This window comes from Terriglobales bacterium (assembly GCA_035561515.1).
Lineage (GTDB): Bacteria > Acidobacteriota > Terriglobia > Terriglobales > Acidobacteriaceae > DATMXP01.
In genome coordinates, this window is the sequence record DATMXP010000018.1 from 57,672 (window position 1) to 115,342 (window position 57,671).

Annotated in this window: 50 protein-coding genes (2 of these 50 cut by a window edge); 25 read left to right on the forward strand and 25 right to left on the reverse strand. The window is 56.5% G+C overall.

Annotated elements, in window-relative coordinates; all coding sequences use genetic code 11:
• Nucleotides 1–522, reverse strand: partial view of a chlorite dismutase family protein gene (locus VN577_07005; protein ID HWR14559.1) — the 5' portion only. It extends 300 nt beyond the left edge of the window; only the first 522 of its 822 coding nucleotides appear in the window; the start codon lies at nt 520–522; the stop codon falls past the left edge of the window.
• On the opposite strand from VN577_07005, the gene VN577_07010 reads away from it, so the two are divergent.
• Both VN577_07010 and VN577_07015 read left to right on the forward strand, forming a co-directional pair.
• Nucleotides 521–748 (forward strand): hypothetical protein, encoded by a 228-nt coding sequence (locus VN577_07010; GenBank protein HWR14560.1) that lies wholly within the window; start codon nt 521–523, stop codon nt 746–748. The genes VN577_07005 and VN577_07010 overlap by 2 nt on opposite strands.
• An 89-nt stretch (nt 749–837) precedes the next feature.
• Complete coding sequence (locus VN577_07015) at nt 838–1,491, forward strand: DedA family protein (protein HWR14561.1); 654 nt, start codon at nt 838–840, stop codon at nt 1,489–1,491.
• A gap of 20 nt (nt 1,492–1,511) precedes the next feature.
• Here the strand turns inward: VN577_07015 and VN577_07020 are convergent, their stop codons facing one another.
• The 3 genes from VN577_07020 to VN577_07030 are packed head-to-tail and all read right to left on the reverse strand — an operon-like array spanning nt 1,512 to nt 4,399.
• Nucleotides 1,512–2,096: a nuclear transport factor 2 family protein gene (locus tag VN577_07020; protein HWR14562.1), complete on the reverse strand. Its 585-nt coding sequence runs from the start codon at nt 2,094–2,096 to the stop codon at nt 1,512–1,514.
• Nucleotides 2,097–2,106: 10 nt separating this feature from the next.
• Nucleotides 2,107–2,955: an SDR family oxidoreductase gene (locus tag VN577_07025; protein HWR14563.1), complete on the reverse strand. Its 849-nt coding sequence runs from the start codon at nt 2,953–2,955 to the stop codon at nt 2,107–2,109.
• Nucleotides 2,956–2,992: 37 nt separating this feature from the next.
• Entirely contained in the window at nt 2,993–4,399 is a 1,407-nt protein-coding gene (locus VN577_07030; GenBank protein HWR14564.1) for a GAF domain-containing protein, read from the reverse strand.
• A gap of 219 nt (nt 4,400–4,618) precedes the next feature.
• Here VN577_07030 and VN577_07035 point away from each other — a divergent pair, with 219 nt between their 5' ends.
• The 5 genes from VN577_07035 (at nt 4,619) to VN577_07055 (ending at nt 9,337) form a co-directional block, all read left to right on the forward strand.
• Entirely contained in the window at nt 4,619–4,927 is a 309-nt protein-coding gene (locus tag VN577_07035; GenBank protein ID HWR14565.1) for a hypothetical protein, read from the forward strand.
• 144 nt (nt 4,928–5,071) lie between these two features.
• Nucleotides 5,072–6,028 carry a response regulator gene (locus VN577_07040; GenBank protein ID HWR14566.1) on the forward strand — a complete coding sequence of 319 codons (957 nt, stop codon included), beginning with the start codon at nt 5,072–5,074 and terminating at the stop codon, nt 6,026–6,028.
• Nucleotides 6,029–6,185: 157 nt separating this feature from the next.
• Complete coding sequence (locus VN577_07045) at nt 6,186–7,544, forward strand: inositol-3-phosphate synthase (protein ID HWR14567.1); 1,359 nt, start codon at nt 6,186–6,188, stop codon at nt 7,542–7,544.
• Between the two features lie 120 nt (nt 7,545–7,664).
• Entirely contained in the window at nt 7,665–8,273 is a 609-nt protein-coding gene (locus VN577_07050; GenBank protein ID HWR14568.1) for a hypothetical protein, read from the forward strand.
• An 80-nt stretch (nt 8,274–8,353) separates the two neighbouring features.
• The gene (locus tag VN577_07055; protein ID HWR14569.1) at nt 8,354–9,337 is read left to right on the forward strand and encodes a GNAT family N-acetyltransferase; all 984 of its coding nucleotides are present in this window, start codon (nt 8,354–8,356) and stop codon (nt 9,335–9,337) included.
• Here the strand turns inward: VN577_07055 and VN577_07060 are convergent.
• From VN577_07060 to VN577_07090, 7 genes are all read right to left on the reverse strand, one after another.
• Nucleotides 9,334–9,957, reverse strand: coding sequence for a hypothetical protein (locus tag VN577_07060; protein ID HWR14570.1), 624 nt, complete (start codon nt 9,955–9,957; stop codon nt 9,334–9,336). The two genes, VN577_07055 and VN577_07060, sit on opposite strands and share 4 nt — an antisense overlap.
• Before the next feature lie 105 nt (nt 9,958–10,062).
• Nucleotides 10,063–10,593, reverse strand: coding sequence for a hypothetical protein (locus VN577_07065; protein ID HWR14571.1), 531 nt, complete (start codon nt 10,591–10,593; stop codon nt 10,063–10,065).
• On the reverse strand, nt 10,590–11,009 hold the full coding sequence (locus VN577_07070) for a hypothetical protein (protein ID HWR14572.1): 420 nt from the start codon (nt 11,007–11,009) through the stop codon (nt 10,590–10,592). Before VN577_07070 ends, VN577_07065 begins: the two co-directional genes overlap by 4 nt.
• Before the next feature lie 3 nt (nt 11,010–11,012).
• Nucleotides 11,013–12,323 carry a tetratricopeptide repeat protein gene (locus VN577_07075; GenBank protein ID HWR14573.1) on the reverse strand — a complete coding sequence of 437 codons (1,311 nt, stop codon included), beginning with the start codon at nt 12,321–12,323 and terminating at the stop codon, nt 11,013–11,015.
• A 34-nt stretch (nt 12,324–12,357) separates the two neighbouring features.
• Nucleotides 12,358–15,315 (reverse strand): excinuclease ABC subunit UvrA, encoded by a 2,958-nt coding sequence (uvrA, locus tag VN577_07080; protein ID HWR14574.1) that lies wholly within the window; start codon nt 15,313–15,315, stop codon nt 12,358–12,360.
• A 111-nt stretch (nt 15,316–15,426) separates the two neighbouring features.
• The gene (locus tag VN577_07085) at nt 15,427–16,221 is read right to left on the reverse strand and encodes a cytochrome c oxidase subunit 3 (protein ID HWR14575.1); all 795 of its coding nucleotides are present in this window, start codon (nt 16,219–16,221) and stop codon (nt 15,427–15,429) included.
• A 23-nt stretch (nt 16,222–16,244) separates the two neighbouring features.
• The gene (locus VN577_07090) at nt 16,245–16,637 is read right to left on the reverse strand and encodes a hypothetical protein (protein HWR14576.1); all 393 of its coding nucleotides are present in this window, start codon (nt 16,635–16,637) and stop codon (nt 16,245–16,247) included.
• A gap of 125 nt (nt 16,638–16,762) precedes the next feature.
• Here VN577_07090 and VN577_07095 point away from each other — a divergent pair, with 125 nt between their 5' ends.
• A complete protein-coding gene (locus tag VN577_07095) occupies nt 16,763–17,194 on the forward strand; it encodes a nuclear transport factor 2 family protein (protein HWR14577.1) in 432 nt (143 codons plus the stop codon).
• 52 nt (nt 17,195–17,246) lie between these two features.
• Nucleotides 17,247–17,867, forward strand: coding sequence for a class I SAM-dependent methyltransferase (locus VN577_07100; protein HWR14578.1), 621 nt, complete (start codon nt 17,247–17,249; stop codon nt 17,865–17,867).
• Between the two features lie 138 nt (nt 17,868–18,005).
• On the opposite strand, the gene VN577_07105 is transcribed toward VN577_07100, so the two are convergent.
• From VN577_07105 to VN577_07115, 3 genes are all read right to left on the reverse strand, one after another.
• Nucleotides 18,006–18,374 (reverse strand): hypothetical protein, encoded by a 369-nt coding sequence (locus VN577_07105; GenBank protein HWR14579.1) that lies wholly within the window; start codon nt 18,372–18,374, stop codon nt 18,006–18,008.
• Nucleotides 18,375–18,443: 69 nt separating this feature from the next.
• Entirely contained in the window at nt 18,444–18,668 is a 225-nt protein-coding gene (locus tag VN577_07110) for an exodeoxyribonuclease VII small subunit (protein ID HWR14580.1), read from the reverse strand.
• A 162-nt stretch (nt 18,669–18,830) separates the two neighbouring features.
• Complete coding sequence (locus VN577_07115) at nt 18,831–20,699, reverse strand: bifunctional homocysteine S-methyltransferase/methylenetetrahydrofolate reductase (protein HWR14581.1); 1,869 nt, start codon at nt 20,697–20,699, stop codon at nt 18,831–18,833.
• A 192-nt stretch (nt 20,700–20,891) separates the two neighbouring features.
• Here VN577_07115 and VN577_07120 point away from each other — a divergent pair, with 192 nt between their 5' ends.
• Nucleotides 20,892–22,034 carry a YncE family protein gene (locus VN577_07120; GenBank protein HWR14582.1) on the forward strand — a complete coding sequence of 381 codons (1,143 nt, stop codon included), beginning with the start codon at nt 20,892–20,894 and terminating at the stop codon, nt 22,032–22,034.
• A 43-nt stretch (nt 22,035–22,077) separates the two neighbouring features.
• On the opposite strand, the gene VN577_07125 is transcribed toward VN577_07120, so the two are convergent.
• A complete protein-coding gene (locus VN577_07125; protein ID HWR14583.1) occupies nt 22,078–24,588 on the reverse strand; it encodes a penicillin acylase family protein in 2,511 nt (836 codons plus the stop codon).
• A 139-nt stretch (nt 24,589–24,727) separates the two neighbouring features.
• On the opposite strand from VN577_07125, the gene VN577_07130 reads away from it, so the two are divergent.
• Complete coding sequence (locus VN577_07130) at nt 24,728–25,228, forward strand: Fur family transcriptional regulator (GenBank protein HWR14584.1); 501 nt, start codon at nt 24,728–24,730, stop codon at nt 25,226–25,228.
• Between the two features lie 6 nt (nt 25,229–25,234).
• Here VN577_07130 and pyrF read toward each other — a convergent pair whose 3' ends face one another.
• Both pyrF and VN577_07140 read right to left on the reverse strand, forming a co-directional pair.
• Nucleotides 25,235–25,951, reverse strand: a complete 717-nt coding sequence (pyrF, locus tag VN577_07135) for an orotidine-5'-phosphate decarboxylase (GenBank protein HWR14585.1) — start codon at nt 25,949–25,951, stop codon at nt 25,235–25,237.
• An 85-nt stretch (nt 25,952–26,036) separates the two neighbouring features.
• Nucleotides 26,037–26,567, reverse strand: coding sequence for a septal ring lytic transglycosylase RlpA family protein (locus tag VN577_07140; GenBank protein ID HWR14586.1), 531 nt, complete (start codon nt 26,565–26,567; stop codon nt 26,037–26,039).
• Between the two features lie 383 nt (nt 26,568–26,950).
• Here VN577_07140 and VN577_07145 point away from each other — a divergent pair, with 383 nt between their 5' ends.
• From VN577_07145 to VN577_07160, 4 genes are all read left to right on the forward strand, one after another.
• Nucleotides 26,951–28,495, forward strand: coding sequence for a helicase HerA-like domain-containing protein (locus tag VN577_07145; GenBank protein ID HWR14587.1), 1,545 nt, complete (start codon nt 26,951–26,953; stop codon nt 28,493–28,495).
• A gap of 1 nt (nt 28,496) precedes the next feature.
• Entirely contained in the window at nt 28,497–29,261 is a 765-nt protein-coding gene (gene thiD, locus VN577_07150) for a bifunctional hydroxymethylpyrimidine kinase/phosphomethylpyrimidine kinase (GenBank protein ID HWR14588.1), read from the forward strand.
• Between the two features lie 255 nt (nt 29,262–29,516).
• On the forward strand, nt 29,517–30,272 hold the full coding sequence (locus tag VN577_07155; GenBank protein HWR14589.1) for a hypothetical protein: 756 nt from the start codon (nt 29,517–29,519) through the stop codon (nt 30,270–30,272).
• A gap of 143 nt (nt 30,273–30,415) precedes the next feature.
• Nucleotides 30,416–30,748 carry a cupin domain-containing protein gene (locus tag VN577_07160; protein ID HWR14590.1) on the forward strand — a complete coding sequence of 111 codons (333 nt, stop codon included), beginning with the start codon at nt 30,416–30,418 and terminating at the stop codon, nt 30,746–30,748.
• 50 nt (nt 30,749–30,798) lie between these two features.
• Here the strand turns inward: VN577_07160 and VN577_07165 are convergent, their stop codons facing one another.
• Nucleotides 30,799–31,803 (reverse strand): hypothetical protein, encoded by a 1,005-nt coding sequence (locus VN577_07165; GenBank protein ID HWR14591.1) that lies wholly within the window; start codon nt 31,801–31,803, stop codon nt 30,799–30,801.
• A gap of 168 nt (nt 31,804–31,971) precedes the next feature.
• Here VN577_07165 and VN577_07170 point away from each other — a divergent pair, with 168 nt between their 5' ends.
• The 3 genes from VN577_07170 to VN577_07180 all read left to right on the forward strand — a co-directional run bounded on the left by VN577_07170 (nt 31,972) and on the right by VN577_07180 (nt 36,007).
• Nucleotides 31,972–32,955 (forward strand): hypothetical protein, encoded by a 984-nt coding sequence (locus tag VN577_07170; protein ID HWR14592.1) that lies wholly within the window; start codon nt 31,972–31,974, stop codon nt 32,953–32,955.
• Nucleotides 32,956–33,299: 344 nt separating this feature from the next.
• Nucleotides 33,300–34,331, forward strand: coding sequence for a WD40 repeat domain-containing protein (locus tag VN577_07175; GenBank protein ID HWR14593.1), 1,032 nt, complete (start codon nt 33,300–33,302; stop codon nt 34,329–34,331).
• Nucleotides 34,332–34,837: 506 nt separating this feature from the next.
• On the forward strand, nt 34,838–36,007 hold the full coding sequence (locus VN577_07180; protein HWR14594.1) for a beta-propeller fold lactonase family protein: 1,170 nt from the start codon (nt 34,838–34,840) through the stop codon (nt 36,005–36,007).
• A 10-nt stretch (nt 36,008–36,017) separates the two neighbouring features.
• Here VN577_07180 and VN577_07185 read toward each other — a convergent pair whose 3' ends face one another.
• Nucleotides 36,018–36,233, reverse strand: coding sequence for a helix-turn-helix transcriptional regulator (locus VN577_07185; protein ID HWR14595.1), 216 nt, complete (start codon nt 36,231–36,233; stop codon nt 36,018–36,020).
• Between the two features lie 71 nt (nt 36,234–36,304).
• On the opposite strand from VN577_07185, the gene VN577_07190 reads away from it, so the two are divergent.
• Nucleotides 36,305–36,547 (forward strand): hypothetical protein, encoded by a 243-nt coding sequence (locus tag VN577_07190; protein ID HWR14596.1) that lies wholly within the window; start codon nt 36,305–36,307, stop codon nt 36,545–36,547.
• Here the strand turns inward: VN577_07190 and VN577_07195 are convergent.
• The 5 genes from VN577_07195 to VN577_07215 form a co-directional block, all read right to left on the reverse strand.
• Nucleotides 36,544–36,990 (reverse strand): hypothetical protein, encoded by a 447-nt coding sequence (locus VN577_07195; GenBank protein HWR14597.1) that lies wholly within the window; start codon nt 36,988–36,990, stop codon nt 36,544–36,546. The two genes, VN577_07190 and VN577_07195, sit on opposite strands and share 4 nt — an antisense overlap.
• Nucleotides 36,971–38,983: a hypothetical protein gene (locus VN577_07200; GenBank protein HWR14598.1), complete on the reverse strand. Its 2,013-nt coding sequence runs from the start codon at nt 38,981–38,983 to the stop codon at nt 36,971–36,973. Before VN577_07200 ends, VN577_07195 begins: the two co-directional genes overlap by 20 nt.
• Nucleotides 38,976–40,499, reverse strand: a complete 1,524-nt coding sequence (locus VN577_07205) for a site-specific integrase (protein HWR14599.1) — start codon at nt 40,497–40,499, stop codon at nt 38,976–38,978. The genes VN577_07200 and VN577_07205 overlap by 8 nt, the downstream gene beginning before the upstream one ends.
• Complete coding sequence (locus VN577_07210) at nt 40,496–41,698, reverse strand: site-specific integrase (protein ID HWR14600.1); 1,203 nt, start codon at nt 41,696–41,698, stop codon at nt 40,496–40,498. Before VN577_07210 ends, VN577_07205 begins: the two co-directional genes overlap by 4 nt.
• A gap of 336 nt (nt 41,699–42,034) precedes the next feature.
• Entirely contained in the window at nt 42,035–42,496 is a 462-nt protein-coding gene (locus tag VN577_07215) for a single-stranded DNA-binding protein (GenBank protein HWR14601.1), read from the reverse strand.
• A gap of 485 nt (nt 42,497–42,981) precedes the next feature.
• Here VN577_07215 and VN577_07220 point away from each other — a divergent pair, with 485 nt between their 5' ends.
• The 4 genes from VN577_07220 (at nt 42,982) to VN577_07235 (ending at nt 54,826) form a co-directional block, all read left to right on the forward strand.
• Entirely contained in the window at nt 42,982–48,654 is a 5,673-nt protein-coding gene (locus VN577_07220; GenBank protein ID HWR14602.1) for a papain-like cysteine protease family protein, read from the forward strand.
• A gap of 171 nt (nt 48,655–48,825) precedes the next feature.
• On the forward strand, nt 48,826–48,987 hold the full coding sequence (locus tag VN577_07225) for a hypothetical protein (protein HWR14603.1): 162 nt from the start codon (nt 48,826–48,828) through the stop codon (nt 48,985–48,987).
• A 241-nt stretch (nt 48,988–49,228) separates the two neighbouring features.
• A complete protein-coding gene (locus VN577_07230) occupies nt 49,229–51,040 on the forward strand; it encodes a hypothetical protein (protein ID HWR14604.1) in 1,812 nt (603 codons plus the stop codon).
• 189 nt (nt 51,041–51,229) lie between these two features.
• Entirely contained in the window at nt 51,230–54,826 is a 3,597-nt protein-coding gene (locus VN577_07235) for a BadF/BadG/BcrA/BcrD ATPase family protein (protein HWR14605.1), read from the forward strand.
• A gap of 64 nt (nt 54,827–54,890) precedes the next feature.
• Here the strand turns inward: VN577_07235 and VN577_07240 are convergent, their stop codons facing one another.
• Nucleotides 54,891–56,678 (reverse strand): hypothetical protein, encoded by a 1,788-nt coding sequence (locus tag VN577_07240; protein HWR14606.1) that lies wholly within the window; start codon nt 56,676–56,678, stop codon nt 54,891–54,893.
• On the opposite strand from VN577_07240, the gene VN577_07245 reads away from it, so the two are divergent.
• Together VN577_07245 and VN577_07250 are read left to right on the forward strand one after the other, a co-directional pair.
• Nucleotides 56,677–57,069, forward strand: a complete 393-nt coding sequence (locus VN577_07245; protein ID HWR14607.1) for a hypothetical protein — start codon at nt 56,677–56,679, stop codon at nt 57,067–57,069. The genes VN577_07240 and VN577_07245 overlap by 2 nt on opposite strands.
• A gap of 192 nt (nt 57,070–57,261) precedes the next feature.
• Nucleotides 57,262–57,671: the 5' portion of a winged helix-turn-helix domain-containing protein gene (locus tag VN577_07250; GenBank protein ID HWR14608.1), read on the forward strand. Its footprint extends 1,354 nt past the window's final position; only the first 410 of its 1,764 coding nucleotides appear in the window; it begins with the start codon at nt 57,262–57,264; the stop codon falls past the right edge of the window.

A 57,671-nucleotide genomic window follows, 5' to 3' on the forward strand; every position in this document is an offset into this window, starting at 1 on the left:
GACGATGAGATAGCGCTTGCCGCCTGGCTTGATGTATCCGCGAAGGGAGAGGTCATTTTCGTGTTCCTGCCCGATCAAGTACTGGGAACGCTTGGTGGTTCCGAGAAAGGAGTGGGTCACTTCCAGGTATCCGCCGAGCTGGGTGCGTATGAGATCGGTGTGCGCGGCATTCAGGCAATCGAGCGAATAACAAATGCGCCAGAGCATGAAATCGCAGTCGGCGCGGAAGCCGGAGGTGGAATAGGTGAGAATGCCCATGTCCTCGTTGCACCAGCGCTGCAGGACGCGAGCGACTTCTTCCTTGTGGTCACGACGCGCGTCCATGGAGAGGCGCCGCCATTCCGGCTGGATCTTGAAGAACGAGAAGTTGACGAATTGGCGGCGAGCTGGAGAAGTCTTGTCGTGATCGGCCATTTGAGTTGCCCGAAATCGGGATTTTAGCAGACCGGAGTTACCGGCGCGGTACGCCATCCGGTATGCATTGACCTCATGTACGATGCCGTTTAACCTGCTCTTAGACATGGCAGTGAAGTCAATTCAGCTCGGGCAAGTCTGGCGTCACGATGCCGACTCCCAGAACTACCTTGTCACCAAGGTGTACAACGAAGTATTCACGCAGTATGCCATTCTGCGCCGCGCCGATTCCACGGCAGCCAGCGGCGATACGACACGGGTGAAAGTGCAGCGCACCAACGAGGGCGTCACTTTATCCGGTTATACCTTCACGCAGGATTCGGAAGAATTTTAGGGAGCACCGGCAGTCGTCTGCGATCAGAACCCAGGATCTTACTGCTCCAAGGCGACATGCTGGGTCGAGAAGCATTCCAAGGTAAGTAGATGATAGCGAAAATCATTGAAGTACTTAGCGGCTTCATTATTGCCGTCATTTCTTCGAGCGGCTATTTCGGAGTGATGATCCTGATGGCGATCGAGTCAGCGTGTATCCCGCTGCCGTCGGAGATCATCATGCCGTTTTCCGGCTACCTGGTTTACACCGGGCGCTTCGACCTGTTCTGGGTCGCAACAGCGGGTGCAATCGGGTGCAATGTTGGATCGGTGTTCGCGTACTACCTCGGCTACTACGGCGGGCGTCCGCTGGTTGAAAAGTACGGGCGCTACATTCTGCTGAGCGAAAAAGAGCTGCACTGGGCCGACCGTTTCTTCGAGAAGTATGGCGACTGGGCCGTGTTCATCAGCCGCTTGCTACCGGTGGTGAGAACGTTCATCGCACTGCCGGCGGGCATCGCGCGCATGAAGCAGTTGCGTTTCCACGTGTTCACGTTTGTCGGCTCGTGGCCGTGGTGCTTTGGGCTGGCGTGGGTCGGAATGAAACTCGGCGAGCAGTGGAATAGCGATCCCCGACTGAAGGCGTGGTTCCACCGTTTCGACGCGGTAATCCTTGGGATTATCGTTCTTGGTGCGGTGTGGTTCGTGTGGTCGCGCTGGCAGCATCGGATCAAGGGAACCGCCAGCGCAGAGCCTGTCGATTAACGGGTCGCTTGCGTTCTGAGTTAGTCCTTTAGCGATTTTTTCTGCTCGGTGGGCTGGTCCTTCGCTTCGTCCTTCTTTAGTTCGGGCGGGGGTACAGCGTCGTTGTAGATGGAGCGCGCGATCTTCCAAGAGCCGTCGGGCTGCCGCTTCAGGATACGCATGACGTTGTAGCGGAAGGGATGTTCTTCGCCGCCTGAAAAGGGACGGGTGCGTCCGGTGATCACGCCCCACTCATACGCTGTGTCCGCGATGATGTGCACCTCCTGGAACTGTTCGTCGTAGGCCAGCATTTCCGTGCTCTTCATCTCATCGATGTGTTGCTGGAGCTTTTTCATGTTGGCGTCTCTGCCGACGATAGGCGGTTCGCCGGGGTGGATCATGACGACGTCGTCGGTCCAGAGGGATTGTAGGCGGTCGGCGTCGAGCGCAATGGAAGCTTCGATGTCGCGGGAGTGGAGGTCATTGATGGCCTCCTGGTCCTCGGCAAATTGCTGCTTTTGGGTGGCGCTTGGCGCGGTGCTACGGTGGGCCGGAGCTTTGCGCTGGGCTGTCGCAAGGGGAACGAAGATGGCGAGCAATATGAGCGAATACAGTATGCGGCGCAATGCGGTCTCCTTAGTCAATCTTGATCGCTTTGGTGATGAGCTTTTCGTACACGCGAAAAGGAGTTAGACGCTTCAACCATACCTGCAGATGGGCGTCGTGGCCGATGACGTAGCGGACTTTCGGGTGGGGGTCGTTTGCCACACGAACGACGAGTTGAGCTACTTTGCGGGGATCACCCTTCCTGATTTTCCCGCTGGTGACAAAATCACGAAATCTGCGGGCGCGTTCGATGTTGGGAGATGAATTATCGAATGCTCCCCGGGCGAGTTTTGCGTTCTTCAGCCAGATATCGGTGTCATAGGCACCGGGTTCGATGAGACTGACTTTGATTCCTACACTGCGAATTTCCATGCGCAGCGATTCCGTCCAGCCTTCCAGCGCATATTTTGAGGAGCAGTAGGAACTCAGGGACGGCTGTCCGGCACGTCCTGCAATCGAGGAGATCATGATGATCTGGCCGGATTTCTGCGTGCGCATCGTAGGAAGTGCCGCCCTAGTAACTGAAACGTGTCCGAAGAAATTAGTTTCGAATTGTTCGCGTAATTCTTCGAGCTGGACGTCTTCGGCAAATCCTGCGAGAGGGAATCCGGCGTTGTTGACCAGCAGGTCGATGCGGCCATGATCGCGAACCACCGACCCGATGCACGCTGAAATTGACTCGGGCTTGGTGACATCCAACTGGCGGATATCGACGTTCGCCGCAACCCCTGCCGAGGCAAGCGCCTGATCGAGAGCGGTACGCCTCTCCAGATTGCGCATAGTTGCGACGACGCGGAAGCCGTTTCTGGCGAGTTCCACGGTGCTCAGCAGGCCAATGCCGCTGGAGGTGCCGGTGATGACAGCAACTCTGTTGTTCATGATTCGTGGTTCCCTGATTGGGCAGCTATTGTAGCCCCTAGCGGGATACGTCGGGTGCGGTGTCTCCGGGCACGCGCAGAATGGTGCGGCCGGCGCTGGTGATCTTCACGACTTCACCGGGACGCGGAGAGATGGCATCTTCGTCGCTGGCGGTCTTCTCGCGCAGTTCGATCGAGAGCGAGTTGGTGGCTTCTGCAACCTTCACGCCAAAAGAAGCGCGGTTGCTGAGATCGAAGACGATGCGAGTGATCCCGGGCTTGTAGGCCGAAATGCGAATGCGGGAGACCAGGCCGCCGGAGGTGGGAACCGATGCCCCTTCTGCACCAACGAGATTTACCCCGTACAAATCAAAGTAGACGCGGTTCGGTCCGTTGATGGAGAAACCCTCATATGCCACGCGTCGGGGAAGATCGATGCTGAGTACCACCAGGGAAGGGCTGGCAGCGAGATGGACTGCCTGCGGCAGATTTGCGCTCGGCTTAACCTCTTCCGTGCTGACCGGCTTTAAAAGCGATTCCTCCGCAGGGGTAGCAACAGGCTCGGAAGCGGGCGCAGCCGCATTCATGATGGAAGCCGGGGCTGGCGCTTTCGCAGACGACAGGCGGTTAATGGACATGAACCCGATTCCCGCCAGGAACATCAGGATTATCACGATCGCGATAAGGACCGGAAGACGATTTTCGCCACTCGAATCGGCCTTCGAAGAAGGCTCCTCGAACTCAGCGACGGACTCGTCCACAATGGTGCCAACAAAGGTCGGTTTCGGTCGGTCAGAAACCTCGGCAGGCGTAACCGGCGGTATCGGGACCGCAGCGGCAACCGTTTCAGGAGACTGAAACTGCTCGACTGTTTCCGCCTCACGGTGTGGAGCGGCTGGAATCAAGGACCCAGCGCCAACCTGCATGCGCGAATTGTGCTGGAGCGATTCGGCGATTAGAGCCTGTGTCCAACGCAGAGTTCCGATGTCGCGGTGAGAGAAGTGCTGCGCGCGCGGCGAGAATACGGCCAGAATGCCAATCAGTTTGCCATCGGAGAGCAACGGCAGGTACAGCATGGACTTCACGCCAAGTGCGGTGCACGCGGTGTAATCGACGCGAGGATCTGCCGCGGCGTTCATGCAGATAACGCTCTCGCGAGTACGTATGCATTCGCCGCTCAAGCCGGAGAGGGCATTGAAGCGGGACCCAAGGTTCGGGGCGGAGTTGCCACTGCGCGCTACGCAGACCATCGACTGTTCATTGCCTAATGCGATGGCCGCTCCGGTAGCCTCTGTCAGGGTTTGCGCTCCGGCAACAATGCGTTGTAACGCGGCTGGGAATCCTCGTTGCACGCTGGCCGCAAACTGCTCAGGGGCGAGCGATTGGATCATTGCGGCGGTATCACGCCGCAATTTATGGAATTCCTGCTGGATGGTGTAGGCAAAGCCAAGGAATGCCTGAAGCATGTCCCACTCGTGGGGCGCAGGAACCGCCGTCCGCGAGCGGATGCGATGCAAATCCTTGTTCGAGTTGTACTTGTCGGCCAACGACGATCGCAGCCTGTTCCTAGGAGATGCACCATTATTGGTGAAATGAAAATCCAGTTCAAGCAAGAAGCGCAAAAGTTTTCAACAGGAGGAGGAACTCTGATGTGGTATATTCCGCCTCAAAGCCGAGGCTGAACAATGAATTCTGTTTACGAGTCTTTGCGGGCCCTTCTCCGCACAAAAGAACTGGAAATCAAGAAATTAGAGAAAGAAATCGAAGCTCTGCGCGTGGTGCTGCCCATCGTTGCGGAGGCTGGTAGTGCCGTTCCCGAGCAGGAGCCTGCCACCTCGGGCGCGAAGTTCACCCCTGAAGCTGCTTCCAAAGCCAAGCCCTATACGCCTGCGGAATTTGAGAACGTGATGGCGCAAGCCGCGGCTGCATCGGCCGGATCCATCAACATACCGGCGCCCGACCTCACGCCGAAACCGCGCACCAACTGGCCGTAAATCGGCGAAATTGACCTCTTCCGGCCCAAGCCGTCCCCTAGCGGGACGGCCTTATGCCCGTACGTTACCCCCGTAATTTGAGCAAGATACCGGGAAGCCCTAACATCCCGGTGAATGTCCTATCGAACCGAGGAGCGGACCCGCTTGCGTCTGACGGCCCTGGTATGGGGATCAGACGGCAACGGGCACATGTTCATGGAGCAGGTCCAGACATTGGACATCTCTCCCATGGGCGCAAGGCTGAAGGGTCTTTCGCACCCGGTTTCCACGGGATCGATCCTGGGCATTCAAAACGGCGACAACCAGGGCCGCTTCGAAGTTGTGTGGATTGGCGAAAAGGGAAGCGACCGCGAAGGACAGATTGGCGTCCGTTGCATCCAGATCGGTCGTCAGACCAGGAAATCGATTCTGTACATCGACGATCAGGACTTCGAACTCGAGCGGCGCGTTCCGCTGTTACAGGCTTTTGGTTACGAGCCGCACACCGCGGCTACTGCGCAGGAAGCATTTGATCAAATGAACAAAGTCCACTTCCAGGCTGTCATGGTGGACCAGCCCTTCCCCGGCGTTAACGATGTCACGTTCATCGATCAGATCAAGCGGACACAACCGGACACCAAGATTCTGGTTGTTTCCGCTTTTCCTTCGCAGGTACCGGAACGAGTCGTCGAGTTGGCGGACACTTTCCTGCATAAAGGCGAGAACCAGAACAAATTGATAGCCGCCATCGAGCAGTTGATCGGCCCGGGTCACACCATCAAATGGCCGATCACGCGAACCATCCAACGCTACAAAGTGGTTGTGCCTGTAGCTGTCCGCGTCCTTCGCAGCGGCGTGAGCGTGCAGATGATCGGCACCTCGGTTGACCTTGGCGAAGGAGGCATGGGGGTACAGGTAGCGGGTGGAGAACTCGCAGCCGGCGAAATCATCAACATCGAGTTCTCATTGCCGACGGCGCCGCATCCGCTCAAACTCTACGCAATGGTGCGCCATCGCAAGATCGATCATTACGGAATCCAGTTTGTGGACATCGGCGCTGAAAACCGGCAGGCGATCAGCGATTTGTGCGACGTGCTTGTGCCAATGGATCTCCCCCACTAGATATCCCGGCAGTCATTCACAAAGAACAAGTTCAATGTCAGTGCGATGCGTCACAATGCGCATTCTCGCATTATGGTACAAGTGCATTGCAATTCCGCTCTCAATACGAGAACATAGTCAGTTTGTAATACCAATCCTGCACTGATAGGAATAGTTGATGGCAAATCGGGATAACCTCGGCCGCTCGAAGGCTTCCTCCCAGGGAACTGAGATTGCGCCCGCAAAGGGCAAACTTGGCGTTTTGCTGCCTGGCATGGGCGCCGTTGCTACGACGTTTGTCGCTGGTGTTGAAGCCGTTCGCAAAAAGATTGCAGAGCCCATTGGATCGCTGACGCAGATGGGTACCATTCGTCTTGGCAAGCGTACAGACGCGCGTTCGCCGAAGATCAATGAGTTCGTGCCCCTCGCGAAGCTAAACGACCTCGTGTTTGGTGGCTGGGACATCTTCGAAGACAACATGTACGAATCCGCCACGAATGCGGGCGTGCTCGACTATCGGCTCCTCGAGCAGATCAAGCCTTTCCTGAAAGGCATTAAGCCGATGAAGGCCGTGTTCGATCACAATTACGTGAAGCTGATCGACGGCCCGAACAAGAAGAAGGGCAAGAACAAGATGGACCTCGCGGAACAACTGCGTGACGACATCCGCAAGTTCCGCCGCGCCAACAAGTGCGACCGCATGGTGGCCGTGTGGTGTGGTTCGACCGAATCGTTCATCAAGCCGATGGAGATCCACTCCTCGCTGGCGAAGTTCGAGAAGGCACTGCAGAAGAGCGATCCGAACATTGCGCCCTCGATGATGTACGCGTATGCCTGCCTGAAAGAGCAGGTGCCCTACGCGAACGGCGCGCCGAACCTTTCGACCGACATTCCGGCGATGCTCGAACTGTCACGCGCGAACGAGACGCCCATCTGCGGCAAGGACTACAAGACCGGCCAGACGCTGATGAAAACCATCCTGGCGCCGGGCTTCAAGGCACGCTTGCTCGGAATGAACGGATGGTTCTCGACGAACATCCTCGGCAACCGTGATGGCGAAGTGCTGGAAGATCCGGGTTCCTTCAAGACAAAGGAAGAATCAAAGCTGTCGGTGCTCGAGTACATTCTGCAACCGGAGCTTTATCCGCAGCTTTACGGCAACATCACGCACAAGGTGAAGATCAATTATTACCCGCCGCGTGGTGACAACAAGGAAGGCTGGGACAACATCGACATCTTCGGATGGCTCGGCTATCCGATGCAGATCAAGGTGGACTTCCTCTGCCGCGACTCGATCCTTGCGGCGCCGATCGTTCTCGACCTGGTCCTGTTCATGGACCTGGCGCAACGCACCTCCACGCTGCGTGGAATCGGTATCCAGGAATGGTTGAGCTTCTACTTCAAGTCGCCGATGACGGTGCCGGGACTGTATCCGGAACACGACCTGTTCATCCAGTTAATGAAACTGAAGAACACGCTGCGTCACCTGAAGGGCGAGGAACTGATTACCCACCTCGGACTGGAGTATTACGACTAACGATTACCTTTTCCGAAACCCCTGCCACACGCAGGGGTTTTTCTTTTGTAGGCTAGAGTTAGCAGCATCCGAAACGGAGGATGCGTCTAAACAGCGGCGGCAATGGATTGGGAGGAAAGATTGAAACAATTCTGCGTAGTGATGCTACTCATCTGTCTTGCGGCGGTTGCGGCAATGGCGCAGGAGGGCAACGTGGCGATTGGCGTCAGCACCACGATGTCGCCGGGGCCATCGCAGGCCGTCATGAATTCAGGGACGTATTACGCACCCACCATTGGGGGCGGCTCGTACATCAATTTCAGCGGCGATTTTCTTATTAAGAAGAACTTTGGCGTGGGAGGCGAAGTTGCCTGGCGCGCCAGCCAGAATCTGTATCAGGGATATCAACCATATCGCCCGTTTTATTACGACTTTTACGGTGTCTACGCGCCCAAGTTTGGGAAGTACTTCGGAGTTGAAGCTCTGGCCGGAATCGGCGCGGAAAGCGTCCGCTTCTACACGAATTACTACAACTGCAGCTATTTCGGCGGTTGCACGAATTACGTCAGCAGCAATCACTTCATGGGCGTCTTCGGCGGCGGGTTGAAGTTTTACCCCACTGGCGGAAACTGGTTCATCAGGCCAGAAGTCCGGGTGTACACGGTTCGCAATAACGAGGAATTTAGCAGCGGGCGCGTGGTTAGGTCCGGAGTGTCGATCGGATACACGTTTGGCGGCTCGAATTACTAGAGAAGGTGTCCCACTTGTACCGTGACATCTGCTGAGCACCGGAACGCGTCTAACCCCAGGTGGAGTGAGGAGACTGGGGATTGCGACGGACTGTTGTTGCGCGCAGTGCCGCGGAGATGTTGCGGCTTCGGGATCGCTGGGAAGAGCTGGACGAACTGAACCCGTGTACGACGTTGTTCCAGTCGTTCGCCTGGAATATTGCTGCCGCGCGCCTGTTTGCGGAACGGGAACATCCAGAGGTTATCTACTGCGAAAATGATAACGGAGCAGCTTTGCTGCCGTGTGCGGTGGCACAGCGGACCGGCCAGTTGACCCTGCTGGGCGAATCGCTGTTTGACTATCGCGATGTTCTCGTAGCAGGTGACGAGCAAGCGTTGCTTGACGCCTGGGAGTGCGCCGCCGAAAAGGGGCTTGATTTCTCGGCCGGAGCGCTGAGGAGCGACGCCAATTTCGGCTTTTGGCGCGGCTTCGAGACCAGCCCGTTTTACGGAGCGCCACGCGTTTCGCCGGCGCAAATTTCAAACGATCAGTTTGCTTCCGAACACAGTCGGCTCGGACGATGGTTCCGCAAGTTGGAGAAGATGGGTGCGACCTTTCGAGTCCATCCCGGCACGAATTCGCAACTCGTGCGCGAAATCTATCAACACAAAGCGGAGCAACCTCCCGGGTCGGGCGACAACCTCTTCTCCGATCCATTGCGGCAGCAGTTCATGGTGGAAGTCTGTGCCGAGCCTGCAAGCCGGTGTGAGATATTCACCATGGAATCTGCGGGAACGCTCGTCTCCGCGCTAGTGACATTTGTGGACCGGAATGTCCGGCGCTTCTACACCATCTACTTCGATATGTCTTGGGCGAAATATTCGCCGGGCATGTGCCTGGTGTTTGAGGTCACGCGGCGCTCGTTAGCCGAAGGGCTCGAATGCGACTACATGACGGGAGAGCACGGGTACAAGACACGACTGGCGACATCTGTGGTTCCCATGTACTGGGTGCAAGCCTCGGCATCGCGGGTCGCATTGCTCGGGCAGCCGGCTACGGCGACAGAAGTGCCAAGCGCCGCTTAGAGCCGCTTCAGAAAGTTTTTCGCGTCTTCGAGGTGCGGAAACAGTTTTTCTTCTTCCTGAAAATCTTTCGGATGAACGCAGCGGCGACTTCCGCGAAGCTTTACGGGATGCTTCAGATGAAGCATCTCGTGATAGACGATGTACTCGGTCACGTAGCGGGGAATTCGCAGATGGTCGAAGACGCGGCTGATGACGATTGCGTTGTGAGCCGGATCGTAGTGTCCGAGCATGTTTCGAGCGCTCGATTGGCTCCATGACATCTGCGGACGCGCCAGCAGCCCGAAGAAAAATCGGGCATTCAGTTCGTCGAAGATCTCGTTCAGGTCATACACGTTTCCGGCGGGATCTTCGATTTTCTTTCTGCCGCGCATCTGGCGAAGCAGGTGTGCCTTGTCGGTAATCGCCCGGCTGCTGATGTAGCGGCGATAACGCGTCGCGTGTTGAGGATGAATGTCTTTCCGGTAGATCTTCGCGATGAGGATGTGCGCAATCGCGTGCAGGACGTTCTCCGGCGCGGATTCCAGCAGGTCGGAGATGCGGAAGAGCAGCTTGCTGTCTCTGAGCCGCACTGTATTGTTGATGTTGGCGAAAGGGAAGAAGCGGACCTCGATCTCCGGCATCGCAGCACGCGGCCGAAGTTCACGATAGGCTCTCTGGAAAATCAGGACAGGCCCCGAGGTCACGAAATCAGATTAGCAGAAGTGCGGGCGAACTCAACGTCGAGCCTACTTCTTCTTGCTTAGCGCTGCGTTCTGCTCTTCGAGGGTTTTCTTTGCATCGTCGAGGCTGAGGCTCACCGCCTCGATTGCGTCCTGCAATGCGAAGCTATAAAGCTTGTAGATGTCCGCATTTTTGGGATCTTCTGCAACGCTCTTGATTCCCTGCAAACGCGACACGAACTGGGTTTCGGCGGTAACGACCTCGTTCAGCGCTTTGCGGAGGTCCGAACTCTTGCTGCTGTAGTCATCTACGTTGTCGTCGAGTTCGTCCACGATGGAACGGAAATCCTCAAGGGCGTCGTGCATTTTCTTGCCCCGATCGCCGGACTTGGGCTCGGTCTGTACGCGCTCGATGGTGTCCAGACGCTCCGTCGCATACTTCACCAGAAGCTTCATGCGCTTCAAGGGTTCCTGGGCGACCTCGCGCAAGTCGTCAGATTCCTTGTCGGTAAGCGGGTCGCGGTGCTGCGCCCATGCCGAAGCAACGATCAGAGACATACAAAGAAATGCGAGAACAAACCTGGGCCGGATCTTCATTTGCGAAACATCCTTTCGAGCAGCTTTGTCCGAAGCGCGTCGATGCGTTCTTCTCCAGTTTTCAGAGGCTGGCGATCGTCGAACGCCCACGAGCGGCTGAGTTCTGCCATGCGGTCTGAGATCTTACGAAGACGAATCTCGACCTTCTTCAGGTCCTTGCCGGTATCAATGGCGGACTGCGCCGCGATCTCGCTGGAGCGCAAAGATTCTTCGACCATCTTGCGGGCCCTGTCAACATCTGACCCATAAACTTGGTCGGCAGCCTCAAGTTGACGGCGCGAGAGTTCGCTGTAGAGGTCGGGGCGCTTCTTCGGTTCTGCAGCCTCCGCCTTGGCCTTCAACTGCTCGATCGTCTCCTCTTTCGCGAGCGCGATGATCGTAGTGCCGAGAAACAGTGCCAGGAGAAATTTCTTCATCTTCTACTTCTTGGGTTCGATGGCCAGAATCCGTTGCCGCGCCTTCCATTCTTCGTTGGGAAACTTTCCGTCCGCCGCCGCCAGGAATTGCTTGTAGTTCGCGATCGCCTCTTTCGGAGCCCGCAGGTGATCGTACGCAGTTGCGCGTAGATAATACGTTGCCGGCAGCTCCGGGAGAAACTTCGCGCGTGCGTCCAGCGCCTGGATAATCAGCGGATAATTCTTGTTCTCGGATGCCGCGATGGCAAGATCGGCGTAAATCTCTCCGGACCGCGGGTTCAACTTCGCGGCATTCAGCAACGCGGCTTGCGCTTCGGCTGGGCGTTTCTGGCCCAGCATCGCCAGCCCGTACCAGTGGTGAAGCTGAGGATCGTTCGGGTTTGCCCTGAGAGCCGATGCCAGATGCGGCTCGGCGTTCTTATAGAGCTTTTGCCCAATGTAGATGCCGATGATCTCTTTCTGAGCTTCCAGGTCGCCGGGTTTGGCTTGCAGGCCCTTTTCGAATTCCGCTGCCGCTTCGTCTGATTTCTTTTGTGCCAACAGCAATCGTCCAAGCTGCACGTGAGCCGTGGCATTGTTCGGATTCAGGCTGATGTATTTCCTCAACGGCTGTTCCGCTTCGGCGAACTGGCCGAGTTTGCTGTAAGCGTTGACCATGCCAGCCCATGCTTCGGTGGAATTCGGGTCCAGTTCGGAGGCGCGGCGATATTCAAGGGCCGCATCGGCGAAACGCTGTTGCTGTTCCAGCAGCAGGCCCGCGGAGAGGTGCGGTTCCGCGTCAGTCGGTTTCAGCTTTCCGGCATTTTGAAAGGCTTCAATTGCCTCGGTGGGCTTCTTGTCGCGCAGCACTTCACCGAGCGAGAGCCATGCGCGATACCAGCCTTCCTCGGCCTTGCCGCTGGGCTTCAGCTTGGTCGCAGCGAGAAGGTATTTCTCCGCATCCGGCGAGTTGCTTCGGGCGAGCAAGATTCCCAAGTTCAGCGTTGACTCGAATATCTGCGGGTTAGCCTCGGTGGATTTCCGATATGCCTCAATGGCTTGCGGCGTTCGCCCGGTTTCGTTGTAGATGAAGCCCAGGTCAAACCAGGCACGATAGTTCTGCGGATTCTTGTCGACGACCGTGAGCAGGTCCTTTTCCGCTGCCGGATAATCTTTCCGGTCCATGGCGGCCTCGGCCTGTCTTAAAGCGGGGGTAAAGACCGGATCTTCGACTTCCTGCCGATGCTTGCGCACGGTCTTACCTGACTGCTGTGCGAAGGCGGGGCTTTCGCCGACAACCAAGGCAAGGATCAGCAAGTACAGGGAATAGCGCAATGTCATCCTGAGTTAAGTGTCTCTCAAACCACGGTCATGAAGCCAGCACGTCGTTCGAGCAACGGTCATCGGAAGGAGAGTTCCCGCCTCCCAGTAGGATGCGGGAAAGCCACTGTCCGGTGTACGAGTGTTTACAACCCGCGACATCCTCCGGTGTTCCGGTTACCACTACTTTGCCACCGCGCTCGCCGCCTTCGGGACCGAGATCGATGACCCAGTCGGCGGCCTTAATCACGTCGAGGTTGTGCTCGATCACCAGAATGGAACCTCCGGTATCGATGAGTCGACGGAAGGAAGAAAGCAGCTTCGAAACGTCGTCGAAGTGTAATCCCGTGGTCGGCTCGTCAAAGATATAGAGGACTCGAGACCGGCGTTTCTTCTGCTTGTGGTGCTCTTCGTCCTCTCCCTGTTCCTGTTGCACCACGATGTCCCGTTTGGGCTGGAGGTGAGCCGCCAGCTTCATACGCTGGGCTTCGCCCCCAGACAATGTGGTCGCGGATTGTCCCAACCTCAGGTATCCAAGCCCGACCTCGTCCAGCACCTTTAAACGATCGACAATCTTGGGAATCCCGGAGAAGAAGTGGAGCGCCTCACGCACCGTCAGGTTCAGCACTTCGTGGATGTTCTTCCCCTTGTAGCGAACCGTCAAAACCTGCGGCTTGTAACGAGTGCCTTTGCACTCCTCGCAGACCAGTTCTACGTCGGCCAGGAACTGCATCTCGACCGTGACGGTGCCATCGCCCTGGCAGGTCTCGCAACGGCCGCCGGGGATGTTGAAAGAGAAGTGTCCGGCGGAGAAACCACGCTTCTGCGAGTCAGGAAGGGAAGCAAACAAATCCCGGATCGCGTCGAAGGCCTTGATGTAGGTCACCGGATTCGAGCGCGGTGTCCGTCCAATGGGGGACTGGTCAACCAGGATGACTTCGTCCAGGTACTGCACTCCATCGAGTTTCGACAGGTAGCCGGCAGCCGGACCCGTGCCGTTCGTCTGCTTCAACGCCGAAGCCAGTGCCTGGTAGAGGACATCATGTACCAGCGTCGATTTTCCCGATCCACTCACACCGGTGATTGCCACCAACATGCCGAGCGGAATGGTGACGTCGATGTCTTTCAGATTATGCGCACGCGCCCGCTTCAGGCTGAGCTTCTCTTTCGTCGGCTTGCGACGATGCGGGGGGAGCTGAATCCGAAGTTCGTCGGCCAGATACTTGCCGGTCAGCGATCCCGGCGTTTTGCGGATCTCGGCATACGTACCCGCCGCGATGATCTTTCCACCGTTCTCGCCCGCTCCCGGCCCAAGGTCGAGGATGTAGTCAGAGGCCTTCATGATCTCCGGATCGTGTTCGACAACCAGGATGGTGTTACCGAGGTCGCGAAGGTCATGCAGGATCTTGATCAGCCGATTCGTATCACGACTGTGCAGCCCAATCGACGGCTCATCCAACACATAAAGAGTGCCCACAAGTCTTGAGCCGAGCGAGGTCGCCAATTGAATCCTCTGCGCTTCGCCTCCGGACAGGGTCGAAGACAGGCGGTCCAGCGAGATGTATTCCAGCCCAACTTCATCGAGGAACCGCAGGCGGTCACGAACTTCGTCCAGCAACTTCCCGGCGATATCGTTTTCCTCGCGAGATAGTTCCAACCCGGCGAAAAACGCTGTCGCTTCCTCGACGGTCATGGATGTGACCTGGCAGATGTCGCGTCCGCTGACTTTGACCTGCCGCGCATCGGTGCGCAGACGACCTCCACCGCAGGCGCCGCAGACGGAATATCCGCGGTAACGGCTGAGAAACACCCGTACGTGCAGCTTGTACTTCTTGCGTTCCAGATGCTCGAAGAAACCGCGCACGCCCCAGAATTTTCCGTCGCCGTTGATGACCACGTCCTGATGCTTCCGGTCCATATCCGACCAGGGCACGTCCAGTGGGATCCCCGCCGATTTCGCGTACCGCTTCAATTCATTGAACAAGGGACGATACTTCGGCTTCGTCCACGGCTCCACGGCACCTTGCGCCAGTGTCAGCGATTTGTCGGGAATGACCAGGTCCAGGTCAAAGTCGATCGTGTTGCCAAATCCCTGGCAGCGCGGACAAGCCCCGTATGGGTTGTTGAACGAGAACAGTCGCGGCTCCGGTTCCTCGTAGCGGATGTGGCACTTCTTGCATTCGAATCTTTGCGAATACCGGAATCGCTGAGGCTCGCCGTCTGACGGTGCGGTTTCGAAGATGACTTCGCCGGCTTCGCGGAAACAGATTTCGGTCGAGTCCACCAGCCGCGAGCGCGAGTCGGCCGACAGCGAAAGTCGGTCCACAAGGATCTCGACGGGTTTCGAGAAATCGATATCGAGCAACGACTCCGGCGTCGAAAACTCGAATATCTGTGCGTCCTGGTACAAGCGGTTGAAGCCACGCTTGCGCAACTCAAAGAGCCGCTCCTTCAGCAGTTCGTTTGCAGCTTCCTTGCCGGCAGCTTTCTTCTTGCGCCCCTTGGGCTTCTTCTCCGGTTCCGCCGGTACGGCGGTCCGCAACGGAAACAAGACCTGGACCCGGGTGCCCTCGCCCAGGGCAAGCACGGCGTCGGCGACTTCGTCGATGGTGTCCTTCTTCACCAGCCCGCCACAGTTCGCGCAATACGTTTTGCCCACACGCGCATAAAGCAGGCGGAGGTAGTCGTAGATTTCCGTGGCGGTGGCGACGGTCGAGCGCGGGTTGCGGGTCGTGTTCTTCTGGCGGATTGCCACGGCCGGCGCAATCCCATCGATCAGGTCCGCATCCGGCTTTTCGATCCGCTCCAGAAATTGCCGCGCGTACGCCGACAGCGACTCGACATACCGACGCTGTCCTTCGGCATAGATGGTGTCGAAGGCGAGGGAAGACTTGCCCGATCCAGAGACGCCGGTCACGACGGTCAGGTGGTTGTGAGGGATCTCGAAGTCCACATTCTTAAGGTTGTGGGTCCGAGCACCGCGAACGATGATGCTTTCTTGTGACATCAGGGGAAAACGCAGCCCAATCCGGTGGATACCCACACTGGCGGTCCCAGACGGTGCTGCGGAATCTTCTATTATATCGAGCCGGGGAAGGGAGCGGCGAGTCCCGTCGGATTAACGGACGAGGATGAGAAGGGCGAAGATGTACACCCACAGCACCGACATGGAATGCCAGTACCAGGCGGTTACGTCGAGGACCACGCGACGGCGTTCGAGGCCTCGCAGGCGGGAATGAACGAATAAAGCCCCATAAAGCAGGGCGATCAGTCCTCCCACCAGGTGAATGGCGTGCATTCCCGTGAGCACGTAGAAGAATGAGCTATTCGGATTGCCCGAAATGTAGAACCCGCGGCTCATCAGCTCCCGCCAGGCTAGAAACTGCCCGGCCACAAACGCAAAACCGAGCGCCAGCGTAATTCCTAGCCACGGCATCGATCGTTCTTCCCGAACCGTTACGCCCGGAATTCCGGCAACTGCCGACACTGCGGCACGCTGGAATGCCTGTCTCCGAGATTTTTCCAGGGTGAAGCTGCTGACCAACAGCAGGGCGGTGTTAAGCAGCAAGAGGCGTAAGGGCAACGTGACCGGAACCCAGTCATGAACATACGACTGCGTCTCTACGTTCCATGATCCCACCACCTGCCGAATCACGAATGCGATGGTGAACGACAGGAAGAGCATGAAGATCGCAACCAGTGCTACGCCCATCCCGAGGCGATACTTGCGCAGTTGCTCGCCGTAATCCGGAGAAGAGTCTCCCTGTCCGCCACCGCCACCGCCGCCAAACGGAGGATCGTTGTTGGGTCCGCCAGGACCCCTGCCGAACGATGTTCTCGGCGAATGTACGGATGGATTCAGAGTCGCCATGCTGAACGGTTGGATGCAGTCCCCACGACTGCCTGTCAGCATTTTACATCCCGGCTGGTCGTCGGCTATTCGGAGGAAATCTGCATTGTCTGGTCGATCCACAATGTTTTCGGCACACCTTGCTGATCGGGGCCGGAGTAGCTGGCGGTAATGCGAAACCCTTCATCGCTGATTTCCGAACTGTAGCTGTATGGTCCGCGTGTGGGGGACTTCATAACGACGTCGTGGTTGGCGATGAGTTCGTCGAGCGATGCATACTTCCCGTTCAGCGCAAAATAGCCTCGCTCGGCCTGGGCAATGTTGATCAGATCGTTGCGCACGCCGGTCACGTCGATGGTCGCACGCGGATTCGCCGTGGCGCCGCCGGGAGCCGATGTCCCCTGGATCTGTTGCTTGTAGATGTAGGCGCCAACCGCGAGCACCACGAGCAGTCCAACCAAGCCAAACATTCGCGACATGAGGGATAGATTCCGGCAGCAGGGCCGTTGCCACAAGTGACAATCGTGGCGACACCGATGTACATAGCCAGACAATTGACTTGCACCACTGGTGACAGCAAACTCAGGGTCCTGGGAGGGCAACTATGAAGAAATTCGCCCTGGGTTGTTTTCTCTTGCTGTGCGTGATGGCCGTGGCTCAGTCTAGAAGCGATACCGAAAGCAAGCTGATCGCCATGGAAAACGCGTGGAATGCCGCGCAGCGGGAGCATGACACAAAGACGCTCGAAGTCTTGCTGGCCGACACCTTCATCAACACCGAATGGGATGGTTCCGTCGAGAACAAGGCTCAGTTCCTGAAATCGATCAAGGACCCGTCGATGAAGTTCGCGAGCTTCACGACCGACGACGTGTCGGTGTTCATGTACGGCAACACGGGAGTGGTGGCCGGCGCTTATCACGTGAAGGGAACCAGATCCGGAAAGCCCTATGAGGCGCATGGCCGCTTTACCGACACATGGGTGCAGATCAAGGGCAAGTGGCAGTGCGTGGCAAGTGCGGCCGTGCACACAAAGTGAAACGTCGCCGCAACGTGGTCAAATTCGGCTGGGCACGTTACGATAAGCGATCATGACTACGGAAGCGAAAACGTCCTCGTCGCACCTGTGGGAGTTCGATCCTAACCAGCGAGAGGCTTGGGACCGCCGTTATCTCGAGAACCCAAGCTTATATTTCGAACCCGACACGTTCCTGTTGAAGTCGTACGAACAGTACGTTCAGCCGTTGTTCCCGAAAGGTGGAGTAGCGCTGGACGTCGCCGGCGGACCCGGCCGTCACGCCATCTGGCTCGCCGAACTCCGCTGGAAGGTCACGGTGGTAGACATCTCTGAGGTCGCCTTTCAGAACGCCCAGAAGAAAGCCGACGAGCGTGGCGTCGGCATCGACTTCCTTGTGCGCGACCTGAATACCTGGAGCCCCGATCGCAAGAAGTACGACCTGATCCTCGTCTTTTACTACTTGCAACGCGATCTGTTCAGCTATCTGGAAGCGGCCCTGAAGCCCGGTGGATTGTTGATTTACAAAACCTACACGGCCGAGCAGGCGGAGTTCGAAAGCGGGCCGAAGAATCCGGTGCATCTACTGCGACAGAACGAATTGTTGCACGGCTTCCCGGGGCTGAGGACGCTTTTCTACCACGAATCGATTACAGAGAAGGCTGTCGCGGAACTAGTGGCGATCAAGCCGAAGTAGAGGCAGAGAGAAATCCGTGAAGGCGCGCTCTTTTTGGGCGCGCTTTCTCATTTTTCAGGCGATGCATTGTTTGAGAACTGAACTAAACAGTTAGCCCGGAATGGGCTCTTTACTTAGGGAAGACTTAAAAATGCGCCGCTAGGCGGCGGTGCTACGCGCCAGCGCCGCATAACGGCGAACCGCAAACAAGATTCCGTTCACATCCGATGGCAGGCAGCAATCGGCCGCGCCGGCATTCATAGCCGAGGTCCAGATGTTCTCATCGGCTAACCGATGCGTACACACGACGGAAACGTTACTGAACTCGTGACAAAGTTGCTCGACTTCCGGCAGTGAAAACATCTCGAGATCCAGGACTGCTACGTTTGCGCGGGATCTCATGATCGCCTGGCGGAGTTGGGCTTTTTCCGTCAGCGTTACGGCACGGCATTGACCGCGAAGATTATTTGCCAGGGTGGATGCGGCATTCGCGTCATGTTGGGCGAGTACAACGTTCAGGGATAACATTGGGGATCTCCCTTCGCTAAAGTCGTTAATGCATCGCCGCGGCTTCGGACCGCAGCAGGACGGTGCTACTTACTTTGTGGTCGTAGCTTCGAACGGCTCGGCTTGCAGCTTGCCGTTCTGCTTTAGAAGAATCTCTACTTTGCCTTCAGCTTCCTCCAACTCCTTACGGCAATTGTCGGAAAGCTGCACTCCTTCTTCGAACAGTTTGAGGGCGTGTTCGAGAGCGATATCCCCCCGCTCGAGTTCGTCGACGATCTTTTCGAGCCTTTGCAGGCAATCTTCGAACTTAGGCAAAGCGTTAACCCCTGTCGCAGATTCTACCGCAGTTCACAATTGATGGTGTGTGTGGAAATCACCTTAGAACGTAAATTCCTCGTAAGCTGTACGGAAGGGCATTGGCCGAAAGGGAAATGGAATGCCCGGGGAAGGAGTCACCCCGGGCAGTGTAGATTTTTTCTACTTCGCGGTTGTTGCTTTGCCGGTCGTTCCCAGCACTTCGAGAACGTCCACGGCGGCGCTGTATTTTCCGAAAGGAGCGCTTATCTGCGCTCCCTGCACCACGTCGCGTAAGGCTTCCAGCATTTCGCGAGCAATGGCCACGCCCTCGGCACGCGCTTCTTCCGCACTCGACGCCCGTCCCATGCGGGTGATGATTTCGTCGGGCACGCTTACGCGAAGCTCGTTCTTCATGAACTCTGCGTTGCGAACGCTGGTCAGCGGCCAGATGCCGGCAATCACCGGGATGCGGACATGCTCGATTCGTTTGAGAAACTTCTCGAGCAATTCGATATCGAACACAGGCTGCGTTACGACGTATTCCGCTCCGGCTTCCACCTTGTACTCGAAGCGACGAAGTTCTTCGTCGATGTTCGGAGCGCCCGGGTTGGCACCGACGCCGATTACGAAGCAAGTGTTCGTGCCGATCGGGTTGCCGCCCACATCCAGCCCGTGGTTAAGGTTCCGGACGATATTCACCAGTCCGATCGAATCCACATCGAAGACAGCAGTCGCATCGGGATAGTTGCCGAGCTTCGGCGGGTCACCCGTAATGCATATCAGGTTATGGATCCCAATCGCCGATGCACCCAGCAGGTCAGACTGTATGCTCAACACGTTACGGTCGCGACATGTGTAATGCAGCACGCACTCAATGCCAACCTGCTGCTGGGTCAGGATCGATAGCACATGGTTCGACATGCGTGCCGATGCGCGGGGGCTGTCCGGGATGTTGATCGCGTCCACGCCCACTGACTTCAGGTAGCGCGAGCCCTCAATTTCTTTCGTGATGTCCGTTCCCTTCGGGGGAACGATTTCCACCATGGTCGCGAACTGGCCGGCGGCAAGCTTCGCGCCAAGCCCTGAACGCTGCGCCAAAGGCTTGGGCTCGATCACCTTCGTGGTGGCTGTGGGCTTTGCCACCTGGAAAGACGACGTACGGGCTTCCCCGACTCGGAGGGCCGACTTCATCGAGCGAATGTGATCGGGCGTCGTGCCGCAGCACCCACCGATCAGCTTTACTCCGGCTGCCGAAAACTTCTTTGCGTAGCTCGCCATGTACTCCGGAGAGCACAAGTAAATGTTTCGGCCTTCGACGGAGCGTGGCATCCCGGCGTTGGGCTGTGCCGCCAGCGGGATCGCGTCGCCCACTACCGCGCGGACCTTCTCCATCGTGTCGAGCATGGGCGCAGGGCCGACGCTACAGTTGCAGCCGATGACGTCGACGCCCCATCCCAGCATTTTTTCTGCGAAGATCTCAGGGGTCGAGCCGTCCAAACAGTTTCCGTCTTCGTCGATCGTTACTTGCGCAACAATGGGGATCGTCGGACTTACGTCTCTAGCGGCGCGAATGGCCTGGCGCAGTTCTTCCAGGTACCCGAAGGTTTCCAGGATGATAAGGCCCACTCCACCTTCGACCAACGCGTCGATCTGTTCTTTGAACGCCGTGTAGGCTTCCTCAAGCGAAACCTTACCGAGCGGCTCGATGCGAGTGCCGAGCGGTCCCACAGACCCTGCGACATAGCCGTCGAAGCTTTTGGCCGCCTCGCGCGCCAGTTTCACCCCGGAGATGTTGATTTCGCGTACGCGGTCAGCGGCGCTGAACCTTGCCAACCGAAACGAATTGGCTCCGAAGGTGTTTGTCTCTATGACCTCGGCGCCGGCCTGCAAGTATTCCTGGTGGACCTGGCGAATAAGGTCGGGCTGCGAGACGTTCAGTTCGTCGTAGCAGCGATTGATGAAAACACCCTTGGAGTACAGCAGGGTTCCCATGGCTCCGTCGCAAAGGATGGGGCCTTGTTGCAGTCGAGTTCGAAAATCAGTTGGCATGAGAGAAGAATCCCACTCTTTTAGAACAGTAAACGATATGTTTGGGAAGGGCTAGTGCCCGCGGGTACCATCGGTTACGCGGGACGGGTACTTCGCTTTGTTATAATCGCAACTTTCAGCAATACTTTCGATAACTTCATGCATTTGTTTCCAGTGAGATACCTTCGTCTTGCCTCGTTACTTCTAGCAGCCATGGCACTGTTATCCATGTCGGGCTGCGGAGGCTCGTCTAACAGCGATTCCAACACGCGTAAGGTCAGCAATTTCAGCAAGCGTTTGTTCGTGATGAACTCGTTCTACGGCACCATCCTCATCATGAACGCCGAAAATGACTTTTTCTGGCCGCAGCCGATTTCAACCATCACCAATGGAACCGGCATGGTGGTATCTCCGGACAAGTCGCTGACCTTGGTCTACTCGAATACCGGCGGAACGCTTCACATCATCAGCAACTCCGCGGAAGATTCGGCCGGGACGATTAGTACGTCCGCCCCCACCGAAAGCGTCGCAGTTCTATCCGACAACAAGACGGCCGTGCTGGCTTCGCGCAATGCCACGGTGACGAACCAGCCGAACGGAGCCGTCTTGGTGTTGAACCTGACGGACAAGGCCGTGACTTCCACCATCTCCTTGCCGCAGGCGAAGACCGTTGCCTTGAACCGCGCCGGCACGAAGGTCCTGGCTTTCGCGGATGATTCGGATTCGGTGTACGTCATCGATGTTACGAACAAGACTGCGACGCCGATATCTGATCCCAGCAAGCTTTCGCGTCCGGTGAATGCCATCTTCTCGACCGACGACTCGAAAGCTTACATCCTTAACTGTGGCGCCGAGTGCGGCGGAGCGACCGCCAGCGTGACTGTCATGAACATGTCCGACAATTCGTTGGGCGCCACCGTTCCGGTGAATGGTGCGACCGTCGGCCTGCTCGATGGCAGCAAGCTTTATGTCGCAGGCTCGCCGAGCAATGTTGGACAGTTGGACGTCGTGGACGTGGGCAGCATGACTCGTTCCCAGCAGGGGGTCAGCATCGCCAACGGATACCACACTGTGATGGCAATGGCGGACGGCAACAAGCTCTACATCGGTTCGCGTAACTGCACTTTGAACGGCGAAGCTGGTTGTCTTTCCATCTTCAACGGAACCACGGCAACCATCCCGACGACCCGTGCACCTGGCACGGTCACTTCGGTGCTGCCAATCATTGGACGAAATCTTGCCTACGTAACGATCGGAGGCGAACTGATTATTTTCGATACCACGACCGACGCGCCAAGGACCTCGAGCCAGATCGACATCGTCGGATTCGCTGCCTACATAAAGCAGATCGACTAGAACGCAGGAATCTGAAAAGGGCACGCCGTACAGCGTGCCCTTTTCATTTTGCGGGAGCGAGTTCGAGGATGTGTGTCTTGTTGCTTTCCACGGCTCCGGTCGAGAAGGGAAGACGGAACGTCGTGCCCTTGTACCATGCCGTCCAGTGGTCCATAAAATAAGGACTAAAGATATTTCCCGACTGCCCGGTCGTAATGTTCAGGTTCGTGTCGTCTAGTTGAGCGAAATCCACGGTGAGTCGCTGTGACGGTCCGAAGTCTTTCCCCACCTGCTTCACGGTGTTGCCATTTCCCGATTGTGGTGCATGTCCGGGCCCGGCCCATCTCTGGAACACCGGGATGCGCCCGAACAGCGGGTGCTTCAGCTTCAGAGCCACGAACTCGCCCCACTTCCATTTTGAAATGTCCCTCGGCGCGTTCTTGCCGTTGACAGCCGTTTCCAATGCCGCAGCCAGAAGATCGTCGAAAGACTCGTACTTCGAGGGCAGCCACGCGCGGTTCTCACGACTGATGGTGTTTTCCAGCCATACGTTCTGCATTTCCCAGCGATACATACGCCAGCCCACGAGTGCGGAACCGGGAGGCGTCTTTTCCGGAGAGCCTCCCAGCTTCGGCTCGAGCATCATGCGAATCAGTTCGCGCTGCGAGGTGGCGATAATGGCGGGCGCAGGAGCGTCTTGAGTCACCTGCCCATTCCATGCACGCAGGATGTCCGCGGCTTTCCGTGCTTTCTCCGACGCCTTTTTGTCGTGATCGGCCGCATACGCCAGCCGTTGTGCCAGGTAAAGATCGAAGGCCGAAGCAATGTCAGTCTGAAGCTTCAGCATGTCTTCCGATGTGAATTTCTTGTCCGCCTGCAAAACGCGGTAAATGCGTTGCGTGCGCTCTCCCGAAACCCACTCCATCCCAAGCTGATGCGGGTAGTCATCGGGCGTGATGCGTCCGTTTGCTGTCGCGATGATGCCCGACGGAGGATCAAACACACTCGGCATCTGCTCGAACGGGATGTAGCCTGTCCATTCATGCGCGTCGTCCGCGCCGTTCACCGGGATCCCCTCCGAAGGAACGGCTCGCGTCGGCACTTTGCCCGTTGTGATGTAGCCGATATGTCCGTCGACATCGGCATAAACCGCGTTCTGGGAGGGAACGCCAAAGCTTGAAATGGCCTTCTTGAACTCGTCCCAGTTCTGTGCGCGGTTCAATTCAAAGAAGGGAAGACTTAATGTCCCCGGCTCGAACAGCGTCCAGCGAAGCGCAAGCTTTCTCCTTTCGCCGGGAAAAATCTCCGAAACCACCGGCCCGTGTCGGGTAATTGGAACCTCGACGGTGACGCTATTTCCGCCCCGGACTTGAATCACTTCGGTTCGCTTCTGAGGCGTCTGCCAGCCGGACGGCGTCTGATACTGGCCATTGTTGTTGAAGGTCTCAATGTAGAGGTCGTAAGTCAGCGGACCAACATTCGTGAATCCCCATCCAATCCGCTGATTGTGTCCAACCACGATGAAGGGCACGCCGGCAAAAGTGACGCCGGCAACGTCGTACCCCGGCGCCGTCAGGTGCGATTCATACCACACGCTCGGTACCTGATGGCCGAGGTGCATGTCATTCGACAGCAGCGGTTTTCCCGTTACGGTGTGCTGGCCGGAAACCGCCCAGTTGTTCGATCCCGGCACCAGCAGCGGATTGTCCATTTGTTCGACCCTGGCGCTGAGCCACTCGGGCAGCAGCCATTCCAGCGAGGCGCGCTGTTTCCGACGTTGCTTGCGCGAGCCTTCCTGCTGCACCTCCGGCATTTCCGGATTTTCCTCGAAACTCGGCAAAGCTACTGTGGGCGGCCGGTCTCGCCACGATCGACTCGGATAGAGGTCTGCCGCTAGTTGCGGACCCACGTGCGAAAGCACTTTCTCGCGCAACCACATGTGTTGCACGAGGTAGAACTGCAACTGTTGCGCCATCTCCGCGCCGATCAGGAAGGTATCCGTCGGCGTCCACGGCCGAGGCTCGTATCGGAGGAGGCGGAACTCCGAGGGCAGGGAATTCCGGTTCGCATCGATATAGGCGTTTACGCCTCGCGCATACGCTTCGAGATAGCTCTTCTCCTCGCCGCTCAACGCATTCGCTGCCTGTTCGGCCACCGCTCGCATGCCGAGGATGCGCTGCGCTTTGTCCAAGCGGAGCACGCCTTCGCCAAACAACCGTGGCGACAGAATCTCGCTGAGTTCTCCTGCGGCCGCCCTTCGCGACATGTCCATCTGCCACAGCCTGTCCTGTGCCGTTACGTATCCCTGGGCAAAGAACAAGTCCGGCAGACCAGCAGCCGAAATGTGCGGCACGCCGTGGCTGTCGCGGACCACCTTCACCGGTGCGCTTAATCCCGGTACGTTCATCGTGCCGTCCAGTTGAGGCAGAGACGCCCTCGTCGCTTGATACAACCAGAGTCCGAAGAAACAGGAAACGGCAACCATGAGACCCACAAGCGCGAGCACAACGCGCAGAATCCGGAAGGACAGCGAACGACGTTCTTTCATGTTTGGAGACAAGACCGGAGAAGACATGTAGCCGCATTTTAGGCGGGCAGCCTGTGGATGAACAATCAAGTGAATTGCGGATTTACGTGTCCCTCTGCGTGCCAAAAAACCTTGAGGCTATCCAGTTACGGGGTGATATTCTGATTGAGGGACCACGTCGCCGGATATGCTGCCAAAGCGAATCGATGACCAGCCATCTATCTCGCGCGAGATGCTCCGCGAAGCGACGGACATTTTCCATCAGCATCTGAAGCGGGTCGGGTTGAAACACACTGGCCAGCGCGACGTCATACTTAAGACCTTCCTCGAACAGCGCGACCATCTCTCCACCGACGAACTTTATCGCCAGGTCAGAAAAAAAGACCCGAAGATTGGCTTTACGACCGTCTACCGCACCCTGAAGCTGTTTACCGAGTGCGGACTGGCCAGCGAGGTCGCCTTCCACGACGGAATTTCCCGCTACGAGCACCAGTACAACCGTCGCGGCCATAACCACATGGTTTGTACGGAATGCGGCAGCTCAGTTGAGTTTTTTACCCCGGAACTCGAGAAGATCGAGCACGAAATCGGCAAGAAATATCACTACCTCACCACGCGCCACAGCTTCCAGATCTACGGCGTCTGCGACGAATGCCAGAAAAAGGCGAGCCGTCGCCGGATCGTCTAGCCGTCCTCAGTCTCTACGAATCGCGGAACTGATTTCCTGCAAAGCGCGCTCGGCTGCTGCTTTTGGATTTTTGTCGCCAGTGATCGGTCTTCCCATCACTAAATGCGTCGCCCCCGCCTTGATGGCCTCCCCTGGCGTGACCACCCGCGCTTGATCTCCGACCTCGCCCCCAGCGAACCGCACTCCCGGCGTCACAATCGCAAAGCCCTCACCGAGGTTCCTCCGTATGGAAGTGGCTTCGTGCGCCGAAGCCACTATTCCGGTACAACCGGCATTTCGCGCAATACCAGCCAGCCGCAACACCTGGTCGGCAACCCCAACCGGCAGCCCGAGCTCTTGAAGATCGGCGTCATTAAGCGAAGTCAGCACCGTGACCGCGAGCACCAGCGGTTTGGCAGCCGACGAAGCCGCCGCCTCAGCCGCAGCTCGCAGCATCTTCGAGCCCCCGGAAGCGTGCACGGTCAACATCGACACGCCGAGTGTGGCGGCGCTTGAAACAGCTCCGGCGACGGTATTTGGGATGTCGTGGAATTTCAGGTCCAGAAAGACCTTACGGCCGGAGGCCACCAAGTCGCGTACGACTTGGGGTCCTTCGGCCGTAAACAGTTGCTTACCGACTTTATAAGTACTGGCTGAGTCCCCGATCTCGGTGACGATCTTCTGTGCTTCCGAGGCGCGGGCTACATCCAGCGCGATGATTAACCGATCCTTGAGAGCTTCCATCACGTACAGGATAGCTCAATGGCCCACGACGCCAGGGCGGGTCAGGATTTGGGATCGGATCGGATCACCAAAGCAGGTTTGCTGGTTAAGGCATTCCTGCCAAGTTTTGACTCTGTCTGTTGGCCGCTATAGTCGTTGGTTGCACTATATCCAGCCGTACGGGTTCGATACCTTTGCCTGGTATCCCAAGCATCCGAGCCGCACCATAGGACAAATCGATAATCCTGGAGCGCGGAACCGGACCGCGGTCATTGACCCTTACTACCACCGACCTGCCATTCTGCAGGTTGGTGACTTTCACCAGAGTCCCCAGCGGTAGCTGCCTGTGGGCAGCCGTGAACTGGAACATATCGTACGGTTCACCGCTGGCTGTGGTCTTTCCGTGGAAACTCTTGCCATACCAACTGGCTTTACCCACCTGAAATGGCTTCGAGCTCCGCTTGTGACGAAGAGCCACACTCTTCGTCTTCGCCGAATTGTTGTTACCTGTTCCTTTCTCGGGTCGAGCTAGCGTGTACTTCACACTAGCTGTGCCGGGGGTATTTGGCGGCTGTGCCGCCAGCAGGCTGGTTGTCGTGAACAGTCCAACCAGTATGTTGGCTAGTACTTGTCGCATCAAACACCTCGCGTCATCTATAGACCCTCCCAAGGCGTCGTATCGTGTAAGTCTAGGTAGCTCATGGACTTGCTGTCAATAGAGCATTTCTGGAGCACCAAAAACCGCTTGACTCGCCCTCTCTTTTATGGCTGGACGAGCCCAACAGGGTGCCGCCAGAAAGGAGTGCCTTTGAACACTCGGGGGAGGGCTGAAAACCCCTTTCTGGCGGTCATTTCTTCGATGGCTCGACTGCCCATTCAGTTGGCAAGCCCTCACCGGCCTTAGTACTTTTGAGCTAAAGCTTCTTCGAATCCGGGCTAAGCCCTTGCAGCGCAAGCCGCTACGGTTTACTTTGGTCATCTTCGGACGAGTAAGAATTACCCGCTCAGGGAGTCGCAATCATGGCAATTCAGCCCCTCACCTTCGCTAAAGGACAAAACGAGATCAGCCTCCTGCCCGGCATGGCCAATCGGCACGGCCTGATCGCCGGAGCCACCGGAACCGGCAAGACCATTTCCCTGCAGGTCCTGTCCGAACACTTCAGCGACAGGGGAGTTCCCGTCTTCCTTGCCGATGTAAAGGGCGATCTCGCCGGCATAAGCCAGGCTGGCGGCCAGAATCCGAAAGTTCAGGAAAGAGTGCAGAAACTTGCCTTAACTGACTGGTCCGCAAAGGCTTATCCCGTTGTCTTTTGGGACGTCTTCGGCGAGTTGGGGCACCCCGTCCGAGCCACGATTTCGGAGATGGGGCCGCTTCTTCTGAGCCGAATCCTGAACCTGAACGCCACCCAGGAAGGCGTTCTGAATATCGTCTTTAAGGTAGCCGACGACAACGGCCTCCTGCTCCTGGACCTGAAAGATCTCCGCGCCATGCTCGAATTCGTCAGCGACCACGCGGCCGAAGTCAAAAGCCAGTACGGCAACGTCTCTGCCGCCTCGGTCGGCGCCATTCAGCGTGGTCTGCTGACCCTTGAACAGCAGGGGGCCGAGCAGTTCTTTGGGGAACCCGCCCTAGACCTGAATGACCTCATCCAGACGGCCAACGACGGGCGCGGCATCATCAACATCCTGCAAGCCAACAAACTCGTTCAGTCTCCCAAGCTCTACGCCACCTTCCTCCTCTGGCTCTTGTCTGAGCTTTTCGAAAACCTGCCCGAGGTTGGCGACCCGGAGAAGCCCGTCCTGGTGTTCTTCTTCGACGAAGCTCATCTTCTTTTCGAAGACGCCCCCAAGGAGCTCCTCGACAAGATCGAGCAGGTCGTCCGCCTGATCCGTTCCAAAGGCGTCGGCGTTTACTTCGTTACCCAGAATCCGCTCGACGTTCCTGATGACGTCCTCGGCCAACTCGGAAACAAGGTCCAGCACGCCCTCCGCGCCTTTACCCCGAAGGACCAGAAGGCCGTACGGGCGGCCGCACAAACGTTCCGCGAGAATCCGGGCCTCGATGTCGAAGCGGCCATCCTGGAACTGGCGGTAGGCGAGGGTCTGATTTCCGTCCTCGATCCGAAGGGCACCCCAACCCCGGTGGAGCGAGCGTTCGTGTTTCCGCCGCAGAGTAAGATTGGCCCCATTACACCCGAGGAGACGAAACGCATCATTCAGTCCTCGGTGCTGTTTGGCCACTACGAGAAAGCTGTTGACCGCGAGTCGGCATACGAGCGACTGAAGCAGAAGGCATCGGCTGAACCGCCAACGGCCACGCCGACTCAGCCGCAATACACTCCGCCTCAGCAACAACCAACAAGCAGTGGCGGCGGCTTCTTCGGAACACTCGGTACCATCCTCGGCGGAACGACTGGCCCGCGCGGTGGACATCGGGAAGGGATCGGCGAAGCCATGGCTAAGAGTGCCGCCCGTTCCATCGGCAGCGCGGCCGGACGCCAGATCCTTCGCGGAGTTCTGGGCTCGCTCCTGGGCGGTTCCACTTCCTCGCGCCGGCGGTACTAACATGTCGCAAGCTCCGCCGGTTGTCCTATCTATCGCCGGGTACGATCCGTCTTCCGGCGCAGGCGTCACTGCCGATATCAAGACGATCGCCGCTCACGGCTGTTTTGGAATTACCTGCATCACGGCCCTGACCGTCCAAACCACACAAGGTGTCAGCGCCGTCGAGCCAGTTCGCCCGGAGATCATCCGCCGCACTCTCGATGAGCTCGCTGATGACTTTGATATAGCAGGTGTCCGCATCGGAATGCTCGGCTCTTCTGCCGCCGTCATTGCCGACTTTCTGCAATCCGCAAAGCTAAAGAACGTGGTCCTGGATCCTATCGTGAAGTCCAGTTCCGGGGCGGAATTGGTGGACCATCTCGGTCTGACTGTCCTCCGCAACCAACTACTTCAACTAGCCGACGTGGTTACACCAAACGTCGATGAGGCTGAAGCTCTCACGGGAACCGCGGATCACTACGCGGCTGCGAACCGTCTGCTGGATATGGGCGCCCGAGCGGTTGTCGTTACGGGTGGGCACCTGGCGGAAGCCGTGGACGTTCTCGTCACCCGCGACGGGTCCGAAGAATTTCGCGCGCCGAAGATTCAATCCCGTTCGACGCATGGCACCGGATGCGCCTTTGCGACATCGATTGCATGTGAATTGGCAAAAGGGAAGTCATTGCGGGAAGCGGTGATCGAGGCGAAACGTTTCGTCCGCCATGCCATCGAGTCAGCCTATTCGGTCGGAAGAGGTGTGGGACCCCTCAATCATCTCGCGCGTTAGTCGAGAGCTTCTCTTGTGGTGCCGCTCATTCTGGAGTTAGTTGTCAGCAATTCAGCAGGATTGCTCACCTCCAACTGCAACTTCTTGCAGATTCCAGCCGACTTCGCCTGTAACGTGCCTGTTATCAGCGAGACTATTGGTATGGAAATTGCATGGTTAGACTGCAAATCCTTTCGTTAAGGCCCTGGGCACCAGCCGGAGCTCTCCGCTGGATCCTCCTGCCAGTAGAAGGAGGCTCCGGAAAGGAGGGTTTCTTTGCGAAGAATCCTGATCATTCTCGCTACTTTACTTGTCTCAACTGCCATGTTTGCCGGGACGCTGATCGTCTCCGGCGACTCGAACATCGGCAATGGCATCGACGGATCGTTTGGTGCACCGATGCCGGCCGACAACGGCCTCTTCTTCACGAATATCCTCGGCACTGGTACGAAGGTCGTTCAACAGAACGGCTACAGCAGCGGAAGTACCGGTCTGGCCGAGAATGCGATCTTCAATCTCTATAACAGTCTCGCGGGAGTTTCGATCACCGCGGTCAGCAGCTCCTTCACGGCGACCGACCTCGCCGGTGCGAACCTCTTCATCAGCATCCTGCCGGAGACCGGGTACACCACTTCTCAGCTTGCCGCAATGGGCAGCTTCCTGGGAGGAGGAGGAACCCTGTTCCTTATCGGCGAAAACGCAGACACTGAATTCACTGCAATCAACGGTTACCTCAATACCGCTCTCACTACTCTCGGAAGTGGCATGGCCATTAACCCGGCCATGCTCGACTGCGGAAGTTTGAGAGCAGCCACCGGCGGTCAAATCGCCAACCAGCCTTTGAACGCCGGTGTCTCGAGCTTCGATTATTCCTGTGCATCGGGGGTCACGGGAGGAACTGCGCTGTATTACGCCAGTGACGGAACTTCCTTCGTTGCATTTCAATCCATACCTGAGCCGGCTTCGCTCTTCCTCTACGGGTCCGGCCTGCTGATACTTGCGAGTGCGATTCGCCGGCGCATGCGCCGCTGACCGCCCGCAAAAACTTAAGCCGCCTTGCGAAGGGCGGCTTTCTTATTTCGGAAACGTTTATCGGTTCCCCCGAATAAACATTCCGGAGCTTCACAATCGACACTCTCATCTAATTTCTACTTTCGCTGGGGAGACTCATACGCATGCATCATGTCCGCAAAGAGAATTTGCCGTTTGTTGGGAGTTCGTTTCAGTTTATTGGAGCAGATCAGGGTGATACGAATGTTTCGGTATTTCTGTTTCACGGAAAGCCAGGGTCCGGGCCTGGGCCGCATCGTCATCCTTATGACGAGGTCCAGTTCATTCTCGAAGGCCGCGGAACCTGGACGGTAAACGGCAAAACCTTCGAAGGCCGCGCCGGAGATATCTTCATCATTAAGGCCGGCGAGATCCACTCCTTCAAAGCCGAAGGCGATACGCCACTCGTCCAACTCGATGTCCACCAGAGTCCACGATTCATTCAGGAGAATTTATAAGCACCTTTGTTTCTGAGGCGGGCCCGCGCGGACCCGCCTCAGTCCTGACCTCAGTGCGGCACATTGATGTTTACGTTGTACTGGACTCGATAGAGTATTCCCCTCGTGTCCCAGCCCTGAAAGGTTATGAAATGCGTGCCGCTGGGTGCATTCGAAACCGTTTGCAGTAGCAAAGGGCCAGTAGAGGTAGCGACCAACGTATTGTCGATATACGCTTTCACGGCCGTAATTGGCGCAGGATTGTTCTGAATGTCGGCTTTCAGCTCGAAGGAATTTCCGACGTAGCTGTTCGGGATGGGTGAGAGGGTAGTGTCGAACCCTGGGCTGCAGGTGCCAGTCCCTTTCGGGGGACAGGAGACGTAATCCCAGGTAAATGCCGAGTTGAGAATCCTGGTGTTGCTGAAGACGTGGCCGGAAGTGTCCCACGCTACGACCGCGATAGTGTGATTTCCCTGTGTACCGGTAAATGCTCCCGTAGGGAACTGGCGGGTGTTGTACTGCGTGTCTTCCGCCTTGCCGTCCACATACAAGCGCATGGCAGAAATCGAGTGACCGGACGTAGCTGTGGCGGAAGCAGTTACCTGGTAAGAAACTCCGAGCACTGAGCCCGCAGTAGGAACACAGAAGTTTATTCCCGGAGAACCGGGAAGTGGGCAGGTGAATGGGAAACCGTTTCCGCCATTGGCAATGACGATGAACGATATCTTGCCCTGAAAGAGTCTCCCGGAGCTGTCCCAAACGTTGATCACAACGTTGTGGAAACCTTGCTTCATGCTGCCGTCGAGAATGAGTCCGCCCGATTCGTTCGCGAGACCCGTGACCGTCAGATGACCGTTGTCGTAGATCTTGAACTGGACAATGTACGCTGCGGGTGAGGGCGTGGAATTGAAATCAATCATGGGAGTGTAAACCATGGTTGCGTTTGGAGTGGGAGCACAAATCCTGACTCCCGGACTGGAAGGCGCGGTGCAGTCTGCGAGAGCCATCGAAGAGAGTGCGAATACAACTGTGCTGGTTATCGTTGCGAGCAGCCACGATCGCATTACGGAAAGCATAGAACCTCCTAAGCGGGGAGCAGAAGAGGGGGCTGCGGGTTTGTGGGTTTCTGCCGGTTTTGAGTTGCCCGGCCAATGGCACCAGTCAAAAGAAGATTGGATGAAGCGCAACTCGAAGGCTCGTATTCTCCTTCTTGTATATCTGACCTCTTTCGCTACACTACGTCCATGCGGCGCATTCTGCCTGCAGTCGGATTATTCTTCCTTGCCCCACTTGTGGCGGAGTTTCTGCTTGGCAACATGTCCATCACCATGCTCGGTACGCTCATCGTGCTGGCTCCGATGTATGGCGGCGGCGCGCTGCTGATCCGTGAAGTTGTCCGCCGCAATGACCGTGGATGGCCCACGATCATCACCCTCGGACTGGCATTCGGCATCCTTGAAGAAGCGTTCATGACGCAGAGTTTGTTCAATCCTGATTATCTCGGGATGAACCTGCACCTGCTCGATCCCGCGTACATTCCCGCGCTCGGCATTGGTGGCTGGTGGACCGTGTTCGTTCTCATGCTCCACTCGGTGTGGAGCATTTCTGTTCCGATTGCACTGACCGAATCTTGCGTCCCCGAGCGCTCGACCAAACCGTGGCTTGGCCGTATCGGGCTGTTAGTGGTTGCAGTGTTGTTCGTGCTGGCGACGATTTCGATCACATCCTTCTCGATCAAGCAGGACCGTGTACATTTCGTCGCTTCCATGACGCAGTTCGTCTCTGCTGCCGTCATCTGCCTGGTCGTGATCGTGTTCGCGTTCCGTTTGCCGAAGCCGGCGGAAGGGCGAGCGCCCGGAGCCGTTCCTAATGCCTGGCTGGTTGGTCTGATCTCTTTAGCGGCTGGATCAGTCTTTCTGGTTGTTCCGAACCGTTGGGCATGGAGCGCCGTGATGATTTACATCACTGTTTGTGCTGGCATGATTGGCGCGGCCGTCGCTTGGTCGCAGCGCAGCAGTTGGGGTGGTCTGCACCGGCTGGCATTAGCCGGCGGAGCAGCGCTCGCTTATGCGTGGCACGCTTTCGTTCAGAATCCTTCGGTTGGCCGAGCTGGAACCATCAATCGAATCGGCAATGTCGTTTTTGCGGCCGGCGCTGTGATCTTGCTGTTCGTCGCGGCTCGGCGGAATCGAGCCCGGCAGGAGTCGGCAAAGGTGATGTCTGCCTGATCGGATCGCGGACTCGACCGGCGAGTCGTACACGACTGTCTCCGGTCCAAAAGAAGAAGCCGCCGGCATCCACCGGCGGCCACTAAACGCTAAGAGCTCTTAGAACGGTTGTGTTTACCAATACATAGTAAACAGTCGTATAACATAAATGAATACAATGATATAGATGGACATGACTGCATCGCATTCGAAGTAAACAAGAACCCATCGACAGCAGGCAATTGTTTACATTCACCGTCTCGATTAGGTGGCACCAACATCATCATCGTACCGGATTGAGTGGGTGAACCAAAGCCATCGTGAGGTGTCCGAAGTGTGAGTCAAAGCTAGCCGGTTGTGTGACAATGGCCAGCATGAACTCAAACCGTCTGGTTCTTTTCATCGTTATCCTCGCTGCGGCCATGACATCTAGTGCCGCCGATTTTCCAAAGTGGAAGCCACGAAAAGCTGTGGCTGTCGGGAGCTCTCCCAAAGTCATTAGGTATTCACCCGACGGTAAGCTGATTGCAGTCGGAGACGCTGACGGCAATCTTAGGATCATCGCCGTCGATTCAGGATCAGTTATTAAAACCGTAGCATCCGATTTGAAACCCCTCCTCGAGATACACTTCCTCCCCAAGTCAGGACGGCTGCTGGCCTGCGGTGGCGAAAACCAGGTTCAGGTGTTTTCGGCAGCGGATTGGAAAGCGGTTGCGAACGCAGAAGGTATTCGCGCATGTGAAGCCTCCGAAGAGGAGAACCTGCTGGTTGGAGGCGACGGCAAGAAGCAGGGCGAAGCATTAGTGCTCTGGGACGTCAGGGATCTAAAACCCATGCGTCCACTGTTCAGCAAAGGGGCGAGGCCAGTCGATCCCTCCTTTGTGAAGGGTGGGCAAGTTGCGGTTTCTGTGGCACGCGTTCCTTACCTCGTTGATGTCAAAACCGGGCAAGCAACTAAGATTCAACAGACTGGTGACGCCTCGACTGCCGTCAAATTTGAGAAAGGGCAGGGAAATCAAGCTGCCTTTTCACTAGGCGCGATGCAGGATGACGATGCTCCCACCCATCGTGTCGCAGCGAGTTGGGATGGGGAGTTGGTTGCACTTGGTCGCGGGTGGTTTGGTCAACCAGATTTCGTGGATGTTTGGGCCGTCTCAGGTATGAAACGTCTACTCAGGATCAAAGAAGAGAACACCGGGACGGATGCGAGCCTTTCATTTGACGATCAAATGGTGGCTGTGGGTTCCTCAAAGCCAGGTAACGTTTCGATCTATCGAATCAAGGACAAGAAGAAAACCACTCTGCAAGGCAGCAATCTCTTTCAGTTCAATCCGAAGAGCCTAGAATTGGCTGTGGTTCAAGACGAAACGCTGTCGTTCTACGTGCCGCCGAAATGATCTACAGGCCTCGAAGGAATTGGGACAGCGGCAGATTAAAACCGTCTGCGATCGTTTTGAGAACTCGGAGGCTAGGGTCCTTCTTGCCCGTCTCAATCTCGGATAAGTAACTGCGATCGACGCCCAGCATCTCGGGCATCTCAACTTGGGACCCCGACCAAAAGAAAAGGCCGCCAGCATTCACCGGCGGCCACTAGAAGCAAATAGCAAACAGCTTAGAACGGTTGTATTTACCGAACAGTTGTAAAAAGCCACACAAGTACTTGACGTTAAATATAGATAAGCACGAGACTTGTCCTCGGATTCTTTGTACTTGTAAACAAAAGCTGCTACGAGTTGACCGAACCAGCATTTTGTTTACATTAGCGACAGAATACGTCTTCTACCGAAATTCACCATAAGTGGATCCACCCAGCCGTTGGACCGGGAGATTCTGAGGAGTCACATGACGACGTGATTGGCGCTCTTCCGTGGACGTAACTTCCTCGATACCTTACTGCGTCGAGATGAGACATCGGATTCCGGAGCGAAGAGTAACCTTTCTCACAACCGTTTTAGTCTCAATAGCAACACTTTTGGGCTGCGGAGGTGGAAGACAAACATCTGCGCCATCAGGGTCTTCCACCGTCACTGCCGTCGGTTATGTCGCGAACATCAGAAGCAACTCTGTGACTGCCTTTTTACTGGACGAGATCAATGGACAAATGCAAGTTACAGCTACAGCCCCGACGGGGCCAAGTCCGGGATATCCAGCGGTAACTCCAGACAGGCGATTCTTGTTCGTCGGCAATACTGATGGAAACACGATAACTCGTCTTGCTCTCGACGGGAATGGCGGAATGAAATCGGCAGGACCTGATATTAAGCTCGTCGATCCATCTGCTAGGCCGGTGGGCACCATGGTGTCGCCTTCCGGCAGATTTCTGTTCGTCGCAACAGTTCCAAACGCGGTAGAAGCATTCAGCATCGGCTCCCAAAACGGCGAGCTAACCCCAGTCCCGGGTTCTCCTTTCGCGGTTGACGCAGACGCAAACACTCTGGCGATCACGCATTCAGGCAAGTTTTTGTTCGTCACGGGCACACTTTACTCGGATGCAATCTACGTTTTCGCCATCGATCAGGGGAACGGAACTCTAGCTAGAATCGCGACCTTCCACACTGGATTCCTCAACTGCGCAATGGCTGTAGATCCAACTGACACCTACTTGGTCGTGAACGCATACATCGAGAGCAAGCTTTTGCTGTTCAAGATCGACCCTACAGGGCAACTGCAAGAGGCTCCAGGGTCGCGCGTCCCAAGCTCTTATCTGTCAACCAGTATTGCGATTTCCCCTGACGGCCGATATCTCTACATGGACGATGCGCTTGGACGGGGCATTAATAGCCATTTCGATAACGGAATCCTTGGTTGGAAATTCGATGCTCTCAGCGGAAGTATCTTGCCAATGCCCGATTCTCCGTTTCTAGACAATCAGGTTCCATCGTCGGTAGCAGTTTCACCGAAAGGAACTATTCTGGTGGTCTCAAGGGTCAATGATCTGGACGTCGGCCATGTAGCCTCTTATCGAATAGACTCCACCTCTGGCGCCTTGAGACCGCTCTCTGGCACCGGCTTTGACTCAGGCATCCTGACAGGCGGCGGACCCAACCACGTTGTGTTGGTTCCACGATCTTAACTGGCCAGTACTATATTCCACGGAGAAAGCGAGAAAGGCTCAACTTGAAGCCGTCTGCAATGGTCTTCAGGACACGGAGGCTGGGATCCTTTTTGCCGGTTTCGATCTCTGATAAATAGCTGCGATCAATCCCTAGCAACTCGGCCATCTCTACTTGAGTCCAGCCGCGGTCGCGCCGTAGGGCGCGGACGCGGCTACCGAGGCGAACACGAATGTCAGTGGACACCTCCAGATAATCGCGTGTAGGCTATTGCCCATGTGTTGGCAATTGCCAACAATCGTGGACGGAGGACCTAGATGACAACACAGGCGGGCAGCGCCCCCAGGACGTTTGAAGTGCCGGCATCCCTTCAACGGAAGACCAAGGAACCCCAGAAGCAGATCCAGTTCAGCGTTCCGCTGTCCTGGTGGGAGGAACTGACGGATCTTGGTCGGGAATTCGATCAGAACGTCGCCACGTTCCTGCGCGAAGCCACTGAAGAGTGGCTTCGCAAGGCGCGACAGGTCAGACAGCAATCGGGAACGCCCCAGCAGCACTAGCTGCGCGCCGGCCTTGAATGCACCAGCATAGGCGTCTGCCGGCGATCAATTTCCGGAAGCGGGCGATCGAGTTCGTTTTGAGGGATGCCGCGCACGTAAGCGTTGAAGGCCCAGCGTGCGAACTGCTCCAGCAGAGTGCTGTTCTCGGCGTGGAGACGCTGATTCTCGGCTTCTAAGCGTGATATCCGTTCAGTGGCCTTCTGGAGTTGCACTGACCCCCGTACCGGCTGGTCGCCGGGTTTCAGGTTCTTCTTTCGCACATCAAAAGCGATTCTGATGCGCTCGTGTTTGTGCAGCGCCTGCCTCGTGTATTTGCAGTGCAGCCAGCCATAAACAGCATCAATCAGAAGGTTCCAGGTTAGCGGGCCAGTCCATCCGTCCAACAGGCCCACGATTGTTTCCACATCTTCACTGGTTAGGTTTTTAGATCTCTTTGATGGCATCCGAATCTTCTCCGACCAGCCGCAACTGGGGCCGATTCTCGATTTCCGGCTGTCCGGCCAGGCGCCGCGCATGGGGCGGCGCCAAGCTGATAAAACTGCCTACGGGAACTGAGGGATCATCCAAGATCGACGCAAGCTGTTCCAGTCGCTCCACGGTCTCTCGCTGGTGAACAGTCCACCTGTCCGCTCCGTATTGGCCTTCAGCTTGAGCGGCTTCGGCACGCCCTAAGAGCTCCCGCGTTTCTTCGAGCTGGCGCTTTACCTGTGCATTCTTGACGCATTGACCCTTGATGCAGACAAGTTCTTCGCAGTTTATGCAGTCCCGATAGTCTTCGCAGGGCGACATCGTGAAATCGTGGATGCAGTATCCGAGGTCCGTCACGTGCGCCGTAGGGACCTTCAGTTGAGCGAACTCATCCCTGGGTATCAGCCGTCGGTCGGGAACTGCGCCGAGCGGCCCGAACATAAGCGAACTATCGCCAACTGCATTCCTGATCATAAGGAGCATCTCGTCGGTGCTGACATGGTCGTATGCGGCGTTCTGGCGCACATCGACTCGGCCTGACCACTTCGCGATGTCGAGTTGGCTCAGACCGCCCATTTGGGCGATCGTGTTCAGGTAATGTCGGAATTGGTGAGTCGTGACTTTAATCTTGCTTCCATCGGCTTCTGTCAGCCCCAATCGATCGAACATCGATGCTCGGCCGTCGTTCTTGGAACCTAGAGCATCATTGATGAAGTCGGTTGGAACCGGTTCAACCATGCAGAGATAGGTAGTTCGGGTGCCGTGCAACTCGTTCGTCCGAACGACCAGTAGTGCCTCGCTGTAACGAAGGCCAGTCTCCTTGTTCAGTACCGGGAACCCCTGCGGCAGCATCCTTAGGACCGCATCTTCGACATCTCTAAAGAGGACGGCCTTCTTGCCATCGACCGGCTGCCAAGGGATCTTCTGAACCCTGCACCACTGGCCTCCCTTGTCCACTCCAATGATCTGAGCAACCTCTTTGGTCGTGAGATAAGTTCTGTTTCGCAGATGTTCAGTTCCGGGCGGCAGAAACAAATGCCCCGGGTTGTTTTCGTACCAATATGCGATTTCACGTGCTGGTGCAGTGGCGGCCTTTAGCTTTGATATCGCATCGCTGATGACTTGAGACATTCCGCTATACACCGGTTTCAGCATGGGCGGAGCGCCTTTGGATGGCCACCAGCGCAGCAGTACACGGGTGTCATCTTCTGTTTGCTGTGTGACCTCGCAGTTTTCCGGAAGAAGTAAGACCTCGCTGATCCGGCTCGGCGCACCGAGCAGGATCGCCGTGACAGATGTGACGATGACATCCGTAGGTTGCTTCGCAAGGTGAAATGCCTGTGGTAAAGCATCGAGCGCACCTTCTGATGGCATCTTGGCGGCGCGACGCTCGTCGAATTCCTTCCCAACCCTCTGGGTATCTTTCGGGCGGGGCAGGGTGTTACGCCAACGAACCGGGATCGCAGTGAAGTCGTTTTCGGTCAAGAACGCCGCGAGTTGCTCAAGATCACCACCCACACGGTAAGCAAGTGCCGGGTCATAGCGTTTTCTAATGATCTCTGCCGCCGTATCGAACACATGGCCGTTGATACTCGCAATCTCAGACGTGCGGAGTTCGGAATCGAGAGCCTGGTAAACGGCCTTCAATGCATAGAGCCGGGCCTGGACGAACTTCTTCGGCCGGAGTCCGTGCATGTAGCGGTAATAGGCCTTCGCAAACGAAAGAAAGGGCTCACGGATAGGAACTTCTGATTTCTTGTCGCTGGAGAAGGCGTAGAAGTTGATTCGAACGCGCTTGTTGCCTCTGCCCTTCAAATCAATGTGATCAGTCAGATCCCATACGTTGTCAGTGAACTTCAGATCCGCTCCGAAGACGTGTAGATCATTACGCGCTGACCCGATGAACCCGACGAAGTTTTCATTCCTCGACAAGTCAGGGCGGGGGCAAAACACGATGGCACTACTCATTGGGATGTTCCTGCTTTCCGCCCGTAATGTCGGCGCATCTTCTCACCACCTCAGCAACAGCGAGGATCGTTCGGTCGTCGATACTGGCAATTCGCCTGTCGGATGATGAGTACAGCCGCTCGCGTTCCTTGATCAGGTGATCCAAAACTGCCTCGTGAGGACCATCGAGCCAAGGTTCGAAGCTCCGGCATGTATAGCAGGCGATCGGTGCCATGAGTCCGCAGAAGCCGTATTCACCACAGTTGCCAACCGGTTTGGGATCAAGCCGGGGATCGCGGATTCGACTGCTCGGATCTCCAGAACGACGCGCCTGTGATTCGTCAGTAATGATCACGCCAGCGAACGCTTGCGCCAGAGGCGCAAGCTTCAACGCAACCGCCCGGTCGATTCTTTCCATCATGCCGGGAGTGGCTTCCACATAAACGCCGGCATTCTGAGTGTCGGTGTGGTCCAAGAGTTCGGCGATGACCAGTTCCCCGTGCCCTTCGTCTGCTGCGCGACACGCCAAGGTTCGGCGGAAGCGAGTTGCATTGATGTTCATCGACTTCCCCGTCCGTTCGGATCGCACCATCAAACGATCCATCGTCACCTGAAACCACTCGCTAAGCGAACCAGCTGTCCGGTGGTATTCGAAACCAGGGGATTCTCTCTTTAGCCGCCGCTTTGCCGGGAAAAGAGGGGCTTGTTGCGGATCCTGTAGCAGTGACGCGAATCGATTTCGCACCTCCACCGCGTGTTCCAGTACTAATTTGCCGATGGCTGGCGTCAGCGTCCTCTTCTTGAAGCTGGATCGTCCATCTTGTTCCCGCTTCTTGGCGCGTGGGACCGCGATTACGTATGTCGTTCCGCTGCCCGTTGAGAGAGAAGTGATATCGCACACCTTCATCGCCGCGTATTGAATGGGACGAGGTCCTAATGCCATGAACAGCAACGTGAGTACGTAGTCTTCCTGATCAATCGAATGAAGCTCGTGCGCTTGATTCAAAGCGGTTCTAATCGCCTCGAACTCCACGTCCGTAAATCTGCCCTGTTCGGGATCCATGGTCCTGACCGCAACGCCCTTGGGATTACCCCTAATTCTTATGCTGCGCAGGTACTTTGCGGCGTCATCGCTGACGCCCGGAAAAGACATGCGATGCCAACGTTTTAGCAGCCCAGAAAGGCTGCCCAGATACCACTCGGTTTGCCGATCGAGCGTCGCACGATAGTTGATCAGGTCGGAACTTGAGATCGTGTCGCTCGTCAGCCTGATCTTTGACACAAAGTGTCTGAACCGATCAAAGAGGTTGCCGAGATGACTTGGGGATTGGTTCTCTGCGTACCACGCGAGAACCAGCTTCAACGATTGGCAGATTCTCAGGGGTGCGTGGATCTGATCGAAGTTGAGCCTGATCAAATTCACGCCGTCACGATAGCTCCAGAGGGTGTCTTGCGGATTGAAAAGCACTCCGCTGCGCGTCCTAATTGAAGGGGGCAGCTCAACGCTGCTGGCCCCAGGCATCTCAATGAATCTCATGAATTGTTTCCTTCAGGTACAAGCACCGATTGAAGGGACAGTGAAACCTGCTGCGCCTTCTTCCGTACCGTTCGTCGCGTGTATATCGCCGCGGAATTAGACGTAGGCTTCCATCCCATCTGGTAGGCGCGGATTCTCTTCTCGGACTCCTCGTCGATCTTGTGCCCGTCCGCGTATTCGGAGAACACATCGTTCCATGTGTGTCGCAGCACGTGTCCCGTTAGATTGCGAGGCAGTTCCGGGTGCTTCTGGCGAAGCACCGCGAATACCTTGTTAAGAGCTGCATATGACAGGGGTGATCCGGACTCCGAGACCAGGAGAAAGTCATGCTTGCTTGCGTTCTTCAGCTTGCGCCGGTAATGGAGAATGTAATCACTGACCTGCTTCTGTAGTTGCTCCGATAATGCGAGTTCGCGAGCTAGTGTCTTTGCGTTCGGTTGCCGAGGACGCGGATCATCAATGGAATCGGCTTGCCGCATGATCATCAACGTGCCCTTTCTAAAGTTGATGTGTTGATTCCTGATGCCGAGGAACTCTCCACCTCGGATTCCGAGCTGATATAGAAGAATCCAGATGAGGTGATTTCTTACACGCGCATGCTCTGTTCTCCACGGATTCTCCGGGGAATCTGGCCGTACAATGTCCATCACACGTTGGACGGTTTCGGGAGCCAGTCCTTCCCGCGCATCAAGTTGCGCAGTAGCCGGAGGGATCCGAGCACGGATCGTATCCACTGCGATCTTGCCCCGCTGTTGAAGTAACTGGGAGTGACGATACTCCCTCTCCAGTAGCTTTCCTTTAACCGTCCATTCGATGTATTTGCAGATGGTTCTGAGTCTTGATGCGCAGACCTGGGAGGTAACCAACGCCTTCTGCGGGCTGCTGGCCGACAAGTCCATTCGACAGGTCCGAACGAGACCCTCGATCTCTCCCAGTTCGAGCAAACTGCCCTCGTCCAATCGAGCCAGCAGATCGATCCCATGTTCATCCAGGAAGGTCTGGAACACCGACAGTGCGCCAAGGGCATTGACGATGGTGTTGGAGGCGCGGTGTCGGTTCCGGACCTCAGCCACGGAGAAAACAGTCGGTCCGTACAGCGGAACGCCTGAGTCGGTGAGGAGCATTGGAAGGCGCTCTCCGGACCTCAGAATGATGGTTTTCAGGTGGTATTTGCCCATGTTGTTTACGTCCGCTTGCATGTATAGCCTCTCTAGCGCACACGTTAAGTGACGCAGCTCACCGTCAACAGTGTTTTTGGAGCGGCCGGGCGGGCCGACACGCGCTGCGCCAGTAGTCAAGGAGCAGTAGCGGAGAAGGTTAATGCGCCGACAGGCGAGGACTCGCGGAAGACTAGGAGGACGGTGGCAAGCAGCAAAATCGCGGCCGGCGTAAAGCTGTGGAAAAGACGCGAGGTGGAAAACTCAACTGCGGAGTTTCCCACCTCGCTTGGAAAACGCTTCGCGTTTCCCACTTTCCCACAGCTTCTACTGCTCCTACATACATAGACTTATTTACATCTATGAGGTAGGTCAATTCTAGAACGGAATATCCTCATCCGTTATCTGCGTTGCGTTCTCGTAATCGGGCGCGCCCTGGTTCATGCCGCCAGCCGACGCACCACGCGAACGCGATCCGCCTTCTTCACCACCGCCCTGACCTTGACCGCCACCAAGCAGCACCAGGTCATTGGCCACGATCTCGGTGGAGTACTTCTTCTCATGGGTGTTCTTGTCTTCCCACGAACGGGTTTGCAGCTTCCCTTCGATGTAGACCGACCGCCCCTTCTTCAGATACTCCCCGGCGATCTCCGCCAGCCGCTGCCATGCCACCACGCGGTGCCATTCGGTGCGGTCCTGCCAGTTGCCGTCCTTATCCTTGAACCGTTCATTGGTCGCGATGGTCATCGTCGCAACGGCGGTTCCTTGCGGTGTATACCGGACCTCGGGGTCCTTACCCAGATTGCCAAGAAGAATGACTTTATTAACGCTTTTTGCCATGGAAGACCGCCTTTTGTCCGCTGGTAATTTGGGCTGTCACTGTAATTTGGGTTGTCATGCTTCTGGATCGGGTATCTCTGTACCCGTCGCAGTAGGACAGTACCAGCGGATCTCCTTTCTACGAATTCATCGCGATGCTCAGCAGTATAAATGCTCCTTGCTCCATCCAATAGCAAATCGCAGGAGAGTTGAATTGTTTCCTTGCGAAGGTCTTCCCGTTGCGGGAAGCTTCCGCGATTAACACGCAAATAGCCGGCTCCGCTCGTTGCCATCCTCGACAGGATCTCCCGTCCAGTAAGGGGTTTGGCCCTATCGACCGAATCGCGCATTCGAAAACTTTTCTTGACAAACTTCTATATACCTCTAAACTCCCTCGATATCCTGGCGCGACACCCTCGTCGCGCTAAACCTTTCCTTGACGGCTTCTCTTTCCTTCAACTGAATACTGAAAGGCTGAACCCTGTATGCGGATTACTGGTCATTTATTGAACACGACAACCCCTGGAAAGAACGATGTGTTCGACGGGTACGTAGTTGAGGCGCGTTATTTGGTGTTGGCCGAGCGTGCTGAGGAAGTAACTTTCCGCGAAGTGGTGGATCGATTCGTCTGCCAGGGCACAGGCAACGAGTTCGGCTTCGAGCTGCCGGATATTCACCAGCTCGCGTTGGATAAGGAGCTCAGGCTTGCGGTTCGCAACCGCAAAGGGCTCGAGGTGTTCAGTAAAGAATTCCCACTTGCGAATGTGGTTCGCTCGGAGAAGCCGCTGGACCTTCCCATCGACCGCATCGAAGCTCCACCCACGCGAACAGCCGTCACGTTACATGGCCGCTTGGTTTGGAAGGGAGATACACAAAAGACGGACGGCTTCGAGGGATTCAAGGTCACGGCCGACTTCAAGGCGCAGGCAGACGATGACGACCAGACTTACGTAGCACAGTCAGCAGCGGCGACGTTAGGCGCCGGCACGAACAAGTTCTCGACGGCCCTGCCAGCCGAGGAAGAGCTGAAGAAAGACGAACCGATCCCGGTGACGGTGACGTACCCGGATGGACACAGCACTTCGGGCGGCAGTTTCAATGCGGAGCGGCTGCGTGAAGATGTGGTGCTGGAGGTTGTGCCTCCTCAAGCAATCGTCGTAAAGACCGACGCGCGAGTAGAGGAAACCAAACCGGAACGCATTAAGGGCAAGGTAGTCGACCTGGAAGGGAAGCACCAGATCAGGAACAAGCAGGTAATCCTCTGGGGCAAACGGGACGGCGCCGCGCGGCCCATTCTTGTGGCCGTCACCGACGGGTACGGAAACTTCTCTGGCGATCGACCGAAAGACGAGCTCGAAGCTGCGCTAGGCACCGTCGCCGGGACGCTCAACGCTACGGTGGAAATGGGCGTGCCGATGGAACTGGAGGGCGTCGCCGAAGAAGAGCACCCGACCGGCAAGCTGCCCAAGTTCGTGTACCTGGTGGTGAAACTGCCGCAGCGTTATACCGAAGATGACGATGCATGTGGGTGCGATGGCACCAAGGTCCCGCGCCAGCCGGATCCTGAAGACCTGGTGAAGAACTCCGGCGCCTACTCGCAAGACATTGGATTGAATTGCGTGAACTTCACCACGCCGAACCGCACGCTGGAGGAGTTCAGCTACACCATGGTAGTGCGGACCACCGATCCCGCCATTAAAGGAACGACACTCTCCGATATCGAAAAGCGTACCGAGCGCGAACGAACCGTTCGGGAAATGGCAGCAGAGGCTTCGGTTTCAGAGATTCTTCCAACCTTGTCCTCCAGGGTGCTGGCCAAGAGCATACCCGCGACCACGCGCTCGGCTCAGCCTGTTCTAAGTTCGCTCAATATCGCCGCCGCGGCTACGAAGTTTGCATTGCCCACTTACTGGAAGGATGTGTTCAAGACCGTACCGGGTCGTGGCGAACTCAACGCCAGCAATTCGATCGACTGGGACAGCACGCCCACCTTCTACCAGGCGGCAACGATCGCGCATGGCCACGTACTGCATTTCAAGCAGATCTGGAAAGCCGACGGCTACTCACTGGGAGACCTGGTCTACAGTCTTCCGCTTGCGCCCGGCCAGAAGAAGCAGGTCGTGATTTTCGATTGGGATCGAACCGAGTACGGCAGGAGAGACGAGGACACTCATGAAGATGAGGCCCTGAACTCGTACCTCAGCCACAACCGCGATATCCTGGACATCACTCGCGGCAGTCTGGCGGAACACATGACCGGCGGCAGTCGCGCTTCAACCTCCGGCGTTTCCGGAGGCCTGGGTGTGGGAATCGGAGCGATGTTCAGCTCGGTGATGGTGGGTGTGGCGGGAGGATTTTCTGCCTCCAGCGGATCGGCTTCCTCGTCGGCGTGGCAGGACTCCAGCCGGGACGTGGCCGCCACTGGGATGAACCAGTTGCGCGACATGGTGCAGCAAGGCGCATCGGCGGTTCGCAACCAGCGAAGCACCGTCGTACAGACTGCACGCCAGACAGAACGCTTTCGAGTCGAAACCGAAGTTGTTGCCAACCACAATCACTGTCATGCGATTACGTTGCAGTACTTCGAAGTCCTGCGCCACTACGCCATCGAGCAGAAGCTTACGCACGTGCAGGAGTGCTTGTTTATCCCACTGCTGATGTCGGAGTTCGATGAGGCCAAGGTGGTGCGATGGAAAGACCAGCTTCGGCCTGCGCTGCGAGATCCCAACCCGCGTAACGTGTTCATCCTTTCCACTGGCGGCATTTCCTATCGCAATAAGCCGCTGGCGGATGGCTTCGATGCAATCGAACGCCGTCAGAACAACTACGCTGGTACCGATTTTCCAACTACGACCTACGCCGCCGAAGAGGTCCTGGACCTCTCGGGAGACCTCTATATCTCGCTCACTCTGAATCGGCCGAAGGATAAGGACGACGCCAACGCCGATTACCCGCTCATCGATGCAGACTGGGCTTTGTACACGATGTTCACCGGGTGGACGACCGCGTTCATCTTCAACAATTATTTCGCGAAGCGTGCCCAGCAGGAACGAGACCGCATTTTTGAAGAGACCATCGCCCCCAAAATCGCCGAAGGCTTCATCGATACATTGAAGTTCCTGGCCATCGATAAAGACGGCAACCCGCATTCCATAGACCTGGATACAACTCTGATCTCGCGCTATCAGCGTGACGCCACCTTGTATGTTTCCGTCAGGCCGAAACAGGGCAAGCTCGGCATAACTCGGGAACAGATCTCGAAGCTGGTGATCTACACCAACTACGACATTTCCGCCTCCGCCAACTCACGCATCATCGTTCGTCGAGGTACCTTCCGCTATCGGACTGCCCACTTCGACGGTGTGCTTTATCGCAATGACGCCATCAACAACGATTTGAAGAGTACTTCGATCGCGTTCCCCGGCGGGACAATCACCATCCCGACCGACAACGTCACCCTGTACACACCCCTGAGTACGGAAGAACTGCGCAATCCCAGGAAAGAGGATGAAGAGCTTAGCAAGAAGTTGCGCACTCATCTCAACAGCAACATCGAGTACTACCACAAGGCCATTTGGTACCGAATGGATCCGGATCGTCGTTACATGCTGTTGGACGGGTTTATTGCCCCCAACTCAAACGGTAAGAGCGTGGCGTCCGTAGTGGAGAACCGTGTAATTGGTATCGCAGGAAACTGCCTTATCATGCCGGTCGCTCCCGGCTACAAGCTTGATCCTACCTATGAGTACGAGTCCGAGCTCGACGACAACGGCGAGCCTCGCCGCGATGAACGCGGCAACATCATCTATAAGCCCACCAACCTGCTGGACCACTACCAACCGCTGACTCCGATTCCTCCTTTCCGCGTCAGTGTCCCCACTCGTGGAGTGTTTGGCGAGTCGATCATGGGCGCCTGCAATTCGTGCGAAAAGAAGGACGAAACGCGCTTCTGGCGCTGGGAAGAGTCTCCGAATCCCGACGAGCCGACTCCGATCAATCCGATTCAAACCGCCCCACCGCAGCGCACCGAGCCGCAGGGGCTTCAGCCGACAGCTTTCCCAACCCCGATGATCAACCTGCAGAACGCTCCGCAGGCGCCTGAACCGGGAGCAACATTGGCCGGCGCTCTCGGCTTGCTGGGCAAGTCTGACCTGTTCCCGAACATCACTGGCCTGGACCAGAACCAGAAGAATGCTCTGCAGGCGATGCTTTCCAACCAGGAGAGCGCGAAGCACTACGCCGACAAAGCCGCAGAACTGGCCAAACAGGCTGCCAACCTGAAGAGTGGTGATTCCACCGTCGAGAGCATTAAGAAATCGATGGATGACGGCACCCTTGATAAAGACACCGGCAAGAAACTTATCGAGGATGTGTATCGCGCTCAGATCAGTGGCAAGCCTAGCTCGGATGCAGCGGCCTCTACAGCCAACAATTCTGCTCTTAGCAAGGCAGCCGCAGAGTCGGTTCAAGCTGGACGCGAGGTGAAAGCCTCCGTAACGCATCCAGATGGAACCAGCACAAGCGTCGAGCAGAAATCGCCAGCGGCAGCTACGGGTGGCAAGGTCCCGGACAAAGTCAATTTCGTTTTGCCCGAGAACATCCCCGTCATGAAACAACCCAGCGATATGTCCTGCTGGGCAACCGTCGCCACCATGATGGTCAACTGGAAGGAGCAACCTGCAACTCCTTACACCATTGAGGAAGTCCTAACCCGGGCTGGCCAAGAATACCTGCAGAAATTCAAGAACGGTGCTGGGCTGGCGCGATCTGAGAAGTTGGCGTTCCTCAGCGCTCTTGGCATGGCTCCGGATGAGGGCAATTTCCAAAGCAACAACTACGACTACTACCTCGAAAAGCTCAAAGCCTACGGGCCACTTTGGGTGACAGTCGACGTGTCCGACACTGAACTTGCCGCCCACGCAAAAATCATCCGCGGCATACGCGGTGACGGCACACCCACAGGAACCTCGCTGTTGATCATTGATCCCAACGGAGGGAAGACCTATGAGGAAACCTTCCAGCAATTCACCAAGGAGTACGAGGACGTCGTTCGCGAAACTCCTGCTGGAGCCGACCTCTTCATCCAGATCGTTCGGTTCGGTGATCAGCGTGCCGTCGATGAAGAGGGGAGATCTCAACCTCAACAACGCCGCCAACTGATCAACGCCTTCATCCCGAATGATGACAAGACCGTTGTCGTGAATATGATCGAATACCCATTCGATCCGGGTAACTTCAGGAACTACAAGAACTGGAAGACAGATCCCAAGGTTCAGCACAACGACATCTGGAACGACAAGCAACTCAGGCAGGTCGACAAAATCAATCAGATCGCCATACACGAAACAGGATCTGAAGGTGAAGGCGCTTTCATGAAGCCGTACACTGCGCACCTCGCGGTTCTGCGCAACGGCAACATCGTTCAGTTCAACGACCTGGTCGAGATGGAGTACCACATCTCTGCATTCAACGATCACTCGATCGGAATCGAATTCGCGAACCTTTCCTGGGTTCCCGACGCCAAGGCCACAGCGGCAACGCTACAGGACAAGTACAAAGATGAAGACAAATACCTGGCAGTGTTCTGGGGAGAAGGCCGAAACGTTTACACCCTTCCAAGCGTGACTCAGCTCGACAGGCTAGTCGAGTTGCTAACGTGGCTTGTCAGTTTCAATTCTCCTCCAGATCCGTTCAATCCCCGCCCGCACTTCGATCAGATGTGGCATCAACTCGTCTCTTACGACGACGTAAGCGGCGTATGGGATTTTCCGGCCGCCAGCATCCCGGCCACAGCTGCCGATAAGGCGAAGAAGCGTTACTTCATCATGACCTTCGGTCACCGCTATCTGACGCCGGACAATTTCCTCGATACATCCGGCATCATTTGCCACGCCACGGTAGCGAGGAATGCGGCCTACTTCACGGCGTGTGATCACGTAGATGGAGCGCTGCCATCGCTGTACGCATGCCTTCGTATGGTTAAAAACAAAAACTCATCCGCGGCCTACGATTTGATGAAGGACCTGATGAAAAACAAGTTCCTGAAAGTGAAAACCATTCAGACGGTTCCTATCCGGGCCACCAACAGTCAATGTGCGGAAATCATCGAGAACAATGCGCCCAAGATCGTGAACAACATAAAGCGCGACGTTGTCCTCGTCGATTTGGATGGGATTTAAGCCTGGGTTCCTAAATGGCAGATGCCAGCGAGATTACTTCTCGCTGGCGCTGCCGTCCCGGCATGTCAGCCAAGTGCGCCGAGAAAGGGAATAGACAGCGATCTTTGTCATCCACTCCCCATGTGCCCTCTGCGAATCCATTGCCATCCGCGGAACATCTCAATAATCATCATGGCAAAGAAAATCTCAGCCGACCACCACACCCCCGAGGAAGACCAGATCATTCGTGAGCGCACGCTCGACAAGACGATCGCCGACTCCTTTCCCGCCAGCGACCCTCCGTCGAGCAATCCCGATCCACACGACGAAGACGTCCTGATAGAAGCCGCCTGAGACATACGCTCTTCCAGTCGGGCTTCGATTGTCGCTAAGTCTCTGAAAAAACTGGCCCATAGCCGTTTTCTGCCCCTCCCTTCAGTGGTTAGGATTCCCATTCAATCCCCGAAAATCCCCGTTCACCGCTTTGTGGATGAGTAATTTGACCTGTATGTCAACAATATGGGCACTGCGACCATGAGGATGGCAGCGCAGGCAGAGTACTACCTAACCAGCTTCAAGTGCGAAAGGTGATGGCATGAGCACTTCGACTCATCCGGCTACCAGCGGCGGACTGGTGCAGATTGCGCCCAATGATGTACCCAACGGGCGTTCCCTCGACACTGCGACCCTAGAAGAACTTATTCGCGAACGCGTAGCAGCAGAACGCGCTCGACTCGAACAGCAAGCCGGACTGGTTCACAAACAAGTTCACCACTTCCACAAGCCCATTGAACGGCCCTTCACAGCCGACCAGCGCGCAAGAACCACGCTGCTCTTCGGCGGACTCACGTGGAAGCACGAGAAACTCGTCCACGGTGCCCTTGAAGGCCTCGGCTACAAGTGTGAAGTAGTCCCAACGCCCAACGTAGCGGCGTTCCAGCTCGGCAAAGAGTACGGCAACAACGGCCAATGCAATCCGACGTACTTCACCGTCGGCAACCTCGTTCAATATCTTCAGAAGCTTGAAGAGTCCGGCGTTCGCCGCGAAGACCTCATCAACAACTACATTTTCCTGACCGCCGGCGCGTGCGGTCCGTGCCGTTTCGGCATGTATGAGGCCGAGTATCGGCTCGCGCTCCGCAACTCCGGTTACGACGGCTTCCGCGTCATCCTCTTCCAACAGTCGGGCGGACTCAACCAGTCCGATGCCGAAGCTGGACTGGAGATGAACCTCGACTTCTTCCTCAACCTGCTGAACGCGCTGAATATGGGCGACATCGTCAATGAAGTCGCGTACCAGATCCGCGGGTTCGAGGTGAACGCCGGCGAAACCGACGGCATCCTGGAAGAGTCAATCGACTACCTCCATGAAGTCCTCAAGAAGAAGTCTCCGTGGAAGGTCGAAGACGGACTCGGCAAGATTGGCAAGAACATGCCGATGAAGGGAACCGTCGAGTACCTCGGCAAGTTCATCAACCAGCTTGTCAGCGACGACTACATGGAAGCGCTGAACCACGTCCGCGATCGCTACAACACGATCCAGGTCGACCGCTTCCGCGTGAAGCCGATCGTGAAGATCACCGGCGAATTCTGGGCGCAGACCACCGAAGGTGACGGCAACTTCAACATGTTCCAGTTCCTGCACCGTGAAGGCGCGCAGGTGATCGTGGAGCCGATCGGCACCTGGATCATGTACATGATCCACCAGGTAGTCCAGAAAATCAGGGACATGCGCGGCCTCGAAGAGGGCGCGGTCATGCCTCCGAAGTGGCGCCTCGACAAGCAGGCAAAGATCGAGTGGAACTACCGTCAGAAGCTGATGAAGCTGAAAGCAGCCGAAGTCATCTTTGCGCGTGAATACCACCGCATCATCGACGCGCTCGGTGGCACAGCTCACCGCCTGGTTGATCAGTACGAACTCCAGCGGCTCGGACATCCCTACTACAACTCGCGTGCGGGTGGCGGTGAAGGTCACCTCGAAGTCGCGAAGAACATTTACTACACCAACAAAGAGCTGGCGCACATGGTGCTGTCGCTGAAGCCCTTCGGCTGCATGCCTTCCACGCAGTCAGACGGCGCTCAGTCGGCGGTCGTGTCGCACTACAAGGACATGATCTTCCTTCCGATCGAAACGTCGGGTGAAGGCGAGATCAACGCGCATAGCCGTGTGCAGATGGCGCTCGGCGAAGCCAAGGCCAAGGCGAAGCTGGAGTTCGCGGAAGTCGTGAAGAACACCGGCAAGACGCTCGAAGAGCTGAAGGCTTACGTCGAACAACGTCCGGAGATGCAGAAGGCGCTGTATCACGTTCCCAAGTACAAGGGCGTGATCGGCACCGCGGCGAACTTCGCGATCCACGTTGCAGAAGCGATGGGCGCGAAGACTCCGTACCACCAGGAAGCGCACTAAGACTCTTCACCACAGAGGCACAGAGACACAGAGAAGGATTCAGAAAAAGCTCTGTGCTCTGTGCTGATGGTGATTTCAGGCTTCGGTGGTTGCGATGTTCAACCAAAAACAAGGCTCAGGGTTAGTGGTTTTTCTAGTCGATTTCTCAGTGACTCTGTGCCTCTGTGGTGAGCGGTTTAAGGGAGCGAAATGCCAGGACTGACTGAAAAAGCCAATCCGCAAAAGAAGTACGACTTGCTCTGGATGGGTGTGGACGTAGGCTCCACCACCGTGAAGATCACGGTCGTCGACAACGAGACCGACGAGATCCTCTGGGCTGATTACCAGCGCCACGAGACAAAGCAGCCCGAGAAGCTGCTCGAGATGCTGCACCAGATCAAGAACGACCTGCCCAGCACGCCGTACGAGAACTTCCGCGTGTTCATCACCGGTTCCGGCGGTTCGGGGATTTCCAAGCACATCGGTGCGAAGTTCGTTCAGGAAGTGAACGCGGTTTCGCTCGCCGTGGAAAAGCTCTATCCAGAGTGCGGTTCGGTGATCGAACTCGGCGGCCAGGACGCGAAGATCATCATCTTCAAGGAAGATCCCGAGACCGGCAAAAAGAAGAAGCTGCCGTCCATGAACGACAAGTGCGCGGGCGGCACTGGCGCCGTAATCGACAAGATCAACGCCAAGCTGCGCATTCCGGCCGACCAGCTTTGCCAGATGGGCTACGAAGGTCTGAAGCTGCATCCCGTCGCCGGCAAGTGCGGCGTCTTCGCCGAAACCGACATTAACGGCCTGCAAAAACAGGGCGTTCCGGCCGACGAGCTGATGGCTTCGCTCTTCGAATCCATCATCCAGCAGAACCTCTCGGTTCTCACGCGTGGCAACACGCTGCGTCCCACGGTGCTCTTGCTTGGTGGTCCGAATTGCTACATCAAGGGCATGCGCGACTGCTGGAAGCACAACATCCCGAAAATCTGGGAAGAGCGCAATTACCCGCTGCCCGAAGGCGTGGATCCGAAAGACCTCATCAAGACTCCTGATAACGCGCAGTACTTCGCCTGTATCGGCGCGGTGGAGTTCGGCAAGAACGAAGATCCCGGACTCGGCACCTATCTCGGCTTCGAAAAGCTCGAGTGGTACATCACGGAAGGTCGTGCGCAGGAAAAGGCGAAAAAGGGTGGTGCGCAGGCGCTCGCCAAATCGCCCGAAGAACTCGCAGCCTTCAAGCAGAAGTACGCTAAGAAGAAGTTCGTGCCGACCACCTTCCAGCCCGGACAGGTAGTGGAAGGTTTTATCGGTATCGACGGCGGCTCAACTTCCACGAAGGCTGTGCTCGTGGACAAAGACCGCAACATTCTCTGCAAGACCTACCAGCTTTCGCGCGGCAACCCAATTGAAGACACGCAGGAAGTTCTGGCGAAGGTCGGCAAGCAGGTTACCGATCAGGGCGCCACGCTCAAGATCATGGGCGTCGGCACCACCGGTTACGCGAAGGACATCCTGAAAGATGCCGTCGGGGCTGACGTTGCGCTCGTCGAAACCGTCGCGCACACGCAGGCCGCGTTGCACTTCTATCCAGATGCGGATGTGATCTGCGACGTGGGCGGTCAGGACATCAAGATCATCATCCTGAAAGATGGCCGCGTAAAAGATTTCAAGCTCAACACGCAATGCTCCGCCGGCAACGGATACTTCCTGCAAGGCACGTGCGAAGGCTTCGGCTTCAAGGTCGAGGACTTCGCTGACATCGCCTTCAACGCGAAGGGCTATCCGCAATTCGGTTACGGCTGCGCGGTGTTCATGCAGTCCGACATCGTGGACTTCCAGCGCCAGGGGTGGAAGCCGGAAGAAATCATGGCCGGGCTTTGCAACGTATTGCCGAAGAACATTTGGCTGTACGTGTCGCAGATTCCGAACCTGTCGGCGATCGGCCGCAAGTTTGTGTTGCAGGGTGGTACGCAGCACAACATGGCCGCCGTGAAGTCGCAGGTTGACTTCATCGAGTCGCGCTTCAAGGGTAAGGAAGTTCAGCCAGAAGTCATCGTGCACCAGCATTGCGGCGAGGCGGGCGCAATCGGGTGCGCGTTTGAAGCCGTGCGTTTATGGGAGAACGGCAAACAGACCGAGTTCATCGGCCTCGAAGGCGTTGCTTCCATCACCTACACGACTACCCGTGAAGAGAACACGCGCTGTTATTTCTGCAAGAACAAGTGCCTGCGCACATTCATCGACGTGAAAACGGCGGTACCGAACCCGAACTACAAGCCGCCGGTGAAGACCAAGGTTCCGCTCGCTCCGGGTGCACAGCGACTCATCATCGCCACCTGTGAAAAGGGAACCGTCGAAAACGTCGAAGAGATGCGCGTCATTAAGGGCAACATCGACGCCATCAAGAAAGAAAACCCGAACCTCGTCGAGATCGCGGCCAAGAAGGCGTTCACGTCCTACGAGCCGCCGGTCATCGCCGACCCGCTCCCGAAACTTCAGATCACGAAAGCGCAAAAAGAACGTGCCGAGAAGATGAAGAACCGTGCCGAGCTACGTATCGGCATGCCCCGCGCACTCAACATGTATTCGTGCGGGCCATTCTTCACCGCCTACTTTGAGTCGCTGGGTGTAAAGGCCGAGAACATTTTCTGGTCCGAGTACACCAACGAGCAGCTTTACAAGGAAGGCGCGAAGCGCGGCGCCATCGACCCGTGCTTCCCGTCGAAGGTCGGTATACCGCACGTGCACAACTTGCTGTACTCGGTCCATCCGAAGAAGAAGCTCGACATCATCTTCTTCCCGATGATCGACTCGCTGCCCACCTTCCTCACGCACACTCAGTCGCAACGCGCATGTCCGACGGTAACGGCTACTCCGGCATCCGTGAAGGCGGCGTTCACGAAGGAAGGCAATATCTTCGAGGAGAAGGGCGTCATCTGGAAAGACACACTCACCTGTCTCCACGATGAGAAGATCATCCACCGCCAGATGTTCGACGACTGGAAAGATATCCTCGGCCTCTCCGAAGAAGAAAACTATAAGGCTATCGAAGCCGGACTCGCCGCTATGCGCAAGTTCGACGACGACGTCATGCGTGGCACCGCTCGTGAAGTCCTGAAGCGGCTCGAAGCCGAAGATCGTCTCGGCATCGTGCTCCTCGGACGTCCGTACCACAACGATCCTGGTATCAACCACGAGATCCTGGAGGAGTTCCAGAAACTCGGCTACCCGGTCTTCTCGCAGGATTCGCTCCCGCTCGATGACGAAATCGTCTGGAAGCTGTTTGGCGACGAAGTGAAAGCCGGGCACATCCAGCATCCGATGGACGTCAGCGACGCGTGGAAGAACTCGTACTCCGAGAACACCACGCGCAAGGTCTGGGCCGCGAAGTACGTCGCGCGGCATCCGAACCTTGTCGCCCTTGAGCTATCCAGCTTCAAGTGCGGTCACGACGCGCCCATCTATACCACGATCGAAGAAATCGTGGAGCACTCGGGCACGCCGTACTTCTGCTTCAAGGACATCGACGAGAACAAGCCCAGCGGCTCCATCAAGATCCGCGTGGAAACCATCGGCTACTTCCTGAAGCGGTATCGCGAAGACATGGTTCGCAACAAGCACAAGAAGTTCACCATTGACGAGCAGCTCAAGAACTTCGAAGAGCAGTTGCGTCACGAGCTTCGCCTTGCTGCAAGCCTCGGCGGCGAAAAGGGAAGCTGTGGCACCCACAGCAACGCCCCCGCCGAACTGGTAGCGATTCAGGGAGCCCAACCCGTCGGCAATGAAATGGTTGAGATGGCAGGCGACTAACCAACGAACTCGCACGAAAAACCCTCGGGTCCGCCCGAGGGTTTTTCGTTACAGCAACCCACTCCTACCGAACTAGCTCCACAAGTCTTGGATCTGCATCCTCCATACTCACCAGTGCCAGCAGACGGTTTGCTGACACAGCCCAGAACACGACGGTCTTCTGCTCTCCATCGGCCCGATCGGTGAGATTCATCACTCCACGGCCATCGTCGGAGGTAGTATAGGTTCCAGCCCAGTCCATCAGCTGAAACAATCCTCCGCCACGATCTACACTCAGGAAAATCGTCGCACTTCCATCCGTGGCCAAGTTCACCAAGCCTATCTCCTGCTCGGGCTTGAACGTCCTGGGCGGTCCAGCGACCGATGCGGTATAGGTTCCTGCCAAACCGTAGCCGCCGAACGGCGCGACTGTTTGTGGTTCGAAGTAGCCAAAGGGCGTACCAAATATCTGCTCACGGATAAGGTAGCCCTCATTCACTCCTGTCAGATAGGCAACACCTACGTGCGGACGGTACAGATTTAAAGGAATACCCGGCAAAGATAGTGCTACACGGCCATTTGGCGACACGGAATACGTGCCGGAATCGGTCGATCGCATGGTGACCACGATTCCAACGTCCTCCACCACTTCGGTGTTGTCCGATACTTCGGCCAACGATCCAGTTCCGTCAGGGCGAATGACGCCAATGGTAGCAAATGGGCTCCACCAGCTTCCCGCGTCATCACTATTCAAGTTGTAGATTACGGGTATATTCCACGAAGCGTTCGTGAATGTTCCCGCGTCATTCTGCCGCCGCGCCTCGCCGCGCAAGACGGGTATCAACCATGTGTTGGCATCCGACTGGACCAGCAACATCTTTGCGTTGGAGACAATGTAATAAGCAAAGTGAAATGTCTCCGGTGAGCTATCCGGACCTGGTGTTACGGTCAGCGCAACGGTGCCTCTTCCGGTGAGCGGATCAGGCAAAGTGAACATACCTGTCATCGTTCCGGTCGTGAAGAAGCGCATTACGCTGCCTCCCCACGTGAAATCCATTTGACCGTTGCCTACGTTTCCTTCGGTGCCACATGTGAGCCTGCCGAGTGCGGCGATGTTCATGAACGTCAAGGCTAAAACTCGGTCGCCCTGTACGGAGGCCATGGAGAAGGCATTCGTATTTTGCCGAAGCATGTAGCCGGATTGAATCGCGATTGTGGACAGCGGGGGATGGTTGGATGGGCTCTGCCACAGGGCAGCCGAGTCACCGCCCGATGTCCCGGCAACCATAAAGGTCCACGTTCCGCTGGAGGCACGCAGGGTGATCGTTCCAATTCCATCACTCTCCGCGGTATAGTTGCCGGCAATTGGCTCCATTGCACCACCGGACGCTTTCACAGTCGCATCCCAGATGCCCGAAACATTCCCATTGGCATCGATATCGATGTGACCGGCAATCGCCATTTCACCGCCACCCTCGTAGTCACCCGCAATCTCAGACGCGCGCCAACCTTGAATCAGGAAAGCGTACGCCCCCTGCAAACGGTACTGAGAAGCCGAACCCATAACCACGAGGGCTGCAGTGCCACTCTGATTCGGGTCCGTAACGGAAGTCGCTTTCAGTGTGACTGTAGCAGGGGCAGGGGCGTTACTCGGGGCCTCATAGGTAACCGAAGTAGCAGTCGCGTTGGTGAGTGTACCGCATGTGCTACCGCTGCAGCCGGCGCCTGAAACACTCCAAGTTACCCCTTGATTCACCGGATCGTAGCTGACCACAGCAGTAAACGGACGGCCTTGATTCGCGGCCAGACGCACAACAGCGGCGGGCCAGATTGTCACGGAAACCGGCATTAGATTGAGGTACGTGGTTCCCATGATGCTGCTGTTGGATTGCGATGTTGCAGCTATTCTAAAGTTGATGTTCTTGGACACAAACGATGGTGCCGTGTACAACCCGTCCGCAGTGATTGTCCCGCAGTTGTCCACACAATTGATCAAACTCCAACTGAAAGTTGCGGCGGTCCCATCTGACATCGCCGCGGTGAACCTTTGTGTTTCACCCGCACCGAGGTTCGCCCCATCAGGGATGATCTTGACGGAAGCAGGTTGTACGGATGCACTTGTGCCGCCGGCGGGAGTGGGTACCGGCGTAGATGTAAACGACGTGACGGTCCTTGATTGGGTTCCACCACACCCGGTTAAGACCGCGGCGAGGCTCAATGCAAATACAAGCAATACGCTGGTTCCTCGCATGATGAACTCCTGAAGAGGCCGATTCTCATGCGCACATCTTGTGCTTACATGAACCGAGTGTCATCTTGGTTCCATCTTGAACCTGCCATGCCGCTAAATTCGTTGATAATAAGCGATTTGCTCTTGACCGCCCCTCGGTAAGGGCCGATGCTGTTGGCATCGCGGTGCCCCGATCGGCTCGAGTTGACTCGTTCCCGGGTTGGGTATGTCCGGTGAGACTTCGATCTCGTGTTCTACAACGGTCCGCTTCGGCGGATATGAAGTGGATACTGTAGTCGGTGAACTGCGAAAGAATGGCCTTCGCATTCATCTCCGGGGCCAGTCCTTTCAGGTACTCGCGGCTCTCCTCGAACGTCCCGGCGAGATTGTTACCCGGGAGCAGTTACGAACCCGACTTTGGCGAGGTCAGGTCTTTGTCGATTTTGAGAATGACCTAAATGCGATCATCGCTCGGCTTCGACAAGTGCTGTGCGACAGGGCGGAACAGCCGCGTTTCATAGAAACTGTTCCCCGGCATGGATATCGATTCATCGCTGAGGTCTCATACACATCTGTATCTCACCAGGCATACCGCCCCCGTATCCTTGTGCTTCCCTTCGTCAACTTAAGCGGAGA

Bases quoted from the DNA above. Each gene is read 5' to 3' on its own strand.
- VN577_07010 (HWR14560.1), top strand. From the start codon at position 521: ATGGCAGTGAAGTCAATTCAGCTCGGGCAAGTCTGGCGTCACGATGCC.
- VN577_07015 (HWR14561.1), top strand. From the start codon at position 838: ATGATAGCGAAAATCATTGAAGTACTTAGCGGCTTCATTATTGCCGTC.
- VN577_07025 (HWR14563.1), bottom strand. From the start codon at position 2,955: ATGAACAACAGAGTTGCTGTCATCACCGGCACCTCCAGCGGCATTGGC.
- VN577_07030 (HWR14564.1), bottom strand. From the start codon at position 4,399: ATGCTTCAGGCATTCCTTGGCTTTGCCTACACCATCCAGCAGGAATTC.
- VN577_07035 (HWR14565.1), top strand. From the start codon at position 4,619: ATGAATTCTGTTTACGAGTCTTTGCGGGCCCTTCTCCGCACAAAAGAA.
- VN577_07045 (HWR14567.1), top strand. From the start codon at position 6,186: ATGGCAAATCGGGATAACCTCGGCCGCTCGAAGGCTTCCTCCCAGGGA.
- VN577_07060 (HWR14570.1), bottom strand. From the start codon at position 9,957: ATGCCGGAGATCGAGGTCCGCTTCTTCCCTTTCGCCAACATCAACAAT.
- VN577_07065 (HWR14571.1), bottom strand. From the start codon at position 10,593: ATGAAGATCCGGCCCAGGTTTGTTCTCGCATTTCTTTGTATGTCTCTG.
- VN577_07070 (HWR14572.1), bottom strand. From the start codon at position 11,009: ATGAAGAAATTTCTCCTGGCACTGTTTCTCGGCACTACGATCATCGCG.
- uvrA (HWR14574.1), bottom strand. From the start codon at position 15,315: ATGTCACAAGAAAGCATCATCGTTCGCGGTGCTCGGACCCACAACCTT.
- VN577_07085 (HWR14575.1), bottom strand. From the start codon at position 16,221: ATGCTGACAGGCAGTCGTGGGGACTGCATCCAACCGTTCAGCATGGCG.
- VN577_07090 (HWR14576.1), bottom strand. From the start codon at position 16,637: ATGTCGCGAATGTTTGGCTTGGTTGGACTGCTCGTGGTGCTCGCGGTT.
- VN577_07095 (HWR14577.1), top strand. From the start codon at position 16,763: ATGAAGAAATTCGCCCTGGGTTGTTTTCTCTTGCTGTGCGTGATGGCC.
- VN577_07100 (HWR14578.1), top strand. From the start codon at position 17,247: ATGACTACGGAAGCGAAAACGTCCTCGTCGCACCTGTGGGAGTTCGAT.
- VN577_07105 (HWR14579.1), bottom strand. From the start codon at position 18,374: ATGTTATCCCTGAACGTTGTACTCGCCCAACATGACGCGAATGCCGCA.
- VN577_07115 (HWR14581.1), bottom strand. From the start codon at position 20,699: ATGCCAACTGATTTTCGAACTCGACTGCAACAAGGCCCCATCCTTTGC.
- VN577_07120 (HWR14582.1), top strand. From the start codon at position 20,892: ATGGCACTGTTATCCATGTCGGGCTGCGGAGGCTCGTCTAACAGCGAT.
- VN577_07125 (HWR14583.1), bottom strand. From the start codon at position 24,588: ATGTCTTCTCCGGTCTTGTCTCCAAACATGAAAGAACGTCGTTCGCTG.
- VN577_07130 (HWR14584.1), top strand. From the start codon at position 24,728: ATGCTGCCAAAGCGAATCGATGACCAGCCATCTATCTCGCGCGAGATG.
- pyrF (HWR14585.1), bottom strand. From the start codon at position 25,951: ATGGAAGCTCTCAAGGATCGGTTAATCATCGCGCTGGATGTAGCCCGC.
- VN577_07140 (HWR14586.1), bottom strand. From the start codon at position 26,567: ATGCGACAAGTACTAGCCAACATACTGGTTGGACTGTTCACGACAACC.
- VN577_07145 (HWR14587.1), top strand. From the start codon at position 26,951: ATGGCAATTCAGCCCCTCACCTTCGCTAAAGGACAAAACGAGATCAGC.
- thiD (HWR14588.1), top strand. From the start codon at position 28,497: ATGTCGCAAGCTCCGCCGGTTGTCCTATCTATCGCCGGGTACGATCCG.
- VN577_07160 (HWR14590.1), top strand. From the start codon at position 30,416: ATGCATCATGTCCGCAAAGAGAATTTGCCGTTTGTTGGGAGTTCGTTT.
- VN577_07165 (HWR14591.1), bottom strand. From the start codon at position 31,803: ATGCTTTCCGTAATGCGATCGTGGCTGCTCGCAACGATAACCAGCACA.
- VN577_07170 (HWR14592.1), top strand. From the start codon at position 31,972: ATGCGGCGCATTCTGCCTGCAGTCGGATTATTCTTCCTTGCCCCACTT.
- VN577_07175 (HWR14593.1), top strand. From the start codon at position 33,300: ATGGCCAGCATGAACTCAAACCGTCTGGTTCTTTTCATCGTTATCCTC.
- VN577_07180 (HWR14594.1), top strand. From the start codon at position 34,838: ATGAGACATCGGATTCCGGAGCGAAGAGTAACCTTTCTCACAACCGTT.
- VN577_07190 (HWR14596.1), top strand. From the start codon at position 36,305: ATGACAACACAGGCGGGCAGCGCCCCCAGGACGTTTGAAGTGCCGGCA.
- VN577_07195 (HWR14597.1), bottom strand. From the start codon at position 36,990: ATGCCATCAAAGAGATCTAAAAACCTAACCAGTGAAGATGTGGAAACA.
- VN577_07200 (HWR14598.1), bottom strand. From the start codon at position 38,983: ATGAGTAGTGCCATCGTGTTTTGCCCCCGCCCTGACTTGTCGAGGAAT.
- VN577_07205 (HWR14599.1), bottom strand. From the start codon at position 40,499: ATGAGATTCATTGAGATGCCTGGGGCCAGCAGCGTTGAGCTGCCCCCT.
- VN577_07210 (HWR14600.1), bottom strand. From the start codon at position 41,698: ATGCAAGCGGACGTAAACAACATGGGCAAATACCACCTGAAAACCATC.
- VN577_07215 (HWR14601.1), bottom strand. From the start codon at position 42,496: ATGGCAAAAAGCGTTAATAAAGTCATTCTTCTTGGCAATCTGGGTAAG.
- VN577_07225 (HWR14603.1), top strand. From the start codon at position 48,826: ATGGCAAAGAAAATCTCAGCCGACCACCACACCCCCGAGGAAGACCAG.
- VN577_07230 (HWR14604.1), top strand. From the start codon at position 49,229: ATGAGCACTTCGACTCATCCGGCTACCAGCGGCGGACTGGTGCAGATT.
- VN577_07235 (HWR14605.1), top strand. From the start codon at position 51,230: ATGCCAGGACTGACTGAAAAAGCCAATCCGCAAAAGAAGTACGACTTG.
- VN577_07245 (HWR14607.1), top strand. From the start codon at position 56,677: ATGATGCTGCTGTTGGATTGCGATGTTGCAGCTATTCTAAAGTTGATG.
- VN577_07240 (HWR14606.1), bottom strand. From the start codon at position 56,678: ATGGGAACCACGTACCTCAATCTAATGCCGGTTTCCGTGACAATCTGG.